Origin of the sequence: Telluria antibiotica, assembly GCF_011682055.1 — a bacterium.
In the GTDB taxonomy this organism is placed as follows: domain Bacteria; phylum Pseudomonadota; class Gammaproteobacteria; order Burkholderiales; family Burkholderiaceae_D; genus Telluria; species Telluria antibiotica.
On record NZ_JAAQOM010000007.1, the window covers coordinates 57,154 to 114,824 of the forward strand.

Consider the following 57,671-nt stretch of genomic DNA (forward strand, 5'->3'; position numbering starts at 1 on the left):
TACGTCGCGATGGGGTTGACCGATTACTGCGTACCGGCCTCACCTGCTTGCGCCTGGTTGCCGTAGGTCGACAGCGAGCGCTTCGTTTTCGCCGTGGTTGCTGCCGTCGAACCGGCGGTGGCGGCGGCCGTGACGTCCGCCTGCGCGTTATTACCGCCCACCTCGCTGGCGATCGCGCCCATCTGGGTGCGGACCGTGGTACCGAACAGCTGGGTCACGGCGATCGCGGCGACGGCGATCAGGGCGACGATGATGATGTATTCGGTCATGCCCTGACCGGATTCTTTACGGATACGGCGGTTGAGACGGGTCACAAAATTGTTTCGCATGAGAGCCTCCTTGTTGAGAAAGCGCAAAGACTATCACCCGAAACAGTGCTTCTCAATAAAACTTCTTATTCTAAATTTAACTATTTGGTGCAGCGCGGTAACTCCGTTTTCCTATGGAAAAAGAAAAATCGACATCCTGGATAGTACCCAAACTGTGAAATTTATTGTAGTAAATTGAACAAGTGAAAGTTTCTGAACGCCTGAGTGTGAAATTTCACATAGATTCAAAAGATTTAAGCCGGACAAGTTTTATTGTTAAATGGATTTCATCCGCATTTGTAACAACTGCGTGTGATTTGGTGAGAATGGCTGAGTTCGGCTAGTCGGCTTTCTCACCGGCCCGTTGACCGCGTATGCGCGGCGGCGGGCAGGTCAGAACGAGGCCAAAATCATGCAAAAAAAATTTTCCGGGCTGTGCTATTCATGCAACATAATCGCGCGGTCCTTGCGAGCTCATCAGTTTTATGCTTACGGGCTGGCGGATCGCCCTGACACGCCTCCGTAGCCGGACGGTAAGGCACCTTTAAGGTGGGTTCCACACCCCCCTTGTATAATGTGGCAACACTCAACGGCTCGCTACTTATGACCAACACCACCCATTTCGGCTACAAGACCGTCTCCGAGGACGAGAAGGTCCACGAGGTCGCCAAGGTATTCCACTCGGTCGCGTCCAAATACGACGTCATGAACGACCTGATGTCCGCCGGCCTGCACCGCGTGTGGAAGGCGTTCACCATTGCCCAGGCCGGCATTCGCCCCGGCTTCAAGGTGCTCGACATCGCGGGCGGCACGGGCGACCTGTCGAAGGCGTTCGCCAAGCAGGCGGGGCCCAGCGGCGAGGTCTGGCTGACGGACATCAACGAGTCGATGCTGCGCGTGGGCCGCGATCGTCTATTGAACAAGGGCCTCGTGACCCCCACCTTGCTGTGTGACGCGGAAAAGCTGCCGTTCCCCGACAATTATTTCGACCGTGTCAGCGTCGCCTTTGGCCTGCGCAACATGACGCACAAGGATGCGGCGCTGGCGGAAATGCGCCGCGTGCTCAAGCCGGGCGGCAAGCTGCTCGTGCTGGAATTCTCGAAAGTCGCGGCGCCGCTGCAAAAGCCGTACGACGTGTATTCGTTCTCGGTGCTGCCGTGGCTGGGCCAGCGCATCGCGGGCGATGCCGACAGCTACCGTTATCTGGCGGAATCGATTCGCATGCACCCGGACCAGGAGACGCTGAAATCGATGATGGAGACGGCGGGCCTGGAACGCGTCCAGTACTACAACCTGACGGCCGGTGTGGCCGCACTGCACACCGGCATCAAACTTTGAGGTGAACCCATGAAGAAGTTTTTGGCCAGCATGTTGATCGCGGTGATGGCATTGTCCAGCGTCGCCGATGCGCGCCCGCTCGGTGGCAGCCGGTCGTTCGGCCGCCAGTCGCAGTCCGTGAGCCGGATGCGCACGCCGGCACCGCCGCCCGCGCCTTACCAGCAGCCGTCGTACCAGCGTCCCGCGCCGGCGCCCGCCGTGCCGGCGCCGCTGCCCGTGAAGCGTCCGAGCATGTGGAAGGGCGTGCTCGGCGGTGCGCTGCTCGGCCTCGGCCTGGGCGCATTGTTCTCGCACTTCGGCATCGGCGGCGCCATGGCCGGCGCGCTGTCGTCGCTGCTGATGATCCTGCTGCTCGTGTTCGCCGTGATGTTCATCGTGCGCATGTTCCGCCGCAAGGATACGCCGGCGAATTCCGCCTTCACGGGCTTCGCCCCGAATCCCGTGCCCGCGTCGGGCACGCCGGAAATCGGTTCGGGCCTGAATGGCGGCTACCAGGGCAACCCGGGCGGCTTCCAGCCGGGCTTCTCGAACGGGCCCTCGCTGGACAAGGCGGCACCCGCGCACGAACCGTGGGGCGTGCCGGCCGGCTTCGACACGGACGCGTTCCTGCGTCACGCGAAGGCCTCGTTCATCCGCATGCAGGCCGCCTGGGACCGCAGTGACCTCGCCGACTTGCGCGAGTTCACGTCGCCCGAGGTGTACGCCGAACTGTCGTTGCAGGTCCAGGAACGGGGCGGCCAGCCCGACTTCACGGAAGTCGTCAACATCGATGCCCAGCTGCTGGGCATCGAGACGACGGAGCGCGACTATTTCGCGAGCGTGCAGTTCAACGGCATGATCCGCAATGCGCCGGGCGCGCAGCCGGAACCGTTCGTCGAAGTGTGGAACCTGGCCAAGCCCCTGAACGGTAGCGGCGGTTGGGTCCTGGCGGGCATCCAGCAGATTACTTAAAAATTTCGCAATCTAAAGCTTGTGCTCCGGGTTTTATGCTCTGGTGAACTGGTAAGATCGAAACCGCCCGACGATGCCGGGCGGTTTTATTTTGTGAATACGAATCCCTCATGTCTTCGACTTCCTCTTTCCTGTCGCCGCAACGGGGCTTGACGGCCCCGGCCGTGGCGACGATCAACCACTTGCTGGCGCAGGAAGCGTGGGCGCGCGATGCCCTGATGCGCCACGCCGGCAAGACCGCCTGCATCGATACCGGCCATCTCGCCTTGCGCATGCGCGTCGCGCGCGACGGCATGCTCGAGACGGCGGGCGCCGACGACGCGGCCAGCGTCACCATCCACGTCAAACTCTCCGACGTGCCGCTGATCCTGCAGAACCGCGACCGCGCGTTCTCGTACGTGCGCATCGACGGCGACGCCGAGTTCGCCAACACGATCTCGCAGCTGTCGAAAGGCTTGCGCTGGGATGCCGAGCACGACCTCGAGCGCGTGTTCGGCCCGATCGGCGCCGTGCGCCTCGCGGACGGTGCGCGCTCGGCCGTGACGGGCGCGGCCACGGCCGGCCGTCGGCTGGCGGAGAACGTCGCCGAATTCCTGCTGGAAGAACGGCGCGTGCTCGTGCGGCCTGCCACCGTCGACACGTTCGCGGACGACGTCGGCCACCTGCGCGACGACGTCGAACGGACGGCCAAGCGCATCGCCAGGCTGGAGCAAAAGCTGGCGCAACAAGCGGAGCGCAGTGCCGCGCCGCCGATTCCTGATACACCTTCGGACCACTGATGATCCTGAAATTCCTGCGCCTGCTGAAGATCTTCACCGTCATCGTCAAATACGGCCTGGACGAGATCGCGATTTCCGGCCTCGACGTACCGCGTACCGCCCGCGTGATCAATACCGTCTTCTTCTGGCGCAGCTTCACGTCGCCGCGCGCGATCCGCCTGCGGCTGGCGCTGGAAGAGCTCGGCCCCATCTTCGTGAAATTCGGCCAGGTATTGTCGACGCGGCCCGACCTGATGCCGCCGGACATAGTGGCCGAGCTGTCGCTGCTGCAGGACCGCGTGCCGCCGTTCGATTCCGACCTGGCCGTTGCCCAGATCACGCGCTCGCTCGGCGCGTCGCCGGACATGCTGTTCGCGTCGTTCGATCGCACGCCGATCGCGTCCGCGTCGATCGCGCAGGTGCACTTCGCGACCTTGAAGGACGGCAGGGAAGTCGCGGTGAAAGTGCTGCGTCCGGGCATGAAGTCGACGATCGACGAGGACGTCGCCCTGATGCAGATGGCGGCCGGCGTCATCGAAAAAGTGTGGGCCGACAGCCGCCGGCTGAAGCCGCGCGAAGTCGTGGCCGAGTTCGACAAATACCTGCACGACGAGCTCGACCTGATGCGCGAGGCGGCCAACGCCAGCCAGCTGCGCCGCAACTTCGCGAACTCCGACCTGCTGCTCGTGCCGGAAATGTACTGGGACTATTGTTCCAGCAGTGTGATCGTGATGGAGCGCATGAACGGCATCCCGATCTCGCAGACGGACCGCCTCGTCGCGGCAGGTGTCGATCTGAAAAAATTGTCCAGCGATGGCGTCGAGATCTTTTTCACGCAGGTGTTCCGTGATGGCTTTTTTCACGCCGACATGCACCCCGGGAACATCCTCGTGTCCATCGATCCGGCCACGTTCGGCCGCTACATCGCGCTGGACTTCGGCATCGTCGGCACTTTGAACGATTTCGACAAGGACTACCTGTCGCAGAACTTCCTCGCGTTCTTCCGGCGCGACTACAAGCGCGTCGCGGAGGCGCACATCGAATCGGGCTGGGCGCCGCGCGACACCCGCGTCGACGAGCTGGAAGCCGCGGTGCGCGCCACGTGCGAGCCGATCTTCGACCGTCCGCTGAAAGACATCTCGTTCGGCCAGGTGCTGCTGCGCCTGTTCCAGACGTCGCGCCGCTTCAACGTCGAAGTGCAGCCGCAGCTCGTGCTGCTGCAGAAGACGATGCTGAACATCGAGGGCCTGGGCCGCCAGCTCGACCCGGACCTCGACCTGTGGAAGACGGCGAAACCGTACCTGGAGCGCTGGATGGCGGAGCAGGTCGGCTGGCGCGGCATGGCCGAGCGGTTGAAGGCCGAGGCGCCGCGCTTCGCCCAGATCTTCCCGCAGCTGCCGCGCCTGATGCACCAGGTCTTGCACAAGCGCGCGTACAGCGACTTCGACTTGGGCGACCTGGTGGCGAGCATGCTGGTCGAGACACGCCGCGCCACGCGCCTGCTGGTCTTCGTCGCGTGCGCGACGGGTATCATCGCCGTGCTCGTCGCCGGCATGTTCGCGTCCGGGCATTTGCACTGGACACCGTGATGGCCGCACCGCCGGCGTTCTCCAGCCGCGATCCGCTGTCGCCGCAATTCTGGGACGAGCGTTTCGAGCGCGCGTTCACGCCGTGGGAGCGGGGCGGGGTGTCGATGGCGTTGCGGCGGTTCGTCGCAGATGCCGCGCGCCCGCTCGTTGCGCTGGCGCCGGGCTGCGGCACGGCGCACGAACTGGCCTTGATGTGCGAGGCCGGCTGGGACGCCACCGCCATCGATTTCTCGCCCGAGGCCGTCGCGCGCGCCCGCGCGCTGGCGGGGCCGTGGGCCGACCGCATCCTGCAGGCCGACTTCTTCACGTACGCGCCGGCGCGGCCGCTGGACCTCGTCTACGAGCAGGCGTTCCTGTGCGCCATGCCCCGCGAGCGTTGGGACGCCGTCGCGCGGCGCTGGGAAGCGCTGCTGGCGCCGGGTGGTCTGCTGGCCGGCTATTTCTACTTCGACGATGCAGCGAAAGGGCCGCCGTTCGGCACCTCCCGTGCGCGGCTTGATGAACTGTTGCACAACGGGTTCGAGTGCATCGCGGATGAGGCGGTCGAGGATTCCATTCCGGTGTTCGCGGCGAAGGAACGGTGGATGGTGTGGCGCAAGCGCCAGCGTATGCTCTGACCGACCCGCGGCGTCAATCCGCGTCCATCTGCAGTACGACCTTGCCTTTGGCGCGACCTTGCTCCAGGTATGCGAGGCCCGCTTTCGCCTGGGTGAACGGAAACACCTTATCGATCACGGGCCTGATACGCCCGGCTTTCAGCAGTTCGCCGATACTCGCGAGCTGGCTGCCATCGGGACGGACGAACATGAAGCTGTAGGTTGCGCCACGTTGTTTGGCAAGCCGCCGGATTTTGGCACTCAGCAAACGAAACACGAGTTTCATCACGACGTTCATGCCGCGTGCCCGCGCAAATGCCGCATCGGGCGGACCGATCAAGGAAACGGCTTTGCTGTGTGGGCGCAGGATGTCCAGCGCCGTTTCCAAACCGTCGCCCCGTGTCGTTCCCAGCACGGCGTCGTAGTCGTGCAGCACGTCTTCAACGTCCTGTTTTTTGTAGTCGACCACTTCATCCGCACCGAGCGTGCGTACCAACTCGATATTGGCCGTGCTGGTGGTCGTGCCCACGGTCGCGCCCCAATGCTTTGCCAGTTGGATCGCAAAGGTGCCGATGCCGCCGGAACCAGCGGGTATGAAGATTTTTTGGCCGGGCTTGAGTTGCATGTGCTCTTTGAACGCTTGCCACACGGTCAAGCCAACCATGGGGATCGATGCGGCCTCGATAAAGCTCAGGTTCGCCGGCTTCAGCGCTGCCGCGTGTTCAGGCACCGCGACGAATTCCGCAAAGCTGCCGTTGCCAAGGTCGAACACGCTGCCGTACACCGCATCGCCTGGCTGGAAGCGGCTTACGCGGCTTCCGACTTCGACCACCACGCCTGCAAAATCACTGCCCATCGTTGCGGGCAGTTGAAATTTGAGGATGGGTTTGAACATCCCCTTCGGGATCATGTTGTCGATTGGGTTCAGGCCAGCGGCGCGCACCTTGACCAGGATGTCGTCGGGCCCGATCGTTGGACGAGCGACGTCGGCGAATGCGAGCGCCTCCGCTCCGCCATATCGTTTCAAAACGAGTGCTTTCATGTCGTGTTCTCAGTAGGGGCGGGTCGGTCAGGACAGGCGCAAATCCTTGCGCAGGCCCGCATCGATCACGCTGGTCGGGGCAAACCTGCGCAGCAGGCGCAAACGTCCCGCGAGTCCCCCTGCCGTGTAACGCAGCTTCGGGCTGGCGGCTTGTGCGGCCTCGAGCACCGTTCGCGCGACCACTGCGGGACCTTCGGCCGACTCCATCACTTCGGATACGCGTTTGGTCACGGCCACGCGTACGTCGCGATAATCCTCGAGCATGGCATCCGCCTGCAGAAGGTTGGCGTCGAACGGTGTTTTTGTGTAGGCAGGCTCGACAACCACGGAGCGAATGCCCCAGGTGCGCAATTCGTGGTCCAGGGATTCCGAGTAGCCTTCAATCGCATGCTTGGTCGCTGCGTACAAGGCGCCATAGGGCATCGGGAGGAAGCCGAGTACCGAGCCCATATGGATGATGCGTCCGGAACCCCGGCTGCGCATGTGCGGCAGCACCGCACGCGTCATGCGTACCACGCCAAAGAAGTTGGTATCGAAAATCGCCTGCGCTTGTTCGATCGAGCTTTCTTCGGCGCCGGCGGGTGCCACGCCGAACCCCGCGTTGTTGACGAGCAGATCGATACGGCCTTCCTTTCGCAAGACGGTATCGATGGCTTCACGCACCGAGACATCGCTGGTCACGTCGAGCGCGATCATGTCGAAGGGGCGCGTCTTGCCGGGCTTGATGCTGCGGCTCGTGCCGTAGACCTTGTAGCCGGCCTCGGCCAACTGCGTGGCGGTGGCTTCTCCGATGCCGGACGAAGCGCCGGTCACCAGTGCGATCTTGATTTCCATGAGATTTCCTTTTTTGTAAACAAAGTTCGTACGCTACGAGGGATACAAATATGACGGTCATCATATTTGCGTTCAAAAAAAAGCCCGTGACGCCTCAATCACGGGCCGGCAGCAGATACTTGAGCGACGCCGCGCGCAAGGCTTCCGACAGCTTGGGGTCGTCCACGGCTCGGGCAACCACCGCGGTACCGATAAGACCGCATACCAGCATCATCGCCTGCTCATGCGTCTCGCGCTGGCCCCAGCCCGGCATCTGACGAGCAAATAAATCGATCATTTCCTTGATATGGACAGTGGCGGCGCGACGCACTTCAGGCGCTTGGCGGGGCATTTCCGAGCCCAGCGCCGAGACCGGACACCCGGTCTCGATGCCGGCCATGTGCTCATCCGACAAGTACGCTTGCATCATTCGTTGCAACGCCTGGCCCGGCGGCGCAGTCGCCGCCACGCGCGCCGCCAGCGCGACGGATTCGGCACCCGCTCGGTCTCCCGCTTCCGCAAGCAACGCGTCGCGCGACGCAAAGTGCGCGTAGAAGCCGCCATGCGTCAAGCCTGCTTCCTTCATGATGTCGGCCACGCCTGTCCCGTCATAACCGCTGCGCCGGATCGCGCGCGCAGCGACGTCCACGATACGGTCATGCGTGGCTTCCTTGCGGTTCTTGGTAGCGGGGTTGTTGGGTTTCCTTGGCATGACGGTCATCATATCAGTGTTTTGTTTGTGCCGCATGCGAGCTCAAAAAAACGCTGGACGATGCGCTGCAGGGCTTGGCGTCGCGCCCAAAAAAAAGAAGGCTGTGTTCGCGGTAGTTATGCGAACTGAAACTGGTTGCAGCGGTCATACGGATCGTCGAGTTAACTCATGGGGGAGTGACGATGCGCGCCGTGCCGTTCGACGATGTGTTCGCCCAGTTGACGGCGGTACAGCTGTCCGCCGTCGACCTTGCCCGGCTGCGGAAATGGGTCGCGGGCATCTCCCATCCGGCCGAGTGCATCGCGCTGATCGAGCACGCTACTCGAGGACGCCCGTGTCCGCGCTGCGCTTGTCCTCGCGTCCACCGCTGCGGCCAGGCCAGCGGCCTGCAACGCTTTCGCTGTCTCGGCTGCGGGCGCAGCTTTAACGCGTTGACGGGTACGCCGCTCGCAAGGTTACGGAAGAAAGAACACTGGCTGGCGTACCTGCAGTGCGTGCTCGAATCGCGCACCGTGCGCGAGGCGGCACGTGTCGTCGGCGTCCATCGCACTACCAGTTTTCGCTGGCGCCATCGCTTCGTGCCGGGCGCGATGCGCGATCGGCCGTCAACTCTGTCTTCTATCGTCGAGGCCGACGAGACGTACCGGCTCGAATCCCAGAAAGGCTCGCGCAACATGACGCGCAAGCCGAGGAAGCGCGGCGGCGTGGCGAAAAAGCGCGGCATCAGCGGTGAACTCGACTGCCTTCTCGTCGCGCGTGACCGCAGTGGACAGACGCTCGATTTTCACACTGGCCGCGGACCGGTGACGGTGGCGCAATTGGAAAAGTGCCTCAAGCCCGCGCTGCTGCCCGACGTCCTCTTGATCAGCGATTCGGCGCGCTCGTACCGTCACTTCGCGAAGCAAGCCGGCATCATGCATGAGATGGTGAACACGAAGGGAGGCGGCCGGGCACGCGGCGCAATCCACATTCAAAACGTCAACGCATGGCACGGTCGCTTCAAGAGCTGGCTGGTACGATTCCGCGGCGTCGCGAGCCGCTACCTGATCAATTACTCGGGTTGGCAACGCGTGCTCGATGCGCGACGGCTGACGACGCCGGCTCATCTGTTGTGCGCTGCTGTTCAGCTCGGCTAAGCGGTGGCGTCACCGAATTATCGCGAACACAGCCAAAAAGAAAGGCCCGCAAGCGGGCCCGGATTTGAAGTGTTTTTCTTCGGTATTGCGGCGGGCCGGAAACCGGTCGCGCATACTTCTGTTTCTTAAACCTTCGTGCAGCTCTTGCTGCTGAGAATGCTATTTAAACAGTTAAGTTGATATTCGGCAAACGGAACCCATCCGTGCGGTGACGAAAAACAACACTGTTTCCATGCTGCAGCAAGTTGTCGGGACGGCCACAGGCCCCCTCGATGGCCGCCAGGGTCAAAATCTCCCGCAAAAGCTTTATAATTCAGGGTTTTGATGATTTTTGCGGAGTATTCAGATGCCGATTTACGCCTACCGCTGCGATGAATGCGGTTTTGCCAAGGATGTACTGCAAAAAGTTTCCGATCCGGTTCTGACCGTGTGCCCGTCGTGCGGCAAGTCATCGTTCAAGAAGCAAGTCACCGCCGCCGGTTTCCAGTTGAAAGGTACCGGCTGGTACGTGACCGACTTCCGCGGTGGCAGCACCCCGGCCACCGGCACGGCGCCGGCAGCGTCGACGCCGGCGGCGTCCGACGGCGGGGCGAGCACGGAAGCGTCGGCCGCGCCGGCCCCGGCCGCCGCACCGGCGAAAGACAGCAGCAGTAACTGACAAACTGCGCCGGCCCTGCGCGGCCGGCGCATAATGTGCACCCGACACTTTCATCGGACGAGACCCGTCACGACTAACGATGCGTAAATATTTCATCACAGGCGCGCTGGTGCTGGTTCCCCTGGCGATCACGGCCTGGGTGCTGAACTTCGTGATCAGCACGCTGGACCAGTCGCTCGTCCTCGTGCCGAGCGAGTGGCAGCCGCGCACCTATATCCCGGGCCTGGGCGCCATCATCACGCTGGCCATCGTGTTCGTGACCGGCGTGCTGACCAATAACCTGGTCGGCAAGTGGTTCGTGCGCATGTGGGAGCGGCTGTTGCAGCGCATCCCCGTCGTGAACTCCGTGTACGGCAGCGTCAAGCAGGTGTCCGACACGTTGTTCTCGTCGTCGGGCAATGCGTTCCGCAAGGCCGTCCTGATTCCGTATCCGCACGAGAATTCGTACACGATCGCCTTTCTCACCGGCGTGCCGGGCGGCGACGTCAAGAACCACCTGGTGGGCGACTACGTGAGCGTGTACGTGCCGACCACCCCCAATCCGACGTCCGGCTTCTTCCTGATGATGGAACGCAGCCGGGTCGTCGAACTGGACATGACGGTCGATGCGGCCCTCAAGTACATCGTCTCGATGGGCGTCGTGGCGCCCCCGTCGCCGCTCGACGCCGCGCCCGATACGCACGTCGCCATCGCGGCGGAATAGAACAAGGCAGCAAAGAATCCAGGGCCGGCGATAGAAGCGGGCCCACCGAATCAACCAACCAGGATCGAAAAACTATGTCCTCCATGCGTACTCACTACTGCGGCCTCGTGACCGAAGAGCTGCTGGGCCAAACCGTCAGCCTGTGCGGCTGGGTGCACCGCCGCCGCGACCACGGCGGGGTGATCTTCATCGACCTGCGCGACCGCGAAGGTCTCGTGCAGGTCGTCTGCCACCCCGACAATGCCGACGTGTTCAAGGTCGCCGAGCACGTGCGCAACGAGTACTGCCTGCGCGTGACGGGCACCGTCGTGAACCGCCTGGAGGGCACCGCCAACGCCAACCTGAAGTCGGGCAAGATCGAGATCAACACCACCAGGCTGGAAGTGCTGAACGCTTCGGTGCCGGTCCCGTTCCAGCTGGACGACGACAACCTGTCGGAAACGACGCGCCTGACGCACCGCGTGCTCGACCTGCGCCGCCAGCAGATGCAGCACAACCTGCGCCTGCGTTACAAGGTGTCGATGGAAGTGCGCAAGTACCTGGACAACCTGGGCTTCATCGACATCGAGACCCCGATGCTGACCAAGTCCACGCCGGAAGGCGCGCGCGACTACCTGGTGCCGTCGCGCGTCAACCCCGGTAACTTCTTCGCGCTGCCGCAGTCGCCGCAGCTGTTCAAGCAGCTGCTGATGGTCGCGAACTTCGACCGTTACTACCAGATCACCAAGTGCTTCCGCGACGAAGACCTGCGCGCCGACCGCCAGCCGGAATTCACCCAGATCGACTGCGAGACGTCGTTCCTGACCGAGCAGGAAATCCGTGACCTGTTCGAAGACATGATGCGCGTCGTCTTCAAGAACGCAGCCGGCATCGACCTGCCGAACCCGTTCCCCGTGATGGACTTCGCCACGGCGATGGGTTCCTACGGTTCCGACAAGCCGGACATGCGCGTGAAGCTGCAGTTCACCGAGCTGACGGAGCTGATGAAGACCGTCGAATTCAAGGTCTTCAACAACGCCGCGAACATGGCGGGTGGCCGCGTCGTCGGCATGCGCGTGCCGCAGGGCGGTTCGATGCCCCGTTCGGAAATCGACGCGTACACGCAATTCGTCGGCATCTACGGCGCCAAGGGCCTCGCCTACATCAAGGTCAACGAGAAGGCCAAGGGCCGCGATGGCCTGCAGTCGCCGATCGTCAAGAACATCTCGGACGACGTGCTGGCCAAGGTGCTGGAACTGACGGGCGCCGAAGACGGCGACCTGATCTTCTTCGGTGCCGATAAAGCCAAGGTCGTGAACGACTCGATCGGCGCGCTGCGCGTGAAGATCGGCCACTCGGAATTCGGCAAGAAGGCCGGCCTGTTCGAGGACGTCTGGGCGCCGCTGTGGGTCATCGACTTCCCGATGTTCGAGTACGACGAAGACGGCGACCGCTGGAACGCCACGCACCACCCGTTCACGGCACCGAAGGACGGCCACGAAGACATGCTCGAGACGAACCCGGGCGCCTGCGTCGCCAAGGCCTACGACATGGTGCTGAACGGCTGGGAACTGGGCGGCGGCTCGATCCGTATCCACCGCGAGGAAGTCCAGAGCAAGGTGTTCCGCGCGCTGAAGATCGACGCGGAAGAAGCGCAGCTGAAGTTCGGCTTCCTGCTCGACGCGCTGCAGTACGGCGCGCCGCCGCACGGCGGCCTGGCGTTCGGCCTGGACCGCCTGATCACGCTGATGACGGGCTCCGAGTCGATCCGCGACGTGATCGCGTTCCCGAAGACCCAGCGCGCGCAGGACCTGCTCACCAACGCGCCGTCGGAAGTCGACGAGAAGCAGCTGAAAGAGCTGCACATCCGCCTGCGCAACGAGCCGAAGGTCGCTTGATGTTTGGTGGGCACGGGGTGCCCACCCTACGCAAACCTGCCGTAGGGTGGGCTCCCCGAGCCCACCGTTGGTCGCGATCCAGCGAAAACTCATGCCCCACAAGATCCCCGAATCCGTCCTCGTCGTCATCCACACCGCCGACCTCGAGGTGCTGCTGATCGAACGCGCCGACCGGCCCGGCTTCTGGCAATCCGTCACCGGCTCGCTCGACCGCCCAGACGAACCGCTGCTGGAGACGGCAACCCGCGAACTGTTCGAGGAAACGGGCATCGTCGCCGACGGCGAGCGCATCGTCCTGAACGACTGGCACTTGTCGAACATCTACGAGATCTACGAGACCTGGCGCCACCGCTACGCGCCCGGCGTCACGCACAACACGGAACACGTGTTTTCCGTCTGCGTGCCACGCGACATCGCGATCACGCTCGCGCCGCGCGAACACGTGGCATACGCGTGGCTGCCGTTGCTGGCCGCGGCCGACCGCTGCTTTTCCAGCTCCAACGCGGAAGCCATCCTGCAATTGCGGCACCACTTTCCTGCTGCGTAAACGAATCGCCACGCCCGCATGACGAAACGGTGAATTTCAATCGTGCGGCTGGCAATCCATGCTATGTTGTATTGCCCTGTAGCAATGGTATTCTGATCGACATCGCATGCGCCGCGCAACACACCTCGGATTCGCCGCCGCCGCCGCCGTCATGGTGCTGGTGGCGGCCGTGCCGTTCTGGCTGAACCGCTCCGTCAACGTCATGCTGGCGCAGGCGCGCGCCGAGCTGCTCGCGCAGCAGCGCCTGGACGACATCCTGACCAGCTTGCGCGACGCCGAGACGGCCCAGCGCGGCTTCATCGTCACCGGTAACGACGCCTTCCTCGAACCGTACGAGCAGGCGCGGCGCACGCTGCCCGGCACCCTGCACGACGCGAAGGAAAAGGCGCGCACGGATGCCGAACGGGCCACCGTGTGGCGCATCTCGCGCCTGGTCGAACTCAAGCTGGCCGAACTCGACGAAACCATCCAGCTGCGCCGGCACGCAGGCTTCGAGCCGGCCGAGCGCGTGGTCAGCTCGCTGCGCGGCAAGCTGTACATGGACGACCTGCGCCGCATCGTGGCGGCGGAACAGGTGCGCAACAAGGCCCGGCGCGACGCGCTGCGCGTCGACCTGCTGGCGCGCTCGGAAAAGTCGTTCTATCTGAGCGTCGCGGCGACGGCCGCCAATATCCTCGTGCTGGGCGTGCTGCAGCTGGTCGTGATGCGGGCGCTGCGTGCGCGCCGCGCCGCCGCCGCGCAACTGCAGGCCCAGGCCGGCCAGCTTGCGCAGGCGGTCGCCCTGGCGACGCGTCACAACCGCGAGCTGACGGTCGTCGCGGAACTGCTGCGTGCCGTCGACGCCGTGCCGTCGGTCGCCGCGACCGGCCCCGTGCTCGCGCGCGCGATGCCCAAGCTGCTGCCCGGCGTGGCCGGTACGCTGTTCCTGCTGCGCGACGACGACAACCAGCTGGATCGCCAGGCGCAGTGGGGGACGCCGTCCGACCAGCCTCCCTCAATCGACATCGACACTTGCTGGGCACTGCGCCACCGGGCGCGCTACCGGACGTCGGGCCACGGCGAGCCGGCCTGCGCCCACTACCGCACGCCGGCGGGCGATGCGCCGGGACGCCTGTGCATCCCGCTCGTCACGCACGACGAATTGCTGGGCATGCTGCACCTCGAGGGACTGGCGACGGGCCCGGAGCAGGACGAGCAGGAGCGCCTCGCGGTGACGGTCGCCGAGCAGTTCGCGCTGGCGCTGGGGAATGCGCGCCTGCGCGAGTCGTTGCGCCGCCAGTCCGTGCTCGATCCGCTCACGGGCCTGTTCAACCGGCGCCACTTCGACGCGGCGCTGAAGCGCGAGCTGGCGCGGGCGCGGCGCAAGAACGTGCCGGTGAGCCTCGTGCTCGTCGATATCGACCATTTCAAGCGCGTCAACGACGACTATGGCCACGCCGTCGGCGACGCCGTGCTGCGCACCATCGCGCAGCAACTGCGCCAGGGCATCCGCGAAGGCGACATCGCCTGCCGCTACGGCGGCGAGGAGCTGGTGCTGCTGCTGCCGGACTGCACGGCCGCGGATGCGTGCGCGCGCGCGGAGGCGATCCGCGGCGCGCTGGAAGGCGCGACACCGAACCCCGACGGCGAGGGGCCGGAACGGATCACGGCGTCGTTCGGCGTCGCGTCGTATCCCGTCCACGCGCAGGATGCCGAGTCCTTGTTCTGGGCGACCGACAAGGCACTGTACCGCGCCAAGCAGGAAGGCCGTAACCGCGTGCTGATGGGCGCGTGACCCGCGTGCAGGCTGCCGGCGCGGTTGTCTTCCCGCCAACGCCGTGCGAAGCACTGTTGCAAGCACCCAACCGGTAGAATATGGCTGTCGCCCTTGGCGCGTGTCACAAATTCCACATGGAAACAAATGTTTCTTGACCGAAATGGGTGGGAGTTGATACTTTCGGTCTTGAAGAATTCACCGCAAGTGTCCACATTCCGAGGCGCACCATGGCCGACACACTCACCATTCCAATCGACCAAGTCCAGATCGGCCTGTATATCCACCTCGACCTGAAGTGGTTCCAGCATCCGTTCGCATTCAGCCATTTCAAGGTCAAGACCGAGGACCAGTTGCGCACGTTGCGCGGCCTCGGGATCGACACCGTCCGCGTCGATCCCGCGCTCAGCGACGTGCCCGTGCCGTCCGCCGCGCCGGACCAGCCTCCGCCCCCGCCGGCGCCCGCCATGTCGGCGGAGGCGCGAGCCGAATCGCCCGTCATGGCGGCGAAGCGGCAAATGATGGAACGCATCCGCGAACAGCGCGAGAACGCGGCCCGCATCGAGCAGGCGTTCGTGGACACGGCGCGGGCGATCCGCGACATCGACCGCAACCTGTTTTCCCAGCCGGCCGAGACCGTGCGCGTGGCCGGCAAGCTGATCGGCCAGATCACCGAGTCGATTTTGTCCGCGCCCGAGCTCGCGATCAACCTGATGGGCGACAAGCTGGGCGGCGAGGAAGTCTATGTGCACTCGCTGAACGTCACGATGCTGTCGATGATGATCGCGCGCGACATCAAGCTGCCGCACGAGCTGGCCAACGTGCTGGGCATGGGCGCGCTGCTGCACGACGTCGGCATGAAGAACATTCCGGACAAGGTGTTGAACAAGCTCGACGCCTACAACCACGCCGAGCAGGCGTTCGTCGAGACGCATTGCCACGGCGGCTTCGAGATCGGCCAGAAGCTGGGCCTGGCGGCGCCGGCGCTGGCCATCATCCGCGACCATCACGAGATGTTCGACGGCACCGGCTACCCGCGCCACCTGCAGGGCGAGGCGACCGGCGTCCTGGCCCGCATCGTGTCGATCGCGAACCATTACGACGAGTTATGCAATCCGCGCAATCCGGCCGAGTCGCTCACGCCGCACGAGGCGCTGTCGCTGATGTTCGCCAAGATGCGCAGCCGCTTCGATCCGAAGCTGCTGCAGGTATTCATCCGCTGCCTCGGCGTCTACCCGCCGGGCACGATCGTCCAGCTCGCGAACGGCGTCGTCGGCATGGTCGTCAACGTCAATACCGCGAAGCCGACGCGGCCCCAGGTCATGATCTACGAGGCCAGCGTGCCGCGCGAGGAAGCGATCGTCGTGGACCTGGAGCAGCAGCCCGACCTGAACATCGTGAAGTCGATCCGCCCGTCCCAGGTGCCGAAGGACATCTATAACTACCTCAGCCCGCGCAAGCGCGTCAGCTATTATTTCGACGCCCGCGACCCCGGCCGCAGGAGCCAGTCATGAGCCTGCACCAGCTGATGATCGACCACAGCCCGTACATGGCGATGCTGGTCGATCCGGCCGATTTGCGCATCCTTGTCGCCAGCCGCATGGTCGAGCAGGTGCTCGGCTATTCGCGCGAGCAGTTGCAGGGGATGATCATCACCGACATCGAAAGCTCGCTGCAGGACGTGTTCTATTGGGAGGACGTGCGCGCCGGCCAGTATCTCGACGTCGAGGCGCAGGAGGGCGAGTATTTATGCGCCGACGCTTCGCTGCTGACGGTGATGAAGTCGGTGCGCGTGATCGACGACGCCGGCCGGCCGCTGCTGCTCGTGCGCGCGCGCGACCGCCGCCACGAGCGCCAGGTCGAGGCGCTTCTCGAGCAGACCCTCGCGCAGCTGCGCACGACGCTCGAGTCCACGGCCGACGGCATCCTCGTGATCGACTGGCATGGCAAGATCACGAGCATGAACCGGCTGTTTTCCGCGATGTGGGACATCCCGGCCGTGCTGCTGCAGGCGGGCGAGGACGACGGTATCATCGAATACATCGCGGGGCAGGTCGAAGAGAGCGACGTGATCCGCGGCCGCCTGCGCCAGGTGGCCGACACGGCCGAGACGCAGGACCTGTTCCGCCTGAAGAACGGCCGCTTCTTCGAGTGCCGCTCGCGGCCCCAGTTCCTGGGCGAGCGCGTGGTGGGCCGCGTATTCGGCTATACCGACGTCACCGAGCGCCACCGCGCCGAGGAGGCGCTGCGCGAGTCGCGCGACCAGCTGGAATCGAAGGTGCGCGAACGCACGCGCGACCTGCGCGAGGCGAACGCCACGCTGGAGCAGGAAAAGGCGCGCCAGGCGGACCTGATCAAGAAGCTGGGCGAGGCGCAAAGCCAGCTGCTGCAGGCGGAAAAAATGGCGTCGATCGGCGTGCTGGCGGCCGGCGTGGCCCACGAGATCAACAACCCGATCGGCTTCGTCAACTCGAACCTGGGCAGCCTGCAGCGGTATGCACTGGCGATGCTCAAGCTGCTCGACAGCTACCAGGCGCTGGAAGGCTCGCTCAGCCCGGACGACCGCGCCTCGATCGCGCGCCTGAAGAAGGAAGTCGACGCCGACTATCTGCGCGAAGACCTGGAGCCGCTGCTGCGCGAATCGCTCGACGGCATCGACCGCGTGCGCCGCATCGTGCAGGACATGAAGGATTTCTCGCACGTCGACGGCGGCGGCCTGCAGTATGCCGACCTGGAGGCGGGCCTGAACAGCACGTTGAACGTCGTCTGGAACGAGGTCAAGTACAAGGCCGAGGTGACCAAGGAATACGCCAACCTGCCGCAGATCGAATGCTATCCGTCGCAGCTGAACCAGGTGTTCATGAACCTCCTGGTGAATGCCGCGCACGCGATCGAGAAGCACGGGCGCATCACGCTGCGCACGGGCTACGACGAGCGCCAGGTGTGGATCGAGGTCGAGGACACCGGCACCGGCATCGCGCAGGACAAGCTGGGGCGCATCTTCGAACCGTTCTTCACCACGAAGCCGGTCGGCAAGGGCACGGGCCTGGGCCTGTCGCTGTCGTACGGCATCGTGCAAAAGCATGGCGGCCGCTTCGACGTGCACAGCGAAGTGGGCAAGGGCACGCGCTTCCGCGTCGTGCTGCCGCGGTTCCGTCCCGTACCCGAAGCGGGCGTCGTCATCTGATCTCCTGGCCGGGGCCGCCCGGCATCTCATCCGCACAGCAGGCGGGAACTTCCTGAGTCCGGTCGAGTCCAAAACACCGTCAACACCACGCCGGACGCGCGGCGGCCAAATGTGCGGCCGCGATTAAATGTTAACTAAATTTTAATCGAACAGACGTTGATCGGGGTGATAATGCGTGATTTTTTCGTTGATAAATGTTGCGTGATTCTTGTCACAGGGGAGAAATTCCCCTAGGGATACGGAACTAAATTCGGCAGAGGTAACGTAGCACGATACATTAGTCGGTTTGACAGTGTTAGACGATTTCATTAAGGTCAACCGGTCGTTTCTGGCGACTTAACACTTTAGCAATGTCCAACAAAGGGAGGAATCATGAGCGAACGCAGACACGAGCAGAAGGTCAAGGACGTTGGCGTCGATAACGATTATCTGTGCATCGAGCTGTTGAGCGGTCTTCGCCTGATAGGTCCGCTGCGCACGAATCCGGTTTACCGCGACCCTGTCACCCCACCTCAAGCGCGTCCTCTGCCGACCGGCGACTACAGACACGCCGCCGTCGCACCCTGAGCATCACCCAACGCCTTTTCCGGCCGTGAGCCGGGAAGGGCTCCCCCGCGCACGATTGCGCTTCCCACCCCGCAAAGGCACGGACTGATGGGGTTACAATGTTCCCATGAAAATCCGTGTTGCGACCTACAACATCCACAAGGGCGTCTCTTCCTTTCGTAGTACGCCGCGCGTGTTGGCGCTGAAAAAAGCCATCGGTGCCTTCGACGCGGACGTCGTGTTCCTGCAGGAAGTGCAGGGGCGGCACGACCGCTACCAGGCCCGCTACGGTGAAAAGGTCCGCAGTCCCCATCATCACTGGCCCGAGAAGGCCCAGCACGAATTCTTTGCCGGGGAAAACTTGCACGCGGCCTATGGCATGAACGCCGTGTACGACCACGGCCACCACGGCAACGCGCTGCTGTCCGGCTTTCCGATCTCGAACCAGAACAACCACGACGTGTCCGACCACGCCTACGAACAGCGCGGCATCCTGCATTGCGTGCTCGAAACGGCGTCCGGCAACGTGCACTGCTACGTCGTGCACCTGGGCCTGTTCGAAGGCAGCCGTCGGCGCCAGACGGACCTCCTGATCAACTGCGTGCAGGACTCCGCGCGCGACGGCGAGCCCGTCATCATCGCCGGCGACTTCAACGACTGGCGCAACACCCTCAGCGACTGCCTGCGCGCGAAGCTGGGCGTCGTCGAGGTATTCGACGAACTGGAGCGGCCGTCGCGGCTCGGCACCAGGATCGGCGACATGGTACGCAGTGCGGCCGGCCGCGAAAAACGCCTGGTCCCGGCGCGGACGTTTCCTGCCGCGCTGCCCTGGTTCCGGCTCGACCGGATCTATGTGCGCGGCTTCCAGGTCGAGCATGCCGAAGTGCTGCACGGCCCGCAGTGGGCGCGCCTGTCTGACCATGCACCGATCGTGGCCAACCTGCAGCTGACCTAGCGATGCGCACCGTCACGTATGTAGCCAACAACGACGTTTCACTCCTCGAAAGCGGCAGCACCTATTTCCCGGCGCTGCTGGCGGCCATCGATGCGGCCCGGCAGGAGATCCTGTACGAGACCTATATCTATGCCGAGGACGACACCGCGCGTGCCGTCACCGCCGCGCTGATCCGCGCCGCCCAGCGCGGCGTCAAGGTGCGCGTGCTGGCCGACTGGTTTGGCACGGGCAACCGCACCGCGTGCCGCCTGAAAGAGGCATTCTGCGGCGCCTGCGTGCACTACCGCATGTTCAACCCGTGGTTCAAGCGAGGCGCCGCGCGCAGCCATCGCAAGATCGCCGTGATGGACCGCGAGGTCGCGTTCGTCGGCGGCATCAACACGAACGACGACAACCTGCACGACTACGAACCGCACGCCCCGCTGCCGGCGCCCCGCTGGGATTTCGCCGTGCGCGTACGCGGGCCGCTCGTGGCGGAGATCCACCGCGAAGCCCAGGCGCAGTGGGCGCGGGCCGGTCACCTGCCGCTCGTCCGCCGCATCAACCTGTTCCGCGAGATGCGCAAGCAGCCGGCCGCGCTGGGCGACCATCCGATGCGTGCCGCGTTCGTCGTGCGCGACAACCTGCGCAACCGCCGCACGATCCAGCGCGCCTACCTGCAGGCGATCGGCCGCGCGCGCAAGCGCGTGCTGATGGCCACGCCGTATTTCGCGCCGGGCCGCAAGTTCCGCGAGGCGCTGTGCCAGGCCGCGCGGCGCGGCGTCGACGTGTGCCTGATGATCGGCGTGGGCGAGTTCCGCATGCAGGACGCCGTCGCGTCGTCGTTCTACCCGCAACTGCTGGCCGCGGGCGTGCGCATCGTCGAGTACCGCAAGACGCAGTTGCACGCGAAGGTCGCGGTCGTCGACGACAACTGGGCCACGGTCGGGTCCAGCAATTGCGACGGGCTGTCGCTGTTCGTCAACCAGGAAGCGAACGTCGTCGTGCGCGACGCCCACTTCGCGATGACGCTCGCGCGCCAGATCGAGCGCGGCGTCGCCGACGGCGTGCAGGTATGCATGGATGATCTGCGGCAACTGAGTTGGGTGCGCCGCTGCGGCCACGAAATGGCCTATCTTCTCTATAAAATGACGATGCGGGTCGTGGCGATCGGCTACGCCTGAGTGGAATTGTGATGACGGACAACGACAACGTAAGAATCGACAAATGGCTATGGGCCGCGCGCTTTTTCAAGACGCGCTCGCTGGCGGCGGACGCCGTCGACCGCGGGCGCGTGCGCATCGGCGGCGAACCCGTGAAACCCGCCCGTTCCGTCAAAGTCGATGATAAGATTTTCATCGACAACGGTTCGAACCGGTGGGAAGTGGTCGTGCTGGGGCTGTCCGACAAGCGCGGCCCGGCCCCCGTCGCCCAGGCGCTGTACCGCGAGACGGAAGAGAGCCTCGTACGCCGCGAAAACGACCAGGAAGCACGCCGTTTGTTCCCCGAACCGGGCAGCACGATCAAGGGCCGCCCGACCAAGCGCGACCGCCGCGCCATCACCCGTGCGGGTGGCTGACAACACACTAGAACGGCGCCTCTAAGTTCCCGTTTGACATTTATCGGCTGGTAGATAATAGTACGAGCGTTCGGATTTTTTTCGGTTGGATGAAATCCTTCACTACGCGAGGCACTTATTAATACGACAGCTAAATCGATGAGCATGCGCAAAGGCGAGATGACGCGGGCCGCCATTCTCGATGTTGCGCTCGAGCTCGCCAGCCGCGACGGTCTCGAAGGCTTGACGATCGGCCTGCTGGCCGACCGCATGAGCATGAGCAAATCAGGCGTCTTTGCGCACTTCGGTTCGCGCGAAGACCTGCAGATCGACGTGCTCAAGCTGTACCACCGCCGTTTCGAGCAGGAAGTCTTCTTCCCCAGCCTGAAGGAACCCCGCGGCCTGCCGCGCCTGGAGGCGATGTTCAATCACTGGCTCAAGCGCGTGTCGGTCGAGATCGCGTCCGGCTGCATCTATATTAGTGGTGCCGTCGAATACGACGACCGTCCGGGCCCGATCCGCGAGGAACTCGTCGCCATGGTCCGCACGTGGCAGGGCGCCCTGCTGCGCTGCGCGCAACAGGCCATCGAATGCGGCGACCTCAAGCCGGGCACCGATCCCGAGCAGCTCGTGTACGAGATGTACGGCCTCGTGCTGGCGGTCCACCACGATGCGCGCTTCCTGCGCCTCCCGGGCGCCGTCGACCGCGCGCACCGCGGCTTCGCGCGCCTCATCGCAGATTACCGCAACCCCAACAAGCAAGACAGCCAGGCAGCTACGGCCGGCGCTCAGTAATTCAACACACAATATTCACCTGTCAGGAGAACAACCATGGGTCAGTACGTCGCGCCACTTCGGGATATGCAGTTCGTTCTGCACGAGTTCCTCAACGTCACCGAAGAATTCAAGAACCTGCCGGCGTACCAGGAGATCGACGCCGACATCATCAACCAGGTGCTGGAAGAAGGCGCGAAATTCACGCAGGAAGTACTGTTCCCGCTGAATCACAGCGGCGACCGCGAAGGCTGCCACTACGACGCCGCCACCAAGACCGTCACCACGCCGAAGGGCTTCAAGGAAGCCTACAAGCAGTACGTGGAAGGCGGCTGGGCTGCGCTGGCCTGCGATCCGGAATACGGCGGCCAGGGCCTGCCGGTCTCGCTGAACAACTCGTTCTACGAGATGCTGAATTCGTCGAACCAGGCATGGACCATGTACCCGGGCCTGTCGCACGGCGCGTACGAGTGCCTGAAGGAACACGGCACCGACGACCAGAAGAAGTTCTACCTGCCGAAACTCGTGTCGGGTGAATGGACCGGCACGATGTGCCTGACCGAAGCGCACTGCGGCACCGACCTGGGCCTGCTGCGCACGAAGGCCGAACCGCAGGCCGACGGCACGTACAGCATCACCGGCTCGAAGATCTTCATCTCGGCCGGCGAGCACGACATGTCGGAAAACATCGTCCACCTCGTGCTGGCCCGCCTGCCGGATGCACCGGAGGGCTCGAAAGGCATCTCGCTGTTCCTCGTGCCGAAATTCCTGCCGAACGCGGACGGTTCCGTCGGTGCCCGCAACGGCATCACCTGCGGCGCCATCGAAGAGAAGATGGGCATCCACGGCAACTCGACCTGCCAGATGAACCTGGACGGCGCCATCGGCACCCTGATCGGCCAGCCGCACAAGGGCCTGAACGCGATGTTCGTGTTCATGAACGCTGCCCGCCTGGGCGTCGGCATGCAGTCGCTGGGCCTGACCGAAGTCGCGTACCAGAACGCGCTGGTCTATGCCAAGGACCGCATCCAGATGCGCAGCCTGTCGGGCCCGAAGGCACCGGACAAGCCGGCCGACCCGATCATCGTCCACCCGGACGTGCGCCGCATGCTGCTGACGGCGAAAGCCTATGCCGAAGGCGCGCGCGCGCTGACGTCGTACGTCGCGCTGCAGATCGACCGCGAACTGAACCACCCGGACGAAGAAGTCCGCAAGGAAGCCGCCGGCGAAGTCGCGCTGCTGACCCCGATCGTGAAGGCCTTCATCACCGACAACGGCTGGATCGCCACGTCGGAAGCGATGCAGGTGTACGGCGGCCACGGCTACATCAGCGAGTGGGGCATGGAGCAGTACGTGCGCGACGCCCGCATCAACATGATCTACGAAGGCACGAACACCGTGCAGTCGCTCGACCTGCTGGGCCGTAAGATCCTGATGGACAACGGCGCCAAGCTGCGCGCGTTCGGCGAGAAGGTCAAGGCGTTCGTTGAAGAGAACGGCCTGGACGAGCAGATGGCCGAATTCGTCAGCCCGCTGGGCGAACTGGGCGAGAAGGTCGGCAAGCTGACGATGGAAATCGGCATGAAGGCCTTCCAGAGCCAGGACGAAGTGGGCGCCGCCGCCGTGCCTTACCTGCGCGTCGTGGGCCACATGGTGTTCTCGTACTTCTTCGCGCAGATGGCGAAGATCGCGCTGGCCAAGAAGGATTCGGGCGACAAGTTCTACGAATCGAAACTGGCGACCGCGCGCTTCTACTTCGCCCGCCTGTACCCGGAAACCGCGATGCTGATCCGCCAGGCACGTTCGGGTTCGTCGAACCTGATGGCAATGGACGCCGACCTGTTCTAAATGCGCACCGTCACTAAACTGAGCCAACTAAGGATTACGAGAGATGTCTAATTTCATCGTCAAGAAAGTCGCCGTGCTGGGCGCCGGCGTGATGGGCGCGCAGATCGCTGCGCACTGCGTCAATGCCAAGGTCCCGGTCGTGCTGTTCGACCTGCCCGCCAAAGAGGGTAACAAGAACGGCATCGTCCTGAAGGCCATCGAGAACCTCAAAAAGCTGTCGCCGGCCCCGCTGGGCAACAAGGAGGACGCGGCACTGATCGAAGTCGCCAACTACGAGGACAACCTCGACGTGCTGGCCGGCTGCGACCTGATCATCGAAGCCATCGCCGAGCGCATGGACTGGAAGCACGACCTGTACAAGAAGGTCGCCCCGCACATCGGCGCGAACGCCATCTTCGCATCGAACACGTCGGGCCTGTCGATCGAGAAGCTGGCCGAAGGCTTCGACGCCGAGCTGAAATCGCGCTTCTGCGGCGTGCACTTCTTCAATCCGCCACGCTACATGCACCTGGTCGAACTGATCCCGACCGCCGCCACGAAGCCGGCCATCCTCGACCAGCTCGAAACGTTCCTGACGTCCGTGCTGGGCAAGGGCGTCGTGCGTGCGAAAGACACGCCGAACTTCATCGCCAACCGCGTCGGCATCTTCGGCATGCTGGCCACGATCCATGAAGCCGAGAAGTTCGGCCTGTCCGTCGACGTCGTCGACGACCTGACCGGCGCGAAGCTGGGCCGCGCGAAGTCGGGCACGTTCCGCACGGCGGACGTCGTCGGCCTGGACACGATGGGCCACGTCATCAAGACGATGCAGGACAACCTGAAGGACGACCCGTTCTTCAGCGTTTACAAGACGCCGGACGTGCTGGCGAAGCTGATCGAAAAAGGCGCGTTGGGCCAGAAGACCGGTGCCGGCTTCTATAAAAAGATCGGCAAGGACATCCTGCGCCTGGACACCGCGACGGGCGAATACGTGCCGGGCGGCGCCAAGGCGGCCGACATCGTCGCACGCATCCTGAAAGAGAAGGATCCGGTCAAGAAATTCAAGGCGATGCGCGAATCGACCAACCCGCAGGCGCAGTTCCTGTGGGCGATCTTCCGCGACGCTTTCCACTACATCGCCATCCACCTCGACTCGATCGCCGACAACGCGCGCGACGTCGACTTCGCGATGCGCTGGGGTTTCGGCTGGAGCGTCGGCCCGTTCGAGACGTGGCAGGCCGCCGGCTGGAACACCATCGCCCAGTGGGTCAAGGAAGACATCGAAGCGGGCAAGGCCCTGACGGACGCTCCGCTGCCGGCATGGGTGTTCAGCGCCCCGGTCGCGGAGAAGGGCGTGCACACGCCGGAAGGTTCGTACTCCGTCACGAAGAACGCCTATGTGCCGCGTTCGGACCTGCCGGTCTATGAGCGCCAGCAGTTCCGCGCACCGGTCGTGGGCGCGGGCGGCGACGATCCGAAGACCGCCGGCACCACCGTGTTCGAGGACGACTCCGTGCGCCTGTGGCACTCGGGCGACGAAGTGCTCGTCATCTCGCTGAAGACGAAGATGCACGTGATCGGCGACGGCGTCATCAAGGGCATCCAGCGCGCGCTGGCCGAAGCCGAGAAGGGCTTCAAGGGCATCGTGATCTGGAATACCGATGCGGCCGACGGCGGCGCGTTCTCGGCCGGCGCCGACCTGCAATCGGCCCTGCCGGCCTTCATGGCGGGCGGCGCGAAAGCGATGGACCCGATCGTCAAGGAACTGCAGGACACGTTCATGGCGATGAAATACTCGAACATCCCGGTCGTGGCCGCGGTGGCGGGTCTCGCCCTGGGCGGCGGCTGCGAAATGGCGCTGCACGCTTCGAAGCGCGTCGCGTCGATCGAGTCGTACATCGGCCTCGTGGAAGTGGGCGTCGGCCTCGTGCCGGCCGGCGGCGGGCTGAAGGAAGCGGCAGTGCGGGCGGCCAATGAATCGAAGGGCAACGACATCCTGCAATTCCTGAAGACCGGCTTCACCAACGCGGCCACCGCGCAGGTGTCGAAATCGGCCCTGGAAGCGAAGGCGATGGGTTACCTGAAGGACGACGACATCATCGTCTTCAACCCGTACGAACTGCTGCACGTGGCGAAGGTCACCGCGCGCTCGATGTTCGATGCCGGCTACCGCGCACCGCTGCGCCGCCCGGTCACCGTCACCGGCCGCTACGGCTGGGGCACGATCCGCGGCCAGCTGGTCAACATGCGCGACGGCGGCTTCATCTCGGCGTACGACTACCAGCTGGGCGACACGATCGCGGAGATCGTCTCCGGTGGCGACATCGACCAGGGCAGCGTCGTGTCCGAGCAGTGGCTGCTCGACATGGAACGTAAGGCATTCGTCTCGCTGCTGAACAATCCGAAGACCCAGGAACGCATCATGGGCATGATGCAAAACGGTAAACCGGTACGTAACTGATCGCGGCGCGACACTAAGGACTACTGACATGAGCAAACAACTTCAAGACGCATACATCGTCGCAGCGACCCGCACCCCGATCGGCAAGGCGCCGCGCGGCTTCTTCAACAAGACCCGTCCGGACGACCTGCTGGTGGCCGCCATCCGCGGCGCGATGGCCGCCGTGCCGAACCTGGACCCGGCACTGATCGTCGACGCGATCGTCGGCTGCTCGTTCCCGGAAGCGGAGCAGGGCTTCAACGTGGCCCGTAACGCCGTCGTGCTGGCCGGCCTGCCGAACACCGTCGGCGGCGTGACCGTCAACCGTTACTGCGCCTCGGGCATCACCGCCCTGGCCATGGCCGCGGACCGCATCCGCGTCGGCGAAGCCGACGTGATGATCGCCGGCGGCGTCGAATCGATGTCGATGGTGCCGATGATGGGCCACCACCCGTCGATCAACATGGAGACGTTCAAGGACGAGAACGTGGGCCTGGCCTACGGCATGGGCCTGACCGCGGAGAAGGTCGCCGCCCAGTGGAAGGTGAGCCGCGAAGACCAGGACGCCTTCGGCCTGGAATCGCACCGCAAGGCCATCGCCGCCCAGCAGACGGGCCTGTTCAAGGACGAGATCACCCCGGTGGAAATCGTCACCCGCACGCCGGACCTGGCGAGCGGCGAGATCAAGGTCAAGCGCCGCACCGTGGACCTGGACGAAGGCCCGCGCGCCGACGCCAGCATGGAAGGCATGGCGAAGCTGAAGCCCGTCTTCGCCGCCAAGGGCAGCGTGACGGCCGCGACGTCGTCGCAGATGTCGGACGGCGCCGGTGCGCTGATCGTCGTCAGCGAGAAGATCCTGCGTGAACACAACCTGACCCCGCTGGCCAAGTTCTCGTCGTTCGCCGTGCGCGGCGTGCCGCCGGAGATCATGGGCATCGGTCCGAAGGTCGCGATTCCCGCAGCGCTGGCCGCCGCCGGCATCACGCAGGACCAGCTGGACTGGATCGAACTGAACGAAGCTTTTGCAGCACAGGCATTGGCCGTGATCCGCGACCTGGGCCTGGACACCAGCAAGGTAAACCCGATGGGCGGCGCGATCGCCCTGGGCCACCCGCTGGGCGCGACCGGTGCGATCCGCGCCGCGACCGTCGTCCACGCCCTGCGCCGCAACAACCTGAAGTACGGCATGGTCACCATGTGCGTCGGCGCCGGCATGGGCGCCGCGGGCATCATCGAACGCGTGTAATCCACACGACGTGAACGGAAGGGGCGCTGTGGCACAACCGCAGCGCCCTTTTTTGTATGCCGTAGGGTGGGCACCCCGTGCCCACCATGAACGGACGCACATCATGAATCATCGGAGATCCTGAATGGACATTCAAACCACCACCGCCGACGGCATCCTCACCCTCGAATTCAACCGCTTGGCCCGCAAGAACGCGATCACGGGCGCGATGTACACGATCCTGGCCGACGCGCTGCGCGCGGCCGACACCGACCCGCAAGTCCGCGCCATCCTCATCACGGGCAAGCCCGAGATCTTCACGGCCGGTAACGACCTGGAAGACTTCCTGCACAACGTGGGCGAAGGCGCGATGACGGAATCGCGTCCCGTGTTCCAGTTCATGAAGGCGCTGGAAGGCTGCACGAAGCCCGTCGTCGCGGCCGTCGCCGGCGCGGCCGTCGGCATCGGCACCACGTTGCTGATGCACTGCGACCTCGTCTACTGCGCCGACAACGCGAAATTCTCGATGCCGTTCTCGCAGCTGGGCCTGTGCCCGGAATTCGCGTCGTCGCTGCTCGTCGCGCAATCGGCCGGCTACACGCGCGCCGCGGAAAAGCTGATGCTGGGCGAACCGTTCGGCGCGCAGGAGGCGTTCGAGATGGGCATCGTGGCGCGCGTACTGCCGGCCGCCGAGCTGCTCGCGTTTGCGCAAGGCCAAGCGGCCAAGCTGGCGAAACTGCCGGCCGCGTCGATCCGCACGACGAAGGCGCTGATGAAGCGTTCGCGCGCGGCTTTGGTCAAGGACACCATCGCTGCCGAGAACGAGCGGTTCAGCGCGATGCTGACCGGCGCCGAGGCCAAGGAAGCCTTTACGGCGTTTTTCCAGAAGCGCAAGCCGGACTTCAGCAAGTTCGACTGAGCCGGACGCGTTACACGTCTTTGTTTTGCAGCAGGAGCTGCGTCCTGAATTCGTACATCCCGTCGAAGTAGACGTATTCAGGATTCTGCAGCTCCAGCACAGGCGCACGCCGGATGAAGTCCGCGGCCAATTGCTGGTGCAGCTTGAAGAAGCGGCGTTCCTCGTCGCGCGTCATCGCCGAGTAGAAGTAGTTCAACGTGACGTGGAAGCGGAAGCTGTCATGGTCGGGCAGGCGGTAGTTCAAGACCTGCGCCAGCCTGTCGCGCAGATTGCGGATCTTGCGGCTCTCCGCTTCATCGACCGGTTCGAACAGAATGTTGTACAGATTGGTCTGCATCTCTACCGGCAGGGCGCGCATGCGGAACGGCAGGCGGCAGCCGAGATCGAAATTCTTCAGCTTGGCCAGGAACCACTCGTTGCAGAAGGCTTCGTCGGCGTCGCGCGGCAGGTCGGTGGGGAACTCGGTCTGCCGGGCCGGATACGAAATGCCGTTGAAGATCGTCATGTGATAGCTGGCCGGGGGCAGCACCGCGATCCGGTGCAGCATCCCGCTGCGCATCAGGCTCCGGTGGATGTCGAGCAGCGCCATGAAGTTCTCGCTACGCTTGTCGACGTGGCAGATGATGGAATTCCCCGACCAATGCGCCTCGCTTCCGTCGGGATTGAACTTGGGTGCGACGGTCTGCTCGGCTGCCAGCGCCGGGCCGGCGGCCAGTGCCAGCAGCGAACGCAGCACCACCCGTCGCTTGAAAGTATGGTCGCGCATCGCCGCCTCACCAAGAGAAGGTTGCGGACACGGAGACGGACCGGCCGAACAACGGCCGCCCCGTCGTCGCCTCGGCGGCCGTGAATGCATTGCCTTCCGGCGCGCGCGCATTGCCTTCGGTCAGACCAGCCGAGTTGGTCACGTTGGCGACTACGACCTGCAGGTTGGTCGATGCCGTCAGCGGGTATTGCAGGCCGAGGTCCAGCGTGCGGTAGGCCGGCAGGATGCTGGTGTTCACGAAGTCCTGGTAGCCCTTGCCCACTGCGCTGAACGAGGCATACACTCTCCCGCGGTTGCCTTCGTGGGTGAACAAGTAGGCTGGATTGAGCGTGACCATGTACTTCGGCACGCGCGGGATCTGCTTGTCGACGATGCTGTCCGGCGACAGTGTCGAGAACGTCGCGCCGCCGTCGACTACTGGCTGCTGCAGCGTGACGGAGCCAGTCAGCTCGACGGACTTTGCCGGCCGCCACACGCCCTCCAGTTCGATGCCTTTGGTGGTGGTGTTGATCAGCAGCGGCTGGTTGACGAGCACGCCCGCCGCGTTGGCGAAGTAGGTCGAGGTGTTGAGTTTCTTGAAGTTGCTGTAGAAGCCGATGAGCGTCAGTTGCATCTGCGGTAGCGAGAGCTTCACACCGGCTTCCGCCTGGCGTACCGGTACCACGGGCACAGGCTGGCCATTAGGCATCGTGCCCGCTACGCCGTTGTTGATATTGGTCCAATAGTCGCTCAGGCGCGGCAGACTATAGGCGCTGGAGTAGCGCACGAAGGTATTGAGCGGCTGGCTGATCCGGTACAGGGAGCCGACCGTCCACGCGGTGCCGTTCAGCGTGTGCTCGTACGGGACGTAGCCCGTCAGGCCGGTGACGCTGCGTGCCGCGAGGGGGCCTCCGGTGGCAATGACCTGCTTCCCGATCACCCCGCGCATGCCTTTCTCCGTCCGCACTTCATGACGCACGCCGACGTCGGCTTCCCACGCAGGTGTGATGTGCCAGTTCTCCGCTGCGTAGAGAGCTGACGCGAGCCCGTGCACGTTGCCGATCAAGTCGCCGCTGCCGTAGGTCGAAAAGCCATTCTCCGTCACCATACCCGTCGCCTGGCCGGCGGCGTCCAGGGCCTGGATATCGAGCGCGTCCGGATTGCTCCTGACGTTGGTGACGATGGCATTGCCGATCTGTTGCTGGTCGAGACGATAACGACTCAGGCTGAGACCGAACGACACGTCATGGATGCCGCCGAACGTCTTGCTGGCACGCAGATCGTTCAGCGCGTTTCTGATCGTCGAGCGGGTGCTCGACCAGGTATTGGTCATGGTCAGGCCGGCCGTGGTCGCGGGATCGAAGACCTGGCCGGTGCCGGCGTAGACATAGCGCAATTGGGTCGTGCCCGGAAAAGCCTTCTGGGCCGCCGCCAGATTGCTCTGCAAGATGGCACCGGCATCGGCTGGTGCGCCGTTCAGGATGGCGTCGAAGCCCACGTCGGCGCGCGTGTAGCGAGCCTTGTCGCTGAGCTTCCAGCCATCGGACAGGTTGAAGTCGCCGCCTACCGTCAGGCTGGCGACGGTGGGGTGGATGCCGTCGGCCAGGTCACGCGACACTAACCTGCTGCCGCCCTGTCCATCCAGCACGCGGAACTGCACATGGCGGAAGCTGGCCGAATCGAGGGTGCCGGAATGCGGGTCGATCAGGTCACCCAGCGAATTGCCGTTGCGGGCATCACGCAATGGAATGCTGGTGTAGAAGATATTCCGGTCGTTCAGGTATTTGAAGCCGGCAAACACCTTGCCGAGCCCACCACCCAATGTGTAGGTTGCCCCAAGCCTGAGCTGTCCACCCTGGTCTGCCTTGCTGAAACCGGGATCGCGCAGGCCATTGCCCTGCCGGTAGAAGCCGCTGATGCTGTACAGGGTGAGGTCATTCAGCGGACCGGAGTTCAGGAAGTCGATGCGTCCCTGGCGGTGCTGGCCGGCGCTCAGCTTGATGGTGTGCCGCGGGTCCTCAGTGCCGAAATTGGACAGGAAGTTGACCACGCCGCCGGATGCGTTGTTGCTGTAGATGGGCGCCGTGCCGCCCCGTACGATCTCCGCGCCCTCGGTGCCCAGGTCTAGGCGGTACAGTTCGTCGATCTGCAACTGGCGCTCGTAATTCGACTCGAACAGAGGCAGACCATCCTCCAGCATGTCCATCAGCCGGAATCCGGAGAAGGGCAGGCCCCGGATCACCACGTTCTCGCCGCCGCCCTGGCCGCCGGAATTCTCGACCTTGATGCCGGGGACGGCCTTGAGCAGATCGACCGCGCTCCTGGGTTCCTTACGTTGGATCTCGTCGTCGCCGATGGTGGAGATGGCGTAGGGCGTATCGAATTTCTTCTTGCGTCCCGACGTGCCGGTCACGACCACCTGCGTTGGCGCATCCGCGGCCGCTGCGGCGGCCTGGTCCCCGTCCGGTCCGACCGGATCCGCCGGCGCCCCCACAGCGGCGGCATGGATGCTGTACGCCCCAAGCACGGCCAAGGCCACGCCTTTCAGGCGACATTGGAATTGTTCGACTGCAGCTTGCACGTTGATTCCCCTTCGTTCGTAGATGTCGTCGCCGGCAGGGCGCCGGTTCGAAGAGGATTCTAGGAGTCGGGAATCGGGCCGGGCGGCGTTTCACGGTGAAAATTCCCCGTGAAATGCTCACTCGTGACGCGTGCGTAAGGCCACGACCTGGGTGTCCGTGCTGCCGTTCGCCTGCAGGACGCACTGCAGCAACACCTCGAAGTCACCGATCGAGCCGTCGGGCCGCGTGGCCTGCCGCAGCACCGGCTCGATGTGAACAGGATTGACGAGGAATTCAATGGCCGCTTCCGTCCCGGCCGAGGTCGTCCCGCCCACGAGCAGGGCGCGTCCGTCGCCGCCCAGGCCGTGGGTGTAGGCAATGGTGGCGAAGCCGCGCTTGTGCGGATCGTCGATCTCGAATTCGTAGGTCGCTTGTTCCCCCGTCCGGGGATGATCGTTACGGATCAGGAACTGGCCTGTATTGCGCGGATCCCAGTCGATATGGAAGTTCATCTGGGGGCGGAACAGTTCCCACCAGGGGTTGGCCTGGGCCACACCGCCGACGACGACGTTGGCCCGTTTCAGGTCGACCAGCGCAAGGTCGCGGGCAAAGCGCACGTGAAAACGCCCTGGTGCCGCCGTCGCGCGCTTGCCCAGTTCCGCAGCAAGTTGCACGGACGACATCCCCGTATAGCGTCGCGCGCGGAACTGAGCGACCCTGTCCGGTTCGGCCTGCACGGCGCCTTCTCCAACCCGGCTGGCAAAATACTCGTCCTGCGTCACCGCTCGCCGCGTCTCCAGCTGATACAAGACCAAGCCGGTATCCGGCACGACGAACAGGGTATCCCGGTCGCCCGGCATGAGGGCTGCCCAGAACGCGGACGTGGCGGAGCCCGGCGCCGGACCGGTACGCCACGGGAACGCGAGGCCCGCCCAGGCGAGGAGCAGCAGCGCCCCGCCGCCTACGGCCAGGCCGAGACGGCGCCAGGGGCGGGACGGCGCCGCAGGTGCCAGCGCCTCCGCTCCCGCTAGCGCCGCCGGTTCCGGCACGGCGTCCGTTACCGGCTCCGGTGCCGCCGTCACGAAGACCGGTACATAAGCGCCTCGAGGAATCGCTATGCGCACGGGGTCCGCCAGGCCTTCGCCCGCATAATACTGATCCAGGCGTTGGCGCAACAGGCGCGCGCTGGTGCGCACGATGGTGTCGTCGGCCGGATTGAAGTGCTCGGGTCGGTCGAACACGTTGACGCCGATATGTTGTTCACATAGCGTGTCTGCCTGGCCGTGCAGCGCGGCCAGGCAAACGTAGCGCAGGAATGACGTCATGCGGGCACTCTTGGCGAACGCCTGGCTGGCCAGGACCCGGGCCAGGGCGTCTTCGCAGGCATCCCGCGTGGGCGATGACGGCACCGTTGTCTCTTGATCAAGTGGCACCGGATTCTCCCAAATTGCAATCGATTGAAATATGACAGTTTAATATAGCTGTATGGCATTGTAATGACAATGACCGCCATCCCAGCGCAGACCGGGCAACGACAAGGATAAGCATGAACACAGCAAGCAAGAGCACGGACGCGCCGCTCAAGGGCGTGCGCGTCATCGAAATGGGCCAGCTGATCGCCGGCCCCTTCGCCGGCAAGACGCTCGGCGATTTCGGCGCGGACGTCATCAAGATCGAGGCGCCCGACGGCGGCGACCCGCTGCGCAACTGGCGCATGATCAAGGAAGGCACCTCCGTCTGGTGGCAGGTCCAGTCGCGCAACAAGCGCTCGCTGGCGCTCGACCTGCGCAGCAGCGAAGGGCAGGACATCGCGCGCAAGCTCGTCGCGGAGGCCGACGTGCTGATCGAGAATTTCCGTCCCGGCACGCTGGAAGGCTGGGGCATGGGCTGGGACGTGCTGTCGCAACTGAACCCCGGCCTCGTCATGCTGCGTATCTCCGGCTACGGCCAGACGGGCCCGTACCGCGACCTGCCGGGCTTCGGCATGATCGGCGAGGCGATGGGCGGCCTGCGCCACCTCACCGGCGAGCCGGGACGGGTGCCCGTGCGCTGCGGCGTGTCGATCGGCGACACGCTCGCGGCGCTGCACGGCGTGATCGGCATCCTCACCGCGCTGTACCACCGCAAGGTCAATGGCGGGCAGGGGCAGGTGATCGACGTCGCGCTGCACGAAGCCGTGTTCAACGTGATGGAAAGCCTGATCCCCGAATACAGCGCGTTCGGTGCCGTGCGCGAGCCGGGCGGCAGCGCCTTGCCGGGCATCGCGCCGTCGAATGCCTATCCTTGCCGCGACGGCGTCGTGCTCGTCGCCGGAAATGGCGACAGCATCTTCAAACGCCTGATGCATGCCATCGGCCGGCCCGACCTGGCCGACGCGCCGGACCTGGCCAACAACGCGGGCCGCGTCGCGCGCGTGGACGAGATCGACGGCGCCATCGGCGCGTGGACGGCGACGCGCGGCGTGGTCGAGGTGCTCGACGCGCTCTCGCAGGCGCGCGTCCCGGCCGGCAAGGTCTACACGGCGCGCGACATCGCCGAGGACCCGCACTACCGGGCGCGCGACATGATCCTCAAGCAGGCCACGCGCGACGGCTACGAGGTCGACGTGCCCGGCATCGTCCCCAAGCTGATGGGTACCCCGGGCGGCATCCGCTCGGCCGCGCCACATCTCGGCGAGGACACGGATGCCGTGCTGCGCGAGGTCGGCCTCGGCGCGGAGCAGATCGCGGTGCTGCGCGCACGCGGCATCGTCGCGTGACCCATGCGACAAGGAATCATTACATTGTGCTGGCGCACGGCGACGCGTGTGTTGGCGCCGCCCCGGATGCGCTACAGTGACAGGATGTCATGACAGGAGCGATCATGGAATGCGAAATCAAACTGACGGTCGACGCGGCCAGTGTCTCCCGGCTGAAGAAATCGGCCGTGCTGCGCGAGCACGCCGTGTCCAGGCCGCGCGAAGAGGAACACGTCGACCGGTATTTCGACACCGGCGCCTTCGACTTGTGGAAGCACGGTTTCGCCCTGCGCGTGCGCAGCGCCGGCGAGCGCCACGTGCAGACCTTGAAGGGCGGCGGCAGCGCCGTGGCGGGCCTGCACCGGCGCACGGAACTGGAAGCGGAGATACCGTCCGAGACGCCCGACCCGGACCTGTTCGGCAAGCAGCTGCGCGCAGCGCTGCCCGACCTGGCGCACAGCGTCGACGGCAGCGCGCTCGCCACGGAACCCGTCTTCGTCAACCGCACGAAGCGCACGACGTGGATGCTCGCGCTGCCGGACGGCACCCACGTCGAATGCGCGCTCGACGTCGGCGAGCTGCAGCATGGCGAACGCACGACACCGGTGCGCGAGCTTGAGCTCGAAGTCAAGGACGGCGATCCCGCCTGCCTGTACGACCTGGCGCGGCGGGTGCACGAGGCGATGCCCGTGCGCATCGAGAACGTCAGCAAGGCCGAGCGCGGCTATGCGATGGCCACCGAGGACAAGGCGCATGCCGTCAAGGCCACGCCCGTCAAGGTGAAGCGCAAGGCCACCCTGGGCGATGCACTGGGCGACATCCTGCTCAACTGCCTGCAACAAATGCAGGCCAACGAGCCGGGCGTCATGGCGGGCGACGTCGAGAGCCTGCACCAGATGCGCGTGGGCCTGCGCCGCCTGCGCGCGGCCCAGGCAATGGTGCGCGACGTCGTGCAGTTGCCGGAGCCGCTCGTCGAGGACATCGAATGGCTCGCGGCCGAACTGGGCGATGCGCGTAACTGGGACGTGTTCCTCGACGCCGTGCTGCCCGGCCTGCCGCTGACGGAGGCGCAGAAACCGTCGCTCGCACGCGTGGAAGTCGCGGCGCGCGAGGAGGCGGAGCGGCACCGGGCGCGCGTGCGGTCGGCCATCGGTAGTCCGCGCTACACCACCTTGATGCTGGCGCTGGGCGGCTGGGTCGCGGGCAAGGGCTGGCAGCACACGACGCTGCCGGCCGATCCGCTCGATGGCAAGATCGCGCGGGCCGCGCCGATGCTCGTGCGCGAGGCCAGCGCGCGCGTGCGCAAGCGCGCCCGCGGCTACGACCTGAAGCGGCCGGAATGCCTGCACAAGATACGCATCGCGGCCAAGAAGGAACGCTATGCGCGCGAATTCTTCACCGCGCTGTCGCACGACCGCAAGACAACGCAGCGCCACGACCTGCTGGCCGACATGCAGGACGAGCTGGGCGCGATCAACGACGCCTTCGTCGCGCGCGACCTGGTCGCGCAATTGCGTGACAAGGTGCCGCAGGAGGCCGGGCTGCTCGGCTTCATCGAAGGCGTGCTGGTCGCGCGCGCGGAAGACGCGATGCCGCGCGCGCGCCGGCACGTGAAGAACCGGCTGCGCGCGAAGGCGGGTTTCTGACTCAGGCCTTCACGGCCAGGAATTCGCCTTTCCCCACCGGCACGAGGCTCGTCGTGAAGCCGGCGTCGGCGCGCACGGCGGCCGTGAACGCGGCCATCTCCTCTGCGTGCGACGTCGCGTTGTCGACGACGAGCAGGCCGCCCGGACGCAGCACGCGCCGGATGTCCGGCCACCAGTCCAGGTAGGCGCTGCGCTTCGAGTCGAGGAACAGCAGGTCGAACGATGCGTCGAACAGCCTGTCCAGCATGGCACCGGCATCGCCTTCGAGCAGCGTGATGCGCGTGTCCAGGCCCGCGCGCGCGAAGTTGGCGCGGGCCATTTCGATTTTTTCGTGTGCCAGCTCGATCGTCGTGACAGCGCCGTCGACGGGTGCGGCGGCGTCGGCCAGCCACAGGGTCGAATAGCCGTTCGACGTGCCGATTTCGAGGATGCGGCGCGCGCCCGTGGCCTTGACCAGCACGGCGAGGAATTCGCCCGTGTCGGGCGTGATGTTGAGCATGCGCGTGGCGGCGTTGGCGGGGTCGCCGTCGTGCGCGTCGCCGAAGGCGGCCAGTTCGTCGAGCAGCGTCGTGAGATGCGGATTCAAGACAATCTCCTGTCGTGGGCAGTCGTGATGGGGTTCGCGGGATATCGTGCCACAACGGCGCCGCGTCTGCCGGCCGCCGATTCCCGGCGCGCAAAAACGCCGCTCCCGCGCAGGCGGAAACGGCGTTTCGAATTGGTGCCGGTATGTTTCCCGACCGCCGGCGCCGGTAGGGCGGCCGTGCCGCCTGTGCTCTCTTCCCTGGGAGCGCTGCGTATTCTGACGGCCGATTATGACGCGGGTTTGACCGCCATGTGACGGCTCGGTGACGGCCCGTTACGGCGCGCTGGCGGCCACCGCGGCGTGCTCCCAGCGGCGCAGCAGGCCGGCGAGCGTCGACGTGCGCTTGTCCTCGGGCGAGAGGACGGCGACCGCGGCCTGCAGCGCCTTGTCGGTGCCCGTGCCGAACGTACGCGTCGATTCCACCGGCGTGCGCTGCGCGTCGGCCGGCGCGTCGGCAGGTTCCGTCGCGGGCAGGTGCCGCGCCAGGTCCGCTTCGCGCAGCAGCAGCTCGTCGTTCGCGGCGGCGGCAGGCGCCACGACGACGTCGGGCATGATGCCGCGCGCCTGGATCTCGTGGCCGGCCGGCGTGGAATAGCGCGCCACGGTGAACTTGATGCCGGTGTCGCCATCGAGCGGGACGACGGACTGGATCGATCCTTTGCCGAACGTGCGCGTGCCGATCACGGTGGCGCGGTGGTGGTCCTGCAGCGCGCCCGTGACCAGTTCCGCGGCCGAGGCGGACGAGCCGTTCACGAGCACCGCCAGCGGCACCGTGCGCGTCCACGCGGGCAGGCCGTCCAGCACGTCGGGCTGGCCAGGCTGGCGGTAGTAGCGCGCGTCGACGGTGACGGTGGCGTTGGCGCCCCCGACGCGCCCGCGCGCCGAGAACAGGGCGGTGCCCGGCGGCAGGAAGGCGCCGGCGACGGCCACGCCGGCCGCCACGAGTCCGCCCGGATCGTTGCGCAAGTCGAGGATCAGGCCGCGCGGCGCGTCCTTGCCGTCCAGGCGCTTGAGCGCCGCGGCGAGGTCGGCCGGCGTGGCGCCGCCGAACTCCGCGACGCGGATCCAGGCCAGGCCGGGCGCCGCCATGCGCACGTGCACCGTGTCGTTGTGCAGTTCGGCGCGCGTGAGGCGCAGCGTCTCGACCTTGTCGCCGCGGGCGATGCCGATGGCGACGATCGTGCCCGCTGCGCCGTGCATGCGCCGCGCGACGTCGTCGTACGCGAGCCCGGCGACGGGCGTGCCGTCGACGGCGGCGATCACGTCGCCCGGACGGATGCCGGCACGTGCGGCCGGGCTGCCGTCGCTGGCGGCCACGACGCGCAGCCGGTCGCGATCGCTTTCGACCTCGATGCCGATGCCCACGTAATCCACGCTGTTCTCGCGCACGACGTCGCGCATGGCGTCCTTGTCCAGGTAGCGCGAGTGCGCGTCCAGCGCGGCCAGCATGCCGGACAGGGCACCGTCGAACAGCGTCTTGTCGTCCACGTCGCCCACGTAGTTCTGCTTGACCAGGGCGTAGGCCGCCAGCAGCCGTTCCATGTCGGCCTGCGGCACCGTCAGGGCCGGTGCGGCGGGGGCCGTGTCGGCCGCATCGACGGCGGGTACGCCGGCGAGGAGCAGGGCGCCGAGGAGGGCGAATGCGATGGGTTTCATGGGGTCCTTTCGTGATGCGTCCACGGCATTCTGGCTTGCGAAGGTGTTAAGCGCGGTTAAACGGGGGTAAATCGGCGTTAAGAAGTTGTAAGCAGCCGTCTTGACGGGGCCTTCTTCTTTTCCCAATGGCAAAAAAGACTGATAATCGGTGCTTTGCGGCCGCCGGCCGCCGGCCGCCACGGGAGAACGCCATGCAGGACCACGACGACGATCGCGCACACGACCAGGAAGACCAGCCCGCCAGCCCCGCGCGCCGCCGCATCTTCCAGGCCGCCGCGGCCGTGGGCCTGTCCGCGTCGGTGGCGTCGCCGCTGCCGGCCGCCGCGGCGGCCCCGAACGCGAAGAAGCCGGTGGCCGGCTCGCTGGACGGCAAGCTGAAGGCGCACGTGAAGAACGTCGTCGTCATCTTTCTGGAGAACCGCAGCTTCAACAACCTGTTCGCCGACTTCCCGGGCCTCGCGCAGCCGCTGTCCGCGCTGCCGCCCGAGGCCGCCCGCCAGAAGGATCGCGACGGCAGCGTGCTGCCGGAACTGCCGAAGATCTGGGGCGGCATGGTGCCGGCGCGCCAGAACATCGGCGGCAAGGATTACCTGATCAAGGAAGACGACGTCCAGCACCTGCCGAACGCGCCGTTCAAGCTGACGGATGCGGCGGGCCAGCCGCTGCCGGAAGCGATCATCACGCGCGACCTGTGGCACCTGTTCTACCAGAACCAGATGCAGATCAACGGCGGCAGGAACGATGGATTCGCCGCGTGGGCCGACAGCGGCGCGCTGACGATGGGGCGCTACGGCGAGACGTCGAAGAACCTCGGGCTGTGGCAGATCGCCCGCGAATTCACGCTGTGCGACAATTTCTTCATGGGCGCGTTCGGCGGGTCCTATTTGAACCACCAGTTCCTGATCAGCGGCCGCGTGCCGGAGTTCCTCGACGCGGCGTCCACGCCGGCCGCAAAGAAGATCGCCGTGCTGGAAGACGGCCCGACGGGGTGCCGCCTCGCCCTCGCTCCCGATTCGCCGAAGTCGGCGCTGGACGGCAAGCCCGTGTTCGTCAACAACGGCACCATCACGCCGGACGGCTACGCGGTCAACACGATGGCGCCGCCGTACCAGCCGAGCTGGGTGAAGCCGGCGCCGGGCGGCGACGCGCACCTGGCCGACCCGCAGGACCCTGCCGTGCTGCCGCCGCAGACGTATCGCACGATCGGCGACCTGCTGTCCGAAAAGGGCGTCAGCTGGGCGTGGTATGCGGGCGCGTGGCAGGCGGCGCTGGACGGCCGCGGCGAAGGCGCGCGCCCGAACTTCCAGTTTCACCACCAGCCCTTCAACTACTTCAAGCAGTACGGGCCGGGCACCGCGGCGCGCGCCGCGCACCTGCGCGACGGCGGCCTGGGCGACAGCCCCATCTCGAACAAATTCATCGCCGACGCCATCGCGGGCAAGCTGCCCGCGGTGACGTTCTACAAGCCGCAGGGGAACCTGAATCTGCACGCGGGTTACTCGGACGTTGAATCGGGCGACGCGCACGTGGCCAACGTGATCGAGCACCTCAAGAAGTCGCCGCAGTGGAAGGACATGGTCGTCGTCATCGCGTTCGACGAGAACGGCGGCTGGTGGGACCACGTGGCGCCGCCGCAGGGCGACCGCTGGGGGCCCGGCTCGCGCATTCCGGCCATCGTCGTGTCGCCGTACGCGAAGAAGGGCGCCGTCGACCACAATTTCTACGACACGACGTCGATCCTGCGCTTCATCACGCGCCTGCACGGCCTGCCGCTGCTGGAAGGCCTGGCCGCGCGCAATGCGGCGTTCGCGGCGCGCGGGGCGCGTCCGCCGGGCGATCTGACGGGGGCGCTGAGTTTCCGCTGACGGCCGCGTGAGCCTCACTCGTGCCGCAGTGCTTCGATCGGATCGAGGCGCGCGGCGCGGCGCGCCGGGAAGTAGCCGAACACGATCCCGATCGCCGTCGCGAAGCCGAATGCGACGACGTTGATCGATGGGCTGAACAGGAACGGCACCTGCATCGGCTGCGCCAGCGATGCGCAGGCCAGCAGCGAGAGCGCGATCCCGATCAGGCCGCCGAAGCCGGATAGCACGACGGCCTCGATCAGGAACTGCCACAATACCTCGCGTTCGAGCGCGCCGATCGCGAGGCGGATGCCGATCTCGCGCGTGCGCTCCGTCACCGAGACGAGCATGATGTTCATGATGCCGATGCCGCCCACGAGCAGGCTGACGGCCGCCACGGCGCCCAGCAGGCCCGTCATCGTGCGGATCGTGCCGGACAGCGTCTCGGCGATCTGGCGCGTGTCCATGACGTTGAAATTGTCGTCCTCGTTCTCGGCCAGGTGACGCCGTTCGCGCAGCAGGGTGGCGATGCTGCGCATCACCTGCGCGGACGAGGCCGACCCGCGCAGCGACACGAGGATCGTCGTCACGTCGGTCTTGCCCGTCAGGCGGCGCTGGACCGTCGTCAGCGGCATCAGCACGACGTCGTCCTGGTCCATCCCCATCGCGCCCTGGCCCTTGGCCGCCAGCAGGCCGACGATCTCGCACGCAAAGCCCTTGATGCGCAGGCTGTCGCCGACGGGGTTGCGCGTGCCGAACAGCTGGCGCCGCACCGTATTGCCGATCACGCAGACGGCCTTGCCGGCGGCCAGCTCGTCGTCGCCGAACAGGCGGCCGTCGGCCAGCCTCCAGTTGGCGACCGTGAAGTAATCGTTCGTGCTGCCGCTGACGGTGGACGACCAGTTGCCGTTGCCGGCGACGAGGGTCACGGCCTGCCCGACCGCGGGCGCCACCGCGCGGACGCCCGCGACCTGCGTACGGATGGCGTCGGCGTCGGCCAGCTTGAACAGCGGCGCGCCCGCGCTGTCGCGGCCGGGACCGAGGCGCTGGCCGGGGCGCACGATCAGCAGGTTGCTGCCGAGGCTCGAGATCTGGTCGGCCACGGCGCGCGTCGCGCCATTGCCCAGCGTGACCATCGTGATCACGGCCGCTACGCCGATCACGATGCCGAGCACGGTGAGGCAGGAGCGCAGCAGGTTGCGGCGGATCTCGCGCAGCGCGAGAAGCAAGGCGTTGCTCAGCATGCCGTCTCCAGGTTCGGCACGTCGCTGTCGATCCTGCCGTCGACGAAATGGACGATGCGGTGCGAGTAGGCGGCCATGTCGGGCTCGTGCGTCACCATCACGACCGTGATGCCTTGCTCGCGGTTCAGGTCCGACAGCAGATGCATGATCTCGTGGCTGCGTTTGCTGTCCAGGTTCCCGGTCGGCTCGTCCGCCAGCAGCACGAGGGGATTCGTGACGATGGCGCGCGCGATCGCCACGCGCTGCTGCTGCCCGCCGGAGAGCTCGGCCGGCGTGTGCGTGGCCCAGCCGTCGAGACCGACGCGCGCTAGCGCGGCCAGCGCGGTCCGGTGGCGCGCGGCCGCGGGCTCGCCGCGGTACAGCAGCGGCAGCTCGACGTTGTCCTGCGCCGTCGTGCGCGCCAGCAGATTAAAACCCTGGAACACGAAGCCGAGGCAGGCGCGGCGCAGCAGTGCGCGCCGGTTGCGGTCCAGGCGCTCGACGTGGATGCCCTGGAACAGGTAGACGCCGCTGGTGGGCGTGTCCAGGCAGCCGAGCAGGTTCATCGCCGTCGACTTGCCGGAACCGCTGGGCCCCATCACGGCGACGAACTCGCCCGCGTCGATGCGCAGGTCGATGCCGCTCAGGGCCTGGAGCGCCGCATTGCCGTGGCCGTAGGTCTTGGTCAGGCCGCGCAGTTCGATGAGCGGCACGTCCGCGCTCATTTCGCGGCTTCCTGGACGTCGGTGATCACGGCCATGCCGGGTTTGAGGTCGCCGCCCGTCACCTCGGTCTGGCGGCCGTTGGACAAGCCGGTGCGCACGGCCAGCGCGCGCGGACCGTCCGGTCCGGGGATCCACACTTGGTGCGCGGCCCCGTCCGCATCGGCACCGCGGGCGTTGCGGCGTTGCGCCGACGGTGGCCGCGGCAGCAGGTTCGACACGAAGCCGCCTCCACCGCCACGCCTCGCGGGCGGCGTGAAGCGCAGCGCGGCGTTCGGCACGAGCAGCACGCCGTCGCGCCTTGCCGTGACGATGGACGCCGTCGCCGTCATCCCGGGCCGCAGCGCCAGGTCGGCATTCGTGACTTCCAGCACGGTCTTGTACGTGACGACGTTGTCGGTCGTCGTCGAGCCCAGGCCGACGCGGCGGATCGTCGCCGGGAAGCGCCTGCCGGGCCAGGCGGCGACCGTGAAGTCGGCCGGCTGGCCGGGGCGCACGCCGGCCACGTCGGCTTCGTCGACCTTGACCTGCAGCTCCATCCGCGTGAGGTCTTCCGCCACGGTGAACAGCACGGGCGTGTTCATCGCGGCCACGACCGTGTTGCCGGGCTCGACCTTGCGCGCCAGCACGACGCCGTCGACCGGCGAGCGGATCTGCGCCTTGCCCAGGTTCGTGCGGTCCGTCTTGAGCGCCGCGCGCGCCTGCGCTTCCTGGGCCTGCGCGCTGGCGGCGTTGGCGCGGGCGCGCAGCTGGGCGGCGTCGGCGGCGTCCAGTTCCTGCCGGGCGGGTTCGACGCCGCCGGACATCTCGGACAGCCGGTGCAGCCGGCGTTGCGCCGCCTCGGCCTCGGCGACGGTGGCGCGCGCCTGGGCGACCTGGCCGACCGCGGCCGCGACGGCCGCCTCGGAGCGGGTGACGGTGTCCGCCAGGCGGGCCGTGTCCAGCTCGGCCAGCAACTGGCCCTGCCTGACGACGTCGTTCTCGTCGACGAGCACCCGGGCCACGGTGCCGGACAGCTCGCTGCCCACGTCCACCGACTTGGTCGGCTGCAGGGTGCCCGTGGCGGACACCGTGACGACGAGATTGCCGACGGTCGCCGGCTCCGTCAGCCATGCGGTGTCCGTATGCCGGCTCGTCGCCAGGCGCCATGCGCCGGCCACGGCAATCAATGCCGCGAGCAGCAGCACGGCCCACACGGCCACGCGCCGCGCGGACAGGCCCGTCGGCGTGCCGGCACCCTGCAGCAATGTTTGAAGTTCCTGAGTAGTTTTGTCCACGATAAAGTCGCCGCGCGGCAAAAAAGCCCCCGCCGGTTTTGCCGCGGACCGGACGGGGTCGCAAGAAGGTGTTATGCCGAGGCGATCATGTCGCAATAAAAATCGCTTGTGTTTGACCGTGGCACGGGTTTTTGGCTTTTTTTCAGCGCCGGGGGTGCCCGCAGCCGTGGACGGTTTTCGCATATCGATAAACTTTCCTGCTGGCTAACGCGCGCTGTTCAAGAAATCGCAGCGATACACTGTGCCACGGCCGTTGTCATTTGAACACGAGCTTGCGCACGGCTGATCCCGCCAGGCGTCTAATCCATAACAGCAATCAGGAGAGCGAAACATGCAGAACAAAAAAGTCTTGAAAGGGCTGCTGGCCGTTTCGACGGTGGCAGCCATGCTCAGTGCCGTCGGCGTGCAGGCCCAGACGTCGCTCAGTTCGAACCCGAGCCAGACGGGCACCAGCAGCGCCGCCAAGCCGAACACGTCCGGCAAGACCACGCATGAAGGCACCATCGACAACACCAACAGCACGGGCATGGAAAACCGCGCCAAGCAGACGGGCGGCACGGGTTCCTCGGGCATGGCCGGCCACAACGCGTCCGGCATGGCCGACCAGTCTGCCAAGACCGGCAGCGCGAGCATGGGCGCCAGCGGCGCCGGCCAGGCGGCCGCGGGGGCGGCTACCGGCGCCAAGCTGAGCGCGTCCGACGAAAAAATCCTCAAGGACATGGCGATGGCCGACATGGCCGAAGTCGAGGGCGGCAAGCTCGCGCAGAGCAAGAGCCAGAACGCCGACGTGAAGGCCTTCGCCCAGCAGATGATCGACGATCACACGTCGAACCTGAACGACGTGAAGGCGCTCGCGCAGGCGCGCGGCGTGACCTTGCCGACCGAGCCCGACGCCAAGCACAAGGCCATGGCCGCCAAGCTGGAAAAAATGAGCGGCGATGCGTTCGACAAGGCCTATATGAAGGACTCCGGCGTGCAGGATCACAAGACCGTCCACGCCAAGCTGATGGCGGCCGCGAAGAAAGCCAAGGACCCGGAACTGAAGGCCCTCGTCGAGAAGACGAAACCCGTCGTCGCGCAACACCTGAAGTCGGCCGAGCAGATGCCGAAGGCAAAGGCGGGCACGACGTCCGGCAAGTGACACCTCCCCGCGCTTGACCGCGCGCCGCGCCGGAGCCACGCGCGCGGCGCTGCCGCTATTCCATCGCAGCCAGTACCCGCGCCCGGTCTGCGGCCGTGCGGTTCTGGCTCATCTTGAATTTCGCCTCGAGCCTGTCGATGGCGATCTCGATGCCGACCGTCGTCCGCACGATCCTGTCGATGAATTCGGGCGGCGCATCCTCCACCTTCCACCCGGCGTGCGCATCTTCATGGCGCCGCGTCAGCCGCGTCATCTGGGCCAGGATCCATGCGGGATCGTCGATCGCGCGCAGCCGGCCGTGCGCGTGGACGACCGTGTAGTTCCACGTCGGCACGACGCGGCCGCCGGCCGCCTCGACGTCGTACAGCAGCGGCGACACATAACCCGACGCGCCCTGGAACAGTACGAGCACCTGCGCATCCCCCGCCTGCCAGACGGGATTCGCGCGGCCCACGTGCGCACGCAGCAGGCCGCATGGTGCGTCGGCGGACGGCGGCACCAGTTCGAACGGGATGTGGTCCGCCTGGAGGCCGTCGGCGCCCATGCGCACGAGCGCACCCAGTGGATGCTCGGTCATCAGGTGGAACATGTCGGCCTGCGAGGCCGTGGCGAACTGCGTTTGCACGTACATTATTCGAAACCCTCCACGACGATCTCTCCTTTCAGTGAATTGGCGATGTAGCAGCGCGCATGCGCTTCGCGATGCAGCTCGGCCAGCGCGGCATGGTCGGGCTGGTGCGTGCCGCCGAACGCGATGGCCGGGCGCAGCACGATGCGCGTGATGGCTGCGCGGCCGTCGGCGCCCGTGTCGAGCGTGCCGGTGGCGCGGTCGTCGTAGCGGTCGACGACGTAGCCGCGCGCGGCCGCCAGCGACAGGAAGAACAGCATGTGGCAGCTGGCGGCGGCCGCGACGAGCGCTTCTTCCGGATCGACGGCGGCCGGATCGGACAGCGGCACCGGCACGGACAGCGGCGACGACGACGCCGGCACGTCCAGCCCGCCGTCGAACTGCCAGCGGTGCGCGCGGCTGTAGCGCAGGTCGGTGAAGGCCTGGTCGCCGCGCTGCCAGGCCAGGGTGGCTTCGAATCGTTTCATCGTATCCCCATGTGCGAATGAGTGTTCATCTTAGGCGACGCAATGGCTTGCTAAAATGACCAATTATCACGAAGATGGGCGTACCAATCCATCGCGCCGCCATGCACGTCCACGACATCCTCGCCGCCGTCACGCTCGACCGCGATACCGCGACGCCGCTGTTCCGCCAGCTGTACGTCCATCTGAAGACCGCGATCCTCGACGGTCGGATCGGCGCCGGCGTGCGCCTGCCGGCCACGCGCATCCTGTGCGGGCTGTTGAACGTGTCGCGCCAGACGGTGCTCGCCGCGTACGAGCAGTTGATGGCCGAGGGCTATCTGGCGGGCACGGTGGGGAAGGGCACGTTCGTCAGCGCGTCGCTGCCGTCCGGCGCGCGGGCGCGCGCGGAGACCGCGGCGCCGATGGTGCGGCCGCTGTCGGCGCGCGGCGAACTCATTGCCGGCGGCATGGCGCGTGTGCTGCACCACGCGGGACCGCTGCGCGCCTTCCGTGCCAGCATGCCCGGCCTCGACCTGTTCCCGTTCGACGTGTGGCGCCGGCTGGAAGCGCGCCACTGGCGCCATTCGACGGCGCATCTCGGTTACGCGGCCGCCGCGGGCCATGCGCCGCTGCGCGAACTGCTGTGCGCCTACCTGAAGGCGTCGCGCGGCGTGCAGTGCTCGCCGGACCAGATCGTGATCACGTCCGGCTCGCAGCAGGCGCTGTACCTGCTGGCCCAGCTGCTGCTCGCGCCGGGCGAATCGATGTGGATCGAGTCGCCCGGCTACCAGGGCGCGGTGGCGCCGTTCACGGTGGCCGGCGCCCGCGTGTGCCCGGTGCCCGTCGACGACGAAGGCATGGACGTGGCCTACGCGGCGCGCCGCTATCCCGATGCGCGGCTTGCGTTCGCGACGCCGTCGCACCAGCTGCCGCTGGGCGTCACCATGAGCCTGCGGCGTCGCCTCGAGCTGCTGCGCTGGGCCGAGGCCAACCGCGCGTGGATCGTCGAGGACGACTACGACAGCGAATACCGCCACACGGGGCCGCCGCTCGCGTCGCTGCAAAGCCTGGACCGCGCGGGCTGCGTGATCTATGTCGGCACGCTGTCGAAGGTGCTGTTCCCGGCGCTGCGCCTCGGGTACGTCGTGGCCCCGCCGCAGCTGGCCGCCGCGCTGGCGCGGGCGAAGGCCGTCGTCGACCGTCACAGCCCCATCGTGCCGCAGGCCACGCTCGCGGACTTCATCGCCGGCGGCCACTTCGCGCGCCACATCCGGCGCACGCGCGACGCGTACGGCGAACGCAGGCAGGCCCTCATCGACGCGCTCGACGCACGGCTGGGGTCACGCGTGCGCCAGGGGCCGTCCGACGCGGGCCTCGACCTGTGCGTGCATTTCACGGAGCTGCTCGCCGAAGAGACGGTCGCGCAGCACGCGCGCGCGCTCGGGGTCGACGTGCGTACGCTGGGCTATTACACGAATCCGCAGGCCGGCGCCGACTGCGCCATCGCGCCCGGGCTGCTGCTGGGCTTTTCCGCGTTCGCGCCGGACGTGCTGCGTACCGGCGTGGACGACCTGGCGCGTGCCATCGAGCGCGCGGCCCGGGGCGGCCCACATGTCGACGGACGATGATCAGCGTTCCATTGGGCCGGGGCTCGCCGTCCATTCGCGTTTTTGCTCAGTTTCCAATGTGAAAAAATTACGGTTCTGCTAACAATGACGTCATCAATTGGCGTATAGTGCGCGATCGTGTGGGCAATATTCCCACGAAAAAAACCAATAGACCGCGCGCGGCCAAGGTGCCGTGACGACGCGTCGAACACGTCCAACACTAGATACAACGCGCACAATCATGAGTATTGTCGACGTCGATGTCCTGCTCGAGGATTTGGAGGAGGCCGCCCCTTGCGGGCCGAATCCCGAGTATGACGCCGCATTCCCGGAGCGCTAGCAGCGTGCGCTCGGCATCGCGGAAGTCCGGTACGGGGACACCCTTGCCCCGCCGTCCCCCCTGAACGGAAGCAAGTCAAGAAGCACGCCTGCGCGTCGCGGCGCCGCTCGTGCGGGCGCTGCCGGCCAGACGAGCTACGAACACGACGACTATCCCGGTCGCTACCGGTGCTGCATCCGGCCAGGGCGCCGAACGGTTCGCTGTTCTGACGTCGGCGACATGGAATTCAATCACGAGAACACATCATGAAACTTTCGATCGCCGCCAAATTCAACTTGGTGTTCCTGTCGATCTTCGCCGCCGGCTTCCTTGCCGCCGGCGTCGTCGCGGACCGCCTGCTCAAGGAGAGCGCGCGCGAGGAAACCTTGCAGAACGCACGCCTGCTGCTGGAAGCGGCCAAGAGCGTGCGCGGCTACACGGCGAGCCAGATCCAGCCGCTGCTGAAGGACCAGATGAAAGTCGAGTTCCACCCGCAGTCGGTGCCGTCGTATTCGGCCGTCGAGAACCTCAACGTGATCCTCAAGTCCTACCCCGACTTCGCGTACAAGGAAGCGACGCTGAACCCGACGAACCTGCGCGACAAGGCGTCGGATTGGGAAGTCGACGTCATCCAGACCTTGCGGAACAAGCCCGACATGAAGGAATTCGTCGGCGAGCGCGACACGGCGACGGGCCACAGCCTGTACATTGCGCGGCCGCTGCAGATCAAGGACCCTGTCTGCCTGGGCTGCCACACGACGGCCGCCGAGGCGCCGAAGACGATGGTCGACATCTACGGCGCGAACAACGGTTTCGGCTGGAAGCTGAACGAGGTCGTGGGCGCGCAGGTGATCTCGGTGCCGATGGCCGTGCCGACGGCGCGCGCGGATGCGATCTTCAAGACGTTCATGCTGTCGCTGTTCGGCGTGTTCGTCTCCGTCTTCGTCGCGCTGAACGTGATGGTGCACCTGTTCGTCACGCGCCGCATCAAACGCCTGGCGCACGTCGCCGACGACGTCAGCATGGGCAGGTTCGAGGCGGACGAATTCGACGTCAAGGGCAACGACGAGATCAGCGGCCTGGGTCGCTCGTTCAACCGCATGCGCACGAGCCTGAACAGTGCGTTGAAGATGCTCGAGGAATGAAGCAGGACAGGACATGGCGACAATCGACAGGATAGGTAAATACCGCATCGACGGCACGCTGGGCAGCGGTGCGATGGGTGTGGTCTACAAGGCGTTCGACGCCGACATCGCGCGCACGGTCGCGCTCAAGACGATCCGGCACGAACTGCTGGACGGCATGCAGGAAGCGGACATCGTCGCCCGCTTCCGCAACGAGGCGCAGGCGTCCGGGCGCCTCGTGCACCCGAACATCGTCGCCGTGTACGATTTCGGCAGGTACGGCGACACGACGTACATCGCGATGGAATACGTGGACGGCACGCCGCTGAACACGTTCCTCGTCAAGGACGTGCCGATGGACCTCGCGGCCAGCATCACCTGCATCACGCAGCTATTGCGCGCGCTCGACTACGCGCACGCGCGCGGCGTCGTCCACCGCGACATCAAGCCCGCCAACATCCTCGTCACGGGCGACGCCCAGGTCAAGATCACGGACTTCGGCATCGCCAAGATCGAGTCGTCGACCCTGACGCAGGTGGGTGCCGTGATCGGCACGCCCAGCTACATGTCGCCCGAACAGTTCAAGGGCGAGACGGTGGACGGCCGCTCCGACCTGTTCGCCGTCGGCATCGTGCTGTACCAGATGCTGACGGGGGTGCGGCCGTTCAGCGGGCCGGCATCGACCGTCATGCACCAGATCATCCACGAGACCCCGCCGCGGCCCGGCGAGCACCAGCCGGCACTGCATCCGTCGTTCGATGCCGTGCTGTCGAAGGCGATGGCCAAGCGCATCGAGGACCGCTACCCGACCGCGCAGGCCTTCCTGGATGCCCTGAACGCCGCGTACATGCAGCAGACGGGCGGCGTGCCACTGACGGACGAGGACAACGAACGCACCGTGCTCGCGTTCCAGCGCCCCGTGGCATCCGAGCCGGCGCGGCCCGTGCATCCGGCGGCCGCGTCGCAGAGCGGCAGCATGCCCCAGGGGACGGGCAGCGCGTCCGGCCTCACAGGTGTCGCGCCCGACTGGCTGCAGGCGCTGGCGCCCGACCTGCAGACAGCACTGTCGACGCAGATCGGGCCCGTCGCGAAACTGGTGTTGAAGAATGCAGCGGGCGACGCCGTCGACCTGGACGACTTGTGCGGCAAGCTGCTGCCGCACATCGGTTCGGACGCGGGCCGCGCGCAATTCCAGGACAGCGTCCGCGAGATCAAGAAGAAGCACGGACTTTCCACCCTGGCGACGATGAGCGGCCGCAGCCAGACGGGCGCGCCGAAGACGGCCACGCAACTGGCGCAGATGGCGGGCATGCCCACGTTGCTGCAACTGAGCCCCGAGCTGATGGCGGCGGCGCAGATGACGCTCGCGGTGTACGTCGGCCCGATCGCGAAAGTACTGGCGAAGCGGGCCGCGAAGATGACGGGGAATCCCGACGAGTTCTATCGCCTGCTGGCCGAGAACCTGCCGGACCCGCAGGAGCGGGCGCGCTTCCTGAAGGACGTGGGGCGTGGCTGAGCCCCTGGGCGCCAACGACACGCGACGCCAATGCCCATCCTCCTGAGCGTCTACACGTACCGCAACGCGGCGCTTCGACCGCCTGGGCGGTGCCATCGGCCGCGCGCCCGGCAACGACCTCGTGCTCGACGATCCCGGCAAATACATCTCGCTCGCGCGTGCGCGCGTCGAGTATCGCGACGAGGCATTCTGGCTCGTCGACGTCGGCAGCAACCCGAGTTTCGTGAACGACCGTCCCGCCGGCACCGCCCGCCCATGCCGCAGCGGCCGTGCACGACCCCGTGATCCAGGCCCTGCTGCGCGGCCTCGGCCTCACGGAACTGAACACGAAGCGCGGCGCCGAGGAAATCGCCGAGATGGCGGGCGCCATGCTGCGCGAAGCGACGGCCGGCACGATGGGCGCACTGATGGGCCGTGCCATGACCAAGCGCGAGAGCAGGCTGGACATGACGATGATCTCGGCCGCCGCCAACAATCCGCTGAAGTTCTTCCCGGATGCCGGCAGCGCGCTCGCGCAAATGATGGGTGGCGCGATGCCGGGCTATATGCCGGCGCCGCGCGCGTTCGCGACCGCATTCGACGACTTGAAGGCGCACGAGCTGGCGATCATGGCGGGCATGCGCTCCGCGCTGGCGGGCGTGCTCGCACGCTTCGACCCCGCTGCCATCGAGGCGCGCCTGCAGGTGCCGACCGTGATGGACAAGGTGCTCGCGTCGAACCGCAAGGCCAGGATGTGGGACCGCATGGTCGAGCTGTACACGCAGATGGCCGTTGAAGCGGATCGCGATTTCCACCGCCTGTTCGGCGAAGCCTTCGGCCAGGCCTACGAGGAACAGGTCGCGCGGCTGCGCCAGGGGCGTCGCTGAACCCCACTGAATACGAATGTCGTGGAATAGTAAAGTCATCTGGACCAGGGAGCAGCAGCATCCGTTATACCTTTAACTGGTTGCGACTGAGATTGCTGGACGATGCCTCAACCCGTAGCGGCCGAATAAAACGCTGCCCTGTACGGGCGCAGCCGTGCACGGCCCGATCAGGAGACGAGGTTATACTCCGCCACGCCGGAGCTATCCCGAGCGAGATCGCGCGCGTCCTCTGCGGGGCAGCGGGATTTGACGCGAACAACTGTCGAATGCAACCCGGCACAGTTGGCCAGTCTCGGCCAGTTTGGAACCGAAAGGAGAACCGCGTGGCACGACGCCCAGGCATTTTTCCCACGTTCTTTTTGTCCGGCTTCGAATGCTCCACCTTCTTGTGGGGCGATGAAAAGCGCCGCCGCAACCTGGTCGCGGAAACGGGTCATGATCGCCATGCCGCCGACGATTATCGGTTCCTGAGCCGCGTCGGCATCGCCGTGGCCCGCGAAGGCATTCCGTGGCCGATGGTGGACCGCGGCGGCGGCTACGATTTTTCGTCGATCGATCCGTTCATCGCCGCGATGAACGACGCGAAGATCATTCCGATCTGGGACCTCTGCCATTACGGCTACCCGGACGATCTCGATCCGTTTTCCGATGCGTTCGTGGACCGCTTCGCGCGCTATTGCCGCGCCGCGGCCGAGTACGTGGTGACCAGGGTGCGTGGTCCGCACTTCTTCACGCCCATCAACGAGATCACCTTCTTTTCCTACTGCGGCGGCGAGTGGGGCTGGGCCGCGCCGTTTTACTGCGACCGTGAAGACCGGATGCGCCTGCGGCTCGCGCTGTGCCGGGCCGCGATCGCGGGCGTGAAGGCGATACGGGAAGTCGATGCGGACGCGCGCATGGTGCACGTGGACCCGCTCGTGCGCGTGGTGGCGCCGCGCGATCGGCCCGACCAGGTCGAGGCCGCGCGCAACGAGACCGAGGTCGACACGTTCCTCGCCTGGGACATCATCTGCGGCAAGAAGCATCCCGAATTCGGTGGGGCGCCCGACGTCCTGGACATCGTCGGCGCGAACGTCTATTCGTTCGGCCAGATGGAATACCGCGAGCACGGGCCGCATGCGCCGCTGCCGCCCGGCGACGATCGCATCTCGCCGCTGTGCGACATGCTCGAGACGGTGTGGAAGCGTTATCGGCGGCCGATGATCATCGGCGAAACGAGCGGTCTTGGCCACGGCCGCACCAGCTGGCTCAACGACGTGATGCAGGAATCGCTGGCGGCCGTGGAGCGCGGCATCGACCTGCAGGCCGTCTGCCTGTTCCCCTCGGTCGACATGCCGGACTGGCACAGCGGCGAATGGGTCCACAACGGCATCTGCGACGTGGTCCCCGACAACGGCGACCTTAAACGCGTGCCGGACCAGGAATACATCGACGAACTGCGGCGCTGGCAAAAGGAACTGAACCGGGTCACCCAACTGGACGCCGATCCGTTCAGCGATCCGGTCGAACTGCAGGACGTGATCGATGCGGCGCACCGGCTCCGCATGAAGCCGGACAAGAACTGGTGCTGAACGACGGGCGCGTCGCGGCGTCCATTCGCTTGACACCTGGCATACACACAACCTACGTCAAGTCCGCGGCAGTTCCCGGATCTCCACCGTGCCACCCGCCTCGTAGACCGGATTCCCAACCAGGAACGCCCGCGCCGCGTCCACGTTTTCGGCACGAACCCGGAGAAAGCCGGAAACGACGGTCGGCGCGGCCGTGTTGGCACGGCCCTTCCGGAAAACCGCGCCGGTTCCGATCGAACTGCCGCCGTCGAATCGACCCGACGCGCGCAGTGACGTCATGTAGTGCGCCCACTGGTTGCCGTCGGTGGCGATGGCGGTGCCCATCGCATCGCCATGTCGTAAAGATTGCCCCGAGGGCGCGACAACGATAACATTCCTTTAATAACACCGATAGCGCTAACTGCGCCACAACAACTGGAGACTACATGACCCACCCGTTTGCACGGCTGACGGCCGTCCTGCATCTGTCCGCATCGGCGTTGCTGGCCGGCGCCGTCGTGGCGACGCACGCCGCCCCGACCGACGTCCAGCTGGCCGGCCAGCCAGCGAAGGCAATGCAGGCGAGCAGCCTGATGGCGCCGACGCAGAACATCTACGGCCGCAACCACGTGAGCCTGGACGGCCGTTGGAGCTACATCATCGACCCGTACGAGAACGGCTATTACGACTACCGCCACACGCCGTTCGACCAGTCGGAAAGCGGCAAGGGCGGCTTCTACGACGACCGCAAGCCGAAGGACAGGACGGAGTGGGTCGAATACGACTTCGACCGCGCGCCGACGCTGACGGTGCCGGGTGACTGGAACTCGCAGGCCGAGAAGCTGCAGCTGTACGAAGGCACCGTGTGGCTGCGCCAGGCCTTCCAGGCCGATCCGAAGCCGGGCAAGCATTACGCGCTGTACTTCGGTGCCGTGAACTACGAGGCGCACGTCTACCTGAACGGCAAAAAACTCGGGATGCACAAGGGCGGCTTCACGCCGTTCCAGTTCGACGTGACGGACAAGCTGGCGAAGGGCCGCAACGTCGTCGTCGTCAAGGCGGACAACACGCGGCACCAGGACGAGATCCCGACCGTGAACACGGACTGGTGGAACTACGGCGGCATCACGCGCGACGTGCTGCTGGCCGAACTCCCGGCCACGTACATCGCCGACTACAAGGTGCAACTGGCGAAGGGCGACGCGCACCGCATCGAAGGTTTCATCCAGATGGCGGGCGACGCGAAGGCGCAGCAGGTGACGGTGGCGATTCCCGAAGCGGGCATCAGGACCACGGTGCGCACCGATGCGAACGGCCGCGCGGCGCTGAATGTCCCCGTCGATAAACTCGTCTACTGGTCGCCGGAACAGCCCAAGCTGTACACGGTGGAGCTGAGCGGCGGGGGCGACAAGGTCGTCGACCGCATCGGCTTTCGCACGATCGAGACGCGCGGCCGCGACATCCTCCTGAACGGCAAGTCGGTGTTCCTGCGCGGGATCTCGCTGCACGAGGAGAACCCCTTGATTCCGGGCCGGCCCCGCGGTCCGGGCGACATGCGCATGCTGCTGCAGTGGGCCAAGGAGATGAACTGCAATTACGTGCGGCTCGCGCACTACCCGCACAGCGAAGAGATGATCCGCCTGGCCGACGAGATGGGCCTGATGGTGTGGGCGGAAGTGCCCGTGTACTGGACGATCTCGTGGACGAACCCGGACACGTACGCGAACGCGCACGCCCAGCTGACGGACCTCGTCACGCGCGACAAGAACCGCGCGAGCGTCGTCGTCTGGTCGGTGGGGAACGAGACACCCGTGAGTGCCCCGCGCAACGCGTTCATGGGCAACCTGGCAAAGACGGCACACGCGCTGGACGACACGCGCCTCGTGACGGCCGCGCTGGAGATCCACCGCAAGGGCAGCGACATCACGGTGGAGGATCCGCTCGCGGATCTCCTCGACCTCGCAAGCTTCAATGAATACGCGGGCTGGTACTGGGCCAGCAATGCGGAGATGCTGAATTACCGCTTCGACGTCCGCTACGACAAGCCGGTCGTGATCTCGGAATTCGGCGCGGAGGCGCTCGCCGGCTACCACGCCGACGCCGATACGCGCTGGAGCGAGGAATACCAGGACACGCTGTACCGCAACCAGTTCCGCATGCTGTCCGCGATTCCCGGCTTGCGTGGGATGACGCCGTGGGTGCTGGTCGACTTCCGCTCGCCGCGCCGCCAGCATCCGTACTTCCAGGACTTCTGGAACCGCAAGGGTCTCATTTCGAACGGCGGCCAGAAGAAGCGCGCGTTCTGGACCCTGAAGCAGTATTACGACGACGTGCAGCGCCGCTACGAGGGCCAGCCCGCGCGCTGACGTGGCCTGTCAATCGCGGTCCGGTGCTCCCAGCGGGAACAGCGGACGGTACTGCCGCGCCTCGTCCACCGCGCGCGCGAACGACGGGCGCGCGAGCAGGCGTGCGCGGTAGGCGCGCAGGACGGGGTAGCGGTCGGCGATCGGATGCGTCCAGTCGGCGTAGAACAGCGCCGGTGCGGCGGCGCAGTCCGCGAGGGAGAAGGTCTCTCCCGCGGCCCACGTCTTGCCGGCCAGGGCGCCTTCCAGCCAGGCGTAGGCGAGGTCCAGTTTTTCCGTCGCGAGCGCGAGGCCGTCCGCGCGCTTGGTGGCGTCGCCCGTCAGCGCGCCTTCCACCGCGCGCTGCACCATGCTCATCACGTGCAGGTCGAAGACCCGGTCCATGAAACGTACGTCGAGCGCGGCCAGCGGGTCGTCGGGCAGCAGGCGCACGGGGCCAGGATGCGCCAGGTGCAGGTATTCGATGATGACGCTCGTCTCGACCACGTTGCGCTCGCCGTCCACGAGCAGCGGGAATTTGCGCAGCGGCCAGCGTTGCAGCCATTCCGTCACGTGCTGCGGCGTGTCCGGCCCGAGGCTGCGGAATTCGAACTTGGTGTCGTTCTCGTACAGCGCGACGAGCACTTTTTGCGTGTACGACGAAAAGGAATGACCGTAGAGTACGAGAGACATGGAGGGCTCGCTTTCGGTGGGTGGTGGAATCACTGCTTGCATTGTGGACCGCTTTTTCTAACGTAAATCACGCATAGTGAGCCAAAGGACGACTCCGGCGACGACTAAGGCCAAGCCATCACCGACTTCCCACATGACTTCGCTACTCAGGCGATCACGGTCGAGCACGGCACGATAGGGGGCGCCAGGATCAACATAAGCAACGACTTCCGCACCTTGGGGAAACCGACGCAAGGTCTCTTCCGCTTCGGCCCGGCCAACTGCTTGAGGGCCAAAGCGGACGACATCACTTCGATACGTGTTGGTACCAACTGCTTACGTGTATGCAATTTGTGGCCTATACGTCGTACGGCCTTTGCTGCTTCGCCAGCAGCGAACCGAACTGGATTGAATCGACGCTTTCACTCCAAGCCAATGCTGGGCCTGGTATTTCTCCCATGAGGATGCGCTGCCGGCTGCGATGCAGAAAATCCCAGCAGCAACTGCCGCTCCAGCGAACAATTTGCCCGCGAGTGTCACGATTCGTCCGTAACGTGATTTTATTAATTCGACCCGACGGTCAATGGTACGCCGACAGTTTTACTGTTGACCATGACCATGACCATGACGAGGACGTCAAAACGTCATCACAAACCTCGCCCCACCCCCGACGCCGCGCGCATACCGCACCCTGCCCCCATTGCGATGCACGAGCTGCCGCACCATGGCCAGCCCGATGCCGCTGCCGTTCGCGCGCGTCGTGAAGAACGGTGTGAAGATCTGCCGCACGAGTTCATCGGGCACGCCCGGCCCATTATCCGCCACCTCGATGCGCAACTGGCCGCCGCGCACCAGGCGCGCGCTGATCGTCAGCGACGGCCGGGCCACGTCGGCGGTCGCTTCCAGCGCATTGTTCGCCAGGTTCACCAGCGCCTGTTCCAGCTGGCCCGCATCGGCCACCAGTTCGAGATTCGCCGGCTCCACCGTGAAGCGCACTTCGCCTCCACGTTCGGCCCACCCGCCGCCCACCATCGCCTGCAGCCGCATGAACAGGTTATGCACGCGGATGCGCTCGGGGCGCGGCTCGGGCACGCTGGCCAGTGACCGGTAGCCGGTGACGAAGGCCGCGAGGCTCGTCGCGCGGCGGCCGATCGCGTCCAGCGCCGTGTCGAGGTCGACGGCGGTGTCCGGCGCGAGGCCGTGGGCATCTTGTACGAGATCGCGCGCCGTCTGCGACAGCGACGCGACCGGCGTCAGCGAATTCATGATTTCATGGGTCAGCACGTGGACGAGCTTTTGCCAGGCCTGCATGGCTTCCGCTTCCAGTTCGTTCTCGACGGGACTCACTGCGACGAGGCGTTGCGGGCGCCCGTCCAAGGTCAGGTCGACCGCGTTCGCGAGTGCGCGTTCCACGCCGTGCCCCGTGTCGATGGCCAGCACCGTGCGCCGGTCCGCGGCGAGGCCCGCGAGTTGCCGGCCTAAGCCGTCGCGGTCGACGATGCGGCCCGGTGCCAGCAGGCGGCGGGCGGCCGTGTTCAGCGGGTGCGGCGCGCCATCCGCGTTCGGCGTGTCCAGCGTGAACAGGGCGACCGGTGCGAACTCGAGCCACGTGTCGAGACGGGCCGCGCGTGCCGTGTCGGGCGGCGATGGCAGAGGCGTCTCCAGCGGCGCGGCGGGCGTCGCGCACGCGCGCGCGGCGCGCAACGCGAGGATAGCGCCACCGATCATCGCGGCCCCGGCGCATGCCCATGTCCAGGGATTGTCCGCGCCGCGGGCGATCCACCCGGCGCCGATCAGCAGCGCGGCCGCGAGCGCGAGCCTCCACCGTGGCGCCGCGTCAGAGTCCATGCTTGTCGAGCTTCCGGTACAACGCGGCGCGGCTGACGCCCAGCAGGCGCGCGGCGCGGCTGATGTTGCCCTGCACCTGGTCCAGCGCGGCGGCCACCGCGTCGCGCTCCAGCGCGTCCAGCTTGAGCGACGCCGGCTCCGCTGGCGGCGCGACGACGGACGAGGCGCGCGGCGCCAGGCCGAAATCATTGGCGACGTACTGGTCGCCCTGGCCCAGGATCACGGCCCGCTCGCACGCATGGCGCAGGGCGCGCACGTTGCCGGGCCAGTCGTGCTGCTGCAGCCGGTCGAGCGCATCGTCGGCCAGCGGCCGTGGCGCGCGGCCGTACTGGCGCTGGTAATGCGCCAGGTAGTGGGCGAGCAGCAGCGGGATGTCGCCACGCCGCTCGCGCAGCGGCGGTACCTGGATCACGATGGTATTCAG

General features: G+C 65.9%; 50 protein-coding genes and 2 pseudogenes (1 of these 52 running past the window's edge). 33 read left to right on the top strand and 19 right to left on the bottom strand.

Annotated elements, in window-relative coordinates; translation table 11 throughout:
• Window positions 1-23: 23 nt before the first annotated feature.
• Window positions 24-269, bottom strand: coding sequence for a hypothetical protein (locus HAV22_RS12800; protein ID WP_229421212.1), 246 nt, complete (start codon window positions 267-269; stop codon window positions 24-26).
• Between the two features lie 642 nt (window positions 270-911).
• Between HAV22_RS12800 and ubiE the strand changes: the two genes are divergently transcribed.
• The 5 genes from ubiE (at window position 912) to HAV22_RS12825 (ending at window position 5,561) form a co-directional block, all read left to right on the top strand.
• The gene (gene ubiE / locus HAV22_RS12805; protein ID WP_166859477.1) at window positions 912-1,646 is read left to right on the top strand and encodes a bifunctional demethylmenaquinone methyltransferase/2-methoxy-6-polyprenyl-1,4-benzoquinol methylase UbiE; all 735 of its coding nucleotides are present in this window, start codon (window positions 912-914) and stop codon (window positions 1,644-1,646) included.
• 9 nt (window positions 1,647-1,655) lie between these two features.
• Complete coding sequence (locus HAV22_RS12810) at window positions 1,656-2,597, top strand: Tim44 domain-containing protein (protein WP_166859478.1); 942 nt, start codon at window positions 1,656-1,658, stop codon at window positions 2,595-2,597.
• A gap of 110 nt (window positions 2,598-2,707) precedes the next feature.
• On the top strand, window positions 2,708-3,376 hold the full coding sequence (locus tag HAV22_RS12815) for a ubiquinone biosynthesis accessory factor UbiJ (RefSeq protein ID WP_166859479.1): 669 nt from the start codon (window positions 2,708-2,710) through the stop codon (window positions 3,374-3,376).
• Window positions 3,376-4,944 carry a ubiquinone biosynthesis regulatory protein kinase UbiB gene (gene ubiB / locus HAV22_RS12820; RefSeq protein ID WP_166859480.1) on the top strand — a complete coding sequence of 523 codons (1,569 nt, stop codon included), beginning with the start codon at window positions 3,376-3,378 and terminating at the stop codon, window positions 4,942-4,944. The genes HAV22_RS12815 and ubiB overlap by 1 nt, the downstream gene beginning before the upstream one ends.
• Window positions 4,944-5,561, top strand: coding sequence for a methyltransferase domain-containing protein (locus tag HAV22_RS12825; protein ID WP_166859481.1), 618 nt, complete (start codon window positions 4,944-4,946; stop codon window positions 5,559-5,561). The genes ubiB and HAV22_RS12825 overlap by 1 nt, the downstream gene beginning before the upstream one ends.
• Window positions 5,562-5,574: 13 nt before the next feature.
• Here the strand turns inward: HAV22_RS12825 and HAV22_RS12830 are convergent, their stop codons facing one another.
• The 3 genes from HAV22_RS12830 to HAV22_RS12840 form a co-directional block, all read right to left on the bottom strand.
• Window positions 5,575-6,582, bottom strand: a complete 1,008-nt coding sequence (locus tag HAV22_RS12830) for an NADP-dependent oxidoreductase (RefSeq protein WP_166859482.1) — start codon at window positions 6,580-6,582, stop codon at window positions 5,575-5,577.
• A gap of 27 nt (window positions 6,583-6,609) precedes the next feature.
• On the bottom strand, window positions 6,610-7,416 hold the full coding sequence (locus HAV22_RS12835; protein WP_166859483.1) for an oxidoreductase: 807 nt from the start codon (window positions 7,414-7,416) through the stop codon (window positions 6,610-6,612).
• A 94-nt stretch (window positions 7,417-7,510) separates the two neighbouring features.
• Window positions 7,511-8,119, bottom strand: a complete 609-nt coding sequence (locus HAV22_RS12840; RefSeq protein ID WP_166859681.1) for a TetR/AcrR family transcriptional regulator — start codon at window positions 8,117-8,119, stop codon at window positions 7,511-7,513.
• Between the two features lie 170 nt (window positions 8,120-8,289).
• Here HAV22_RS12840 and HAV22_RS12845 point away from each other — a divergent pair, with 170 nt between their 5' ends.
• From HAV22_RS12845 to HAV22_RS12925, 17 genes are all read left to right on the top strand, one after another.
• The gene (locus tag HAV22_RS12845; protein ID WP_166859484.1) at window positions 8,290-9,243 is read left to right on the top strand and encodes an IS1595 family transposase; all 954 of its coding nucleotides are present in this window, start codon (window positions 8,290-8,292) and stop codon (window positions 9,241-9,243) included.
• A gap of 346 nt (window positions 9,244-9,589) precedes the next feature.
• Window positions 9,590-9,901, top strand: coding sequence for an FmdB family zinc ribbon protein (locus tag HAV22_RS12850; RefSeq protein ID WP_166859485.1), 312 nt, complete (start codon window positions 9,590-9,592; stop codon window positions 9,899-9,901).
• Between the two features lie 79 nt (window positions 9,902-9,980).
• Window positions 9,981-10,604: a DUF502 domain-containing protein gene (locus tag HAV22_RS12855; protein ID WP_166859486.1), complete on the top strand. Its 624-nt coding sequence runs from the start codon at window positions 9,981-9,983 to the stop codon at window positions 10,602-10,604.
• Between the two features lie 83 nt (window positions 10,605-10,687).
• Window positions 10,688-12,481, top strand: a complete 1,794-nt coding sequence (gene aspS, locus HAV22_RS12860; RefSeq protein ID WP_208296176.1) for an aspartate--tRNA ligase — start codon at window positions 10,688-10,690, stop codon at window positions 12,479-12,481.
• A gap of 91 nt (window positions 12,482-12,572) precedes the next feature.
• Window positions 12,573-13,028, top strand: a complete 456-nt coding sequence (gene nudB, locus HAV22_RS12865) for a dihydroneopterin triphosphate diphosphatase (protein WP_166859488.1) — start codon at window positions 12,573-12,575, stop codon at window positions 13,026-13,028.
• Window positions 13,029-13,134: 106 nt separating this feature from the next.
• A complete protein-coding gene (locus HAV22_RS12870; protein ID WP_166859489.1) occupies window positions 13,135-14,802 on the top strand; it encodes a diguanylate cyclase in 1,668 nt (555 codons plus the stop codon).
• Window positions 14,803-15,011: 209 nt separating this feature from the next.
• Window positions 15,012-16,295, top strand: coding sequence for an HD-GYP domain-containing protein (locus HAV22_RS12875; protein ID WP_166859490.1), 1,284 nt, complete (start codon window positions 15,012-15,014; stop codon window positions 16,293-16,295).
• Window positions 16,292-17,968 (top strand): PAS domain-containing sensor histidine kinase, encoded by a 1,677-nt coding sequence (locus HAV22_RS12880; RefSeq protein ID WP_166859491.1) that lies wholly within the window; start codon window positions 16,292-16,294, stop codon window positions 17,966-17,968. Before HAV22_RS12875 ends, HAV22_RS12880 begins: the two co-directional genes overlap by 4 nt.
• Window positions 17,969-18,340: 372 nt before the next feature.
• Complete coding sequence (locus HAV22_RS12885; RefSeq protein WP_166859492.1) at window positions 18,341-18,535, top strand: hypothetical protein; 195 nt, start codon at window positions 18,341-18,343, stop codon at window positions 18,533-18,535.
• A gap of 106 nt (window positions 18,536-18,641) precedes the next feature.
• Window positions 18,642-19,469, top strand: a complete 828-nt coding sequence (locus HAV22_RS12890) for an endonuclease/exonuclease/phosphatase family protein (RefSeq protein ID WP_166859493.1) — start codon at window positions 18,642-18,644, stop codon at window positions 19,467-19,469.
• Window positions 19,470-19,471: 2 nt separating this feature from the next.
• Window positions 19,472-20,632, top strand: coding sequence for a cardiolipin synthase ClsB (gene clsB, locus HAV22_RS12895; protein WP_166859494.1), 1,161 nt, complete (start codon window positions 19,472-19,474; stop codon window positions 20,630-20,632).
• Between the two features lie 11 nt (window positions 20,633-20,643).
• On the top strand, window positions 20,644-21,027 hold the full coding sequence (locus tag HAV22_RS12900; RefSeq protein WP_166859495.1) for an RNA-binding S4 domain-containing protein: 384 nt from the start codon (window positions 20,644-20,646) through the stop codon (window positions 21,025-21,027).
• A 144-nt stretch (window positions 21,028-21,171) separates the two neighbouring features.
• Window positions 21,172-21,801, top strand: a complete 630-nt coding sequence (locus HAV22_RS12905; RefSeq protein WP_166859682.1) for a TetR/AcrR family transcriptional regulator — start codon at window positions 21,172-21,174, stop codon at window positions 21,799-21,801.
• Between the two features lie 36 nt (window positions 21,802-21,837).
• Entirely contained in the window at window positions 21,838-23,628 is a 1,791-nt protein-coding gene (locus HAV22_RS12910; protein WP_166859496.1) for an acyl-CoA dehydrogenase C-terminal domain-containing protein, read from the top strand.
• Window positions 23,629-23,671: 43 nt separating this feature from the next.
• The gene (locus tag HAV22_RS12915; protein ID WP_166859497.1) at window positions 23,672-26,068 is read left to right on the top strand and encodes a 3-hydroxyacyl-CoA dehydrogenase/enoyl-CoA hydratase family protein; all 2,397 of its coding nucleotides are present in this window, start codon (window positions 23,672-23,674) and stop codon (window positions 26,066-26,068) included.
• A gap of 28 nt (window positions 26,069-26,096) precedes the next feature.
• The gene (locus HAV22_RS12920) at window positions 26,097-27,293 is read left to right on the top strand and encodes an acetyl-CoA C-acyltransferase (protein ID WP_166859498.1); all 1,197 of its coding nucleotides are present in this window, start codon (window positions 26,097-26,099) and stop codon (window positions 27,291-27,293) included.
• Between the two features lie 124 nt (window positions 27,294-27,417).
• Window positions 27,418-28,191 (top strand): enoyl-CoA hydratase, encoded by a 774-nt coding sequence (locus HAV22_RS12925; RefSeq protein WP_166859499.1) that lies wholly within the window; start codon window positions 27,418-27,420, stop codon window positions 28,189-28,191.
• Window positions 28,192-28,201: 10 nt separating this feature from the next.
• On the opposite strand, the gene HAV22_RS12930 is transcribed toward HAV22_RS12925, so the two are convergent.
• From HAV22_RS12930 to HAV22_RS12940, 3 genes are all read right to left on the bottom strand, one after another.
• Window positions 28,202-28,957 (bottom strand): DUF1868 domain-containing protein, encoded by a 756-nt coding sequence (locus tag HAV22_RS12930; RefSeq protein WP_166859500.1) that lies wholly within the window; start codon window positions 28,955-28,957, stop codon window positions 28,202-28,204.
• Window positions 28,958-28,964: 7 nt separating this feature from the next.
• Window positions 28,965-31,517, bottom strand: a complete 2,553-nt coding sequence (locus HAV22_RS12935) for a TonB-dependent receptor (protein ID WP_166859501.1) — start codon at window positions 31,515-31,517, stop codon at window positions 28,965-28,967.
• Window positions 31,518-31,634: 117 nt separating this feature from the next.
• On the bottom strand, window positions 31,635-32,822 hold the full coding sequence (locus tag HAV22_RS12940) for a hypothetical protein (protein WP_166859502.1): 1,188 nt from the start codon (window positions 32,820-32,822) through the stop codon (window positions 31,635-31,637).
• 221 nt (window positions 32,823-33,043) lie between these two features.
• Between HAV22_RS12940 and HAV22_RS12945 the strand changes: the two genes are divergently transcribed.
• Together HAV22_RS12945 and HAV22_RS12950 are read left to right on the top strand one after the other, a co-directional pair.
• Window positions 33,044-34,255: a CaiB/BaiF CoA transferase family protein gene (locus tag HAV22_RS12945; protein ID WP_166859503.1), complete on the top strand. Its 1,212-nt coding sequence runs from the start codon at window positions 33,044-33,046 to the stop codon at window positions 34,253-34,255.
• A gap of 104 nt (window positions 34,256-34,359) precedes the next feature.
• On the top strand, window positions 34,360-35,880 hold the full coding sequence (locus HAV22_RS12950) for a CYTH and CHAD domain-containing protein (RefSeq protein WP_166859504.1): 1,521 nt from the start codon (window positions 34,360-34,362) through the stop codon (window positions 35,878-35,880).
• 1 nt (window position 35,881) lies between these two features.
• Here HAV22_RS12950 and HAV22_RS12955 read toward each other — a convergent pair whose 3' ends face one another.
• A complete protein-coding gene (locus HAV22_RS12955; RefSeq protein WP_229421213.1) occupies window positions 35,882-36,466 on the bottom strand; it encodes an O-methyltransferase in 585 nt (194 codons plus the stop codon).
• A 273-nt stretch (window positions 36,467-36,739) separates the two neighbouring features.
• Entirely contained in the window at window positions 36,740-38,122 is a 1,383-nt protein-coding gene (locus tag HAV22_RS12960; RefSeq protein ID WP_166859505.1) for a S41 family peptidase, read from the bottom strand.
• A gap of 191 nt (window positions 38,123-38,313) precedes the next feature.
• Between HAV22_RS12960 and HAV22_RS12965 the strand changes: the two genes are divergently transcribed.
• Window positions 38,314-39,987 (top strand): acid phosphatase, encoded by a 1,674-nt coding sequence (locus HAV22_RS12965; protein WP_166859506.1) that lies wholly within the window; start codon window positions 38,314-38,316, stop codon window positions 39,985-39,987.
• A 14-nt stretch (window positions 39,988-40,001) separates the two neighbouring features.
• On the opposite strand, the gene HAV22_RS12970 is transcribed toward HAV22_RS12965, so the two are convergent.
• From HAV22_RS12970 to HAV22_RS12980, 3 genes are read right to left on the bottom strand one after another with little or no spacing between them, the layout of a single operon-like run.
• Entirely contained in the window at window positions 40,002-41,210 is a 1,209-nt protein-coding gene (locus tag HAV22_RS12970) for an ABC transporter permease (protein WP_166859507.1), read from the bottom strand.
• Window positions 41,204-41,914 (bottom strand): ABC transporter ATP-binding protein, encoded by a 711-nt coding sequence (locus HAV22_RS12975; RefSeq protein ID WP_166859508.1) that lies wholly within the window; start codon window positions 41,912-41,914, stop codon window positions 41,204-41,206. Before HAV22_RS12975 ends, HAV22_RS12970 begins: the two co-directional genes overlap by 7 nt.
• Window positions 41,911-43,188 (bottom strand): efflux RND transporter periplasmic adaptor subunit, encoded by a 1,278-nt coding sequence (locus HAV22_RS12980; RefSeq protein ID WP_371869633.1) that lies wholly within the window; start codon window positions 43,186-43,188, stop codon window positions 41,911-41,913. The genes HAV22_RS12975 and HAV22_RS12980 overlap by 4 nt, the downstream gene beginning before the upstream one ends.
• A 331-nt stretch (window positions 43,189-43,519) precedes the next feature.
• Here HAV22_RS12980 and HAV22_RS12985 point away from each other — a divergent pair, with 331 nt between their 5' ends.
• A complete protein-coding gene (locus tag HAV22_RS12985) occupies window positions 43,520-44,329 on the top strand; it encodes a DUF4142 domain-containing protein (protein WP_166859510.1) in 810 nt (269 codons plus the stop codon).
• 55 nt (window positions 44,330-44,384) lie between these two features.
• Here the strand turns inward: HAV22_RS12985 and HAV22_RS12990 are convergent, their stop codons facing one another.
• Window positions 44,385-44,954, bottom strand: a complete 570-nt coding sequence (locus tag HAV22_RS12990; RefSeq protein WP_371869634.1) for an FMN-binding negative transcriptional regulator — start codon at window positions 44,952-44,954, stop codon at window positions 44,385-44,387.
• Window positions 44,955-44,959: 5 nt separating this feature from the next.
• Window positions 44,960-45,424, bottom strand: a complete 465-nt coding sequence (locus tag HAV22_RS12995; protein WP_166859512.1) for an OsmC family protein — start codon at window positions 45,422-45,424, stop codon at window positions 44,960-44,962.
• Between the two features lie 101 nt (window positions 45,425-45,525).
• On the opposite strand from HAV22_RS12995, the gene pdxR reads away from it, so the two are divergent.
• From pdxR to HAV22_RS13020, 6 genes and pseudogenes are all read left to right on the top strand, one after another.
• Complete coding sequence (gene pdxR, locus HAV22_RS13000; protein WP_166859513.1) at window positions 45,526-47,031, top strand: MocR-like pyridoxine biosynthesis transcription factor PdxR; 1,506 nt, start codon at window positions 45,526-45,528, stop codon at window positions 47,029-47,031.
• A gap of 564 nt (window positions 47,032-47,595) precedes the next feature.
• The gene (locus tag HAV22_RS13005; RefSeq protein WP_166859514.1) at window positions 47,596-48,474 is read left to right on the top strand and encodes a c-type heme family protein; all 879 of its coding nucleotides are present in this window, start codon (window positions 47,596-47,598) and stop codon (window positions 48,472-48,474) included.
• Between the two features lie 13 nt (window positions 48,475-48,487).
• Window positions 48,488-49,969 carry a serine/threonine-protein kinase gene (locus HAV22_RS13010; RefSeq protein ID WP_166859515.1) on the top strand — a complete coding sequence of 494 codons (1,482 nt, stop codon included), beginning with the start codon at window positions 48,488-48,490 and terminating at the stop codon, window positions 49,967-49,969.
• Window positions 49,970-50,063: 94 nt separating this feature from the next.
• Window positions 50,064-50,204, top strand: a pseudogene (locus HAV22_RS31820) (FHA domain-containing protein); the annotation flags it as partial.
• A 34-nt stretch (window positions 50,205-50,238) separates the two neighbouring features.
• The gene (gene tagH, locus HAV22_RS30835; protein ID WP_208296177.1) at window positions 50,239-50,835 is read left to right on the top strand and encodes a type VI secretion system-associated FHA domain protein TagH; all 597 of its coding nucleotides are present in this window, start codon (window positions 50,239-50,241) and stop codon (window positions 50,833-50,835) included.
• A 323-nt stretch (window positions 50,836-51,158) separates the two neighbouring features.
• Window positions 51,159-52,406 carry a glycoside hydrolase family 1 protein gene (locus HAV22_RS13020; RefSeq protein ID WP_371869635.1) on the top strand — a complete coding sequence of 416 codons (1,248 nt, stop codon included), beginning with the start codon at window positions 51,159-51,161 and terminating at the stop codon, window positions 52,404-52,406.
• A gap of 57 nt (window positions 52,407-52,463) precedes the next feature.
• Here the strand turns inward: HAV22_RS13020 and HAV22_RS13025 are convergent, their stop codons facing one another.
• A complete protein-coding gene (locus HAV22_RS13025) occupies window positions 52,464-52,730 on the bottom strand; it encodes a YciI family protein (RefSeq protein ID WP_166859516.1) in 267 nt (88 codons plus the stop codon).
• Window positions 52,731-52,831: 101 nt separating this feature from the next.
• On the opposite strand from HAV22_RS13025, the gene HAV22_RS13030 reads away from it, so the two are divergent.
• On the top strand, window positions 52,832-54,751 hold the full coding sequence (locus HAV22_RS13030) for a glycoside hydrolase family 2 protein (protein ID WP_229421214.1): 1,920 nt from the start codon (window positions 52,832-52,834) through the stop codon (window positions 54,749-54,751).
• 9 nt (window positions 54,752-54,760) lie between these two features.
• Here HAV22_RS13030 and HAV22_RS13035 read toward each other — a convergent pair whose 3' ends face one another.
• From HAV22_RS13035 to HAV22_RS13050, 4 genes and pseudogenes are all read right to left on the bottom strand, one after another.
• Window positions 54,761-55,420, bottom strand: a complete 660-nt coding sequence (locus HAV22_RS13035; RefSeq protein WP_166859517.1) for a glutathione S-transferase family protein — start codon at window positions 55,418-55,420, stop codon at window positions 54,761-54,763.
• Between the two features lie 57 nt (window positions 55,421-55,477).
• Window positions 55,478-55,717 (bottom strand): annotated as a pseudogene (locus tag HAV22_RS31825) (DUF3592 domain-containing protein); the annotation flags it as partial.
• A gap of 318 nt (window positions 55,718-56,035) precedes the next feature.
• The gene (locus HAV22_RS13045; protein ID WP_229421215.1) at window positions 56,036-57,247 is read right to left on the bottom strand and encodes a sensor histidine kinase; all 1,212 of its coding nucleotides are present in this window, start codon (window positions 57,245-57,247) and stop codon (window positions 56,036-56,038) included.
• Window positions 57,237-57,671, bottom strand: partial view of a sigma-54-dependent transcriptional regulator gene (locus HAV22_RS13050; protein WP_166859519.1) — the final stretch only. Its footprint extends 909 nt past the window's final position; only the last 435 of its 1,344 coding nucleotides appear in the window; the start codon falls outside the window, past its right edge; it ends in the stop codon at window positions 57,237-57,239. Before HAV22_RS13050 ends, HAV22_RS13045 begins: the two co-directional genes overlap by 11 nt.

Coding starts and splice junctions, on each gene's coding strand:
- HAV22_RS12800 (WP_229421212.1), bottom strand. CDS start 269: ATGACCGAATACATCATCATCGTCGCCCTGATCGCCGTCGCCGCGATC.
- ubiE (WP_166859477.1), top strand. CDS start 912: ATGACCAACACCACCCATTTCGGCTACAAGACCGTCTCCGAGGACGAG.
- HAV22_RS12810 (WP_166859478.1), top strand. CDS start 1,656: ATGAAGAAGTTTTTGGCCAGCATGTTGATCGCGGTGATGGCATTGTCC.
- HAV22_RS12815 (WP_166859479.1), top strand. CDS start 2,708: ATGTCTTCGACTTCCTCTTTCCTGTCGCCGCAACGGGGCTTGACGGCC.
- ubiB (WP_166859480.1), top strand. CDS start 3,376: ATGATCCTGAAATTCCTGCGCCTGCTGAAGATCTTCACCGTCATCGTC.
- HAV22_RS12825 (WP_166859481.1), top strand. CDS start 4,944: ATGGCCGCACCGCCGGCGTTCTCCAGCCGCGATCCGCTGTCGCCGCAA.
- HAV22_RS12830 (WP_166859482.1), bottom strand. CDS start 6,582: ATGAAAGCACTCGTTTTGAAACGATATGGCGGAGCGGAGGCGCTCGCA.
- HAV22_RS12835 (WP_166859483.1), bottom strand. CDS start 7,416: ATGGAAATCAAGATCGCACTGGTGACCGGCGCTTCGTCCGGCATCGGA.
- HAV22_RS12840 (WP_166859681.1), bottom strand. CDS start 8,119: ATGATGACCGTCATGCCAAGGAAACCCAACAACCCCGCTACCAAGAAC.
- HAV22_RS12845 (WP_166859484.1), top strand. CDS start 8,290: ATGCGCGCCGTGCCGTTCGACGATGTGTTCGCCCAGTTGACGGCGGTA.
- HAV22_RS12850 (WP_166859485.1), top strand. CDS start 9,590: ATGCCGATTTACGCCTACCGCTGCGATGAATGCGGTTTTGCCAAGGAT.
- HAV22_RS12855 (WP_166859486.1), top strand. CDS start 9,981: ATGCGTAAATATTTCATCACAGGCGCGCTGGTGCTGGTTCCCCTGGCG.
- aspS (WP_208296176.1), top strand. CDS start 10,688: ATGCGTACTCACTACTGCGGCCTCGTGACCGAAGAGCTGCTGGGCCAA.
- nudB (WP_166859488.1), top strand. CDS start 12,573: ATGCCCCACAAGATCCCCGAATCCGTCCTCGTCGTCATCCACACCGCC.
- HAV22_RS12870 (WP_166859489.1), top strand. CDS start 13,135: ATGCGCCGCGCAACACACCTCGGATTCGCCGCCGCCGCCGCCGTCATG.
- HAV22_RS12875 (WP_166859490.1), top strand. CDS start 15,012: ATGGCCGACACACTCACCATTCCAATCGACCAAGTCCAGATCGGCCTG.
- HAV22_RS12880 (WP_166859491.1), top strand. CDS start 16,292: ATGAGCCTGCACCAGCTGATGATCGACCACAGCCCGTACATGGCGATG.
- HAV22_RS12885 (WP_166859492.1), top strand. CDS start 18,341: ATGAGCGAACGCAGACACGAGCAGAAGGTCAAGGACGTTGGCGTCGAT.
- HAV22_RS12890 (WP_166859493.1), top strand. CDS start 18,642: ATGAAAATCCGTGTTGCGACCTACAACATCCACAAGGGCGTCTCTTCC.
- clsB (WP_166859494.1), top strand. CDS start 19,472: ATGCGCACCGTCACGTATGTAGCCAACAACGACGTTTCACTCCTCGAA.
- HAV22_RS12900 (WP_166859495.1), top strand. CDS start 20,644: ATGACGGACAACGACAACGTAAGAATCGACAAATGGCTATGGGCCGCG.
- HAV22_RS12905 (WP_166859682.1), top strand. CDS start 21,172: ATGCGCAAAGGCGAGATGACGCGGGCCGCCATTCTCGATGTTGCGCTC.
- HAV22_RS12910 (WP_166859496.1), top strand. CDS start 21,838: ATGGGTCAGTACGTCGCGCCACTTCGGGATATGCAGTTCGTTCTGCAC.
- HAV22_RS12915 (WP_166859497.1), top strand. CDS start 23,672: ATGTCTAATTTCATCGTCAAGAAAGTCGCCGTGCTGGGCGCCGGCGTG.
- HAV22_RS12920 (WP_166859498.1), top strand. CDS start 26,097: ATGAGCAAACAACTTCAAGACGCATACATCGTCGCAGCGACCCGCACC.
- HAV22_RS12925 (WP_166859499.1), top strand. CDS start 27,418: ATGGACATTCAAACCACCACCGCCGACGGCATCCTCACCCTCGAATTC.
- HAV22_RS12930 (WP_166859500.1), bottom strand. CDS start 28,957: ATGCGCGACCATACTTTCAAGCGACGGGTGGTGCTGCGTTCGCTGCTG.
- HAV22_RS12940 (WP_166859502.1), bottom strand. CDS start 32,822: ATGACGTCATTCCTGCGCTACGTTTGCCTGGCCGCGCTGCACGGCCAG.
- HAV22_RS12945 (WP_166859503.1), top strand. CDS start 33,044: ATGAACACAGCAAGCAAGAGCACGGACGCGCCGCTCAAGGGCGTGCGC.
- HAV22_RS12950 (WP_166859504.1), top strand. CDS start 34,360: ATGGAATGCGAAATCAAACTGACGGTCGACGCGGCCAGTGTCTCCCGG.
- HAV22_RS12960 (WP_166859505.1), bottom strand. CDS start 38,122: ATGAAACCCATCGCATTCGCCCTCCTCGGCGCCCTGCTCCTCGCCGGC.
- HAV22_RS12965 (WP_166859506.1), top strand. CDS start 38,314: ATGCAGGACCACGACGACGATCGCGCACACGACCAGGAAGACCAGCCC.
- HAV22_RS12970 (WP_166859507.1), bottom strand. CDS start 41,210: ATGCTGAGCAACGCCTTGCTTCTCGCGCTGCGCGAGATCCGCCGCAAC.
- HAV22_RS12975 (WP_166859508.1), bottom strand. CDS start 41,914: ATGAGCGCGGACGTGCCGCTCATCGAACTGCGCGGCCTGACCAAGACC.
- HAV22_RS12985 (WP_166859510.1), top strand. CDS start 43,520: ATGCAGAACAAAAAAGTCTTGAAAGGGCTGCTGGCCGTTTCGACGGTG.
- HAV22_RS12995 (WP_166859512.1), bottom strand. CDS start 45,424: ATGAAACGATTCGAAGCCACCCTGGCCTGGCAGCGCGGCGACCAGGCC.
- pdxR (WP_166859513.1), top strand. CDS start 45,526: ATGCACGTCCACGACATCCTCGCCGCCGTCACGCTCGACCGCGATACC.
- HAV22_RS13005 (WP_166859514.1), top strand. CDS start 47,596: ATGAAACTTTCGATCGCCGCCAAATTCAACTTGGTGTTCCTGTCGATC.
- HAV22_RS13010 (WP_166859515.1), top strand. CDS start 48,488: ATGGCGACAATCGACAGGATAGGTAAATACCGCATCGACGGCACGCTG.
- HAV22_RS13025 (WP_166859516.1), bottom strand. CDS start 52,730: ATGGGCACCGCCATCGCCACCGACGGCAACCAGTGGGCGCACTACATG.
- HAV22_RS13030 (WP_229421214.1), top strand. CDS start 52,832: ATGACCCACCCGTTTGCACGGCTGACGGCCGTCCTGCATCTGTCCGCA.
- HAV22_RS13035 (WP_166859517.1), bottom strand. CDS start 55,420: ATGTCTCTCGTACTCTACGGTCATTCCTTTTCGTCGTACACGCAAAAA.
- HAV22_RS13045 (WP_229421215.1), bottom strand. CDS start 57,247: ATGGACTCTGACGCGGCGCCACGGTGGAGGCTCGCGCTCGCGGCCGCG.